This is a genomic window from Mycolicibacterium sp. XJ662 (assembly GCF_053484035.1).
Window position 1 is genome coordinate 280,053 of record NZ_JBEFTL010000002.1, and the last position, 56,955, is coordinate 337,007.

50 protein-coding genes, 1 pseudogene and 2 riboswitches (2 of these 53 running past the window's edge) are annotated in these 56,955 nt (G+C 67.8%); of the genes and pseudogenes, 20 read left to right on the forward strand and 31 right to left on the reverse strand.

The features are described 5' to 3' along the window. From ABQE93_RS08645 to ABQE93_RS08655, 3 genes are all read right to left on the reverse strand, one after another. On the reverse strand, positions 1–684 hold the 5' portion of the coding sequence (locus ABQE93_RS08645; RefSeq protein ID WP_448406950.1) for a BTAD domain-containing putative transcriptional regulator. 444 nt of this gene lie to the left of the window's left edge; 684 of the gene's 1,128 nt are visible here — the first part of the coding sequence; it begins with the start codon at positions 682–684; the stop codon falls past the left edge of the window. Between the two features lie 14 nt (positions 685–698). Beyond that, a complete protein-coding gene (locus tag ABQE93_RS08650) occupies positions 699–2,186 on the reverse strand; it encodes a serine/threonine-protein kinase (RefSeq protein WP_448406949.1) in 1,488 nt (495 codons plus the stop codon). Between the two features lie 141 nt (positions 2,187–2,327). Then, positions 2,328–3,005, reverse strand: coding sequence for a hypothetical protein (locus ABQE93_RS08655; protein WP_448406948.1), 678 nt, complete (start codon positions 3,003–3,005; stop codon positions 2,328–2,330). 91 nt (positions 3,006–3,096) lie between these two features. Between ABQE93_RS08655 and ABQE93_RS08660 the strand changes: the two are divergent. Continuing rightward, a pseudogene (locus ABQE93_RS08660) lies at positions 3,097–3,738 on the forward strand (carboxymuconolactone decarboxylase family protein); the annotation flags it as partial. Here the strand turns inward: ABQE93_RS08660 and ABQE93_RS08665 are convergent. Continuing rightward, positions 3,677–4,612, reverse strand: coding sequence for a sigma-70 family RNA polymerase sigma factor (locus ABQE93_RS08665; RefSeq protein WP_448406947.1), 936 nt, complete (start codon positions 4,610–4,612; stop codon positions 3,677–3,679). The pseudogene ABQE93_RS08660 and the gene ABQE93_RS08665 overlap by 62 nt on opposite strands. A gap of 238 nt (positions 4,613–4,850) precedes the next feature. Here ABQE93_RS08665 and ABQE93_RS08670 point away from each other — a divergent pair, with 238 nt between their 5' ends. The 4 genes from ABQE93_RS08670 to ABQE93_RS08685 all read left to right on the forward strand — a co-directional run bounded on the left by ABQE93_RS08670 (position 4,851) and on the right by ABQE93_RS08685 (position 8,472). Beyond that, positions 4,851–5,372 (forward strand): Lrp/AsnC family transcriptional regulator, encoded by a 522-nt coding sequence (locus ABQE93_RS08670; protein ID WP_448406946.1) that lies wholly within the window; start codon positions 4,851–4,853, stop codon positions 5,370–5,372. Next, on the forward strand, positions 5,369–6,748 hold the full coding sequence (locus tag ABQE93_RS08675) for an aspartate aminotransferase family protein (protein WP_448406945.1): 1,380 nt from the start codon (positions 5,369–5,371) through the stop codon (positions 6,746–6,748). The genes ABQE93_RS08670 and ABQE93_RS08675 overlap by 4 nt, the downstream gene beginning before the upstream one ends. An 89-nt stretch (positions 6,749–6,837) precedes the next feature. Next, positions 6,838–8,058, forward strand: a complete 1,221-nt coding sequence (locus tag ABQE93_RS08680) for a D-alanyl-D-alanine carboxypeptidase family protein (protein WP_448406944.1) — start codon at positions 6,838–6,840, stop codon at positions 8,056–8,058. Between the two features lie 20 nt (positions 8,059–8,078). Then, positions 8,079–8,142, forward strand: a riboswitch (guanidine-III (ykkC-III) riboswitch). A 12-nt stretch (positions 8,143–8,154) separates the two neighbouring features. After that, the gene (locus tag ABQE93_RS08685) at positions 8,155–8,472 is read left to right on the forward strand and encodes a DMT family transporter (protein ID WP_448406943.1); all 318 of its coding nucleotides are present in this window, start codon (positions 8,155–8,157) and stop codon (positions 8,470–8,472) included. Between the two features lie 5 nt (positions 8,473–8,477). Here the strand turns inward: ABQE93_RS08685 and ABQE93_RS08690 are convergent, their stop codons facing one another. Both ABQE93_RS08690 and ABQE93_RS08695 read right to left on the reverse strand, forming a co-directional pair. Then, positions 8,478–10,958, reverse strand: coding sequence for an Ig-like domain-containing protein (locus ABQE93_RS08690; protein WP_448406942.1), 2,481 nt, complete (start codon positions 10,956–10,958; stop codon positions 8,478–8,480). A 43-nt stretch (positions 10,959–11,001) separates the two neighbouring features. Next, positions 11,002–12,135, reverse strand: a complete 1,134-nt coding sequence (locus ABQE93_RS08695; RefSeq protein WP_448406941.1) for a phosphotransferase — start codon at positions 12,133–12,135, stop codon at positions 11,002–11,004. A 191-nt stretch (positions 12,136–12,326) separates the two neighbouring features. On the opposite strand from ABQE93_RS08695, the gene ABQE93_RS08700 reads away from it, so the two are divergent. Then, complete coding sequence (locus ABQE93_RS08700) at positions 12,327–12,875, forward strand: TetR family transcriptional regulator (protein ID WP_448406940.1); 549 nt, start codon at positions 12,327–12,329, stop codon at positions 12,873–12,875. On the opposite strand, the gene yhjD is transcribed toward ABQE93_RS08700, so the two are convergent. The 3 genes from yhjD to ABQE93_RS08715 all read right to left on the reverse strand — a co-directional run bounded on the left by yhjD (position 12,872) and on the right by ABQE93_RS08715 (position 15,840). After that, positions 12,872–13,912, reverse strand: coding sequence for an inner membrane protein YhjD (gene yhjD, locus ABQE93_RS08705; RefSeq protein WP_448406939.1), 1,041 nt, complete (start codon positions 13,910–13,912; stop codon positions 12,872–12,874). The two genes, ABQE93_RS08700 and yhjD, sit on opposite strands and share 4 nt — an antisense overlap. 15 nt (positions 13,913–13,927) lie before the next feature. After that, complete coding sequence (gene trpS / locus ABQE93_RS08710; RefSeq protein WP_448406938.1) at positions 13,928–14,956, reverse strand: tryptophan--tRNA ligase; 1,029 nt, start codon at positions 14,954–14,956, stop codon at positions 13,928–13,930. 89 nt (positions 14,957–15,045) lie between these two features. Continuing rightward, positions 15,046–15,840, reverse strand: coding sequence for an exodeoxyribonuclease III (locus ABQE93_RS08715; RefSeq protein WP_448406937.1), 795 nt, complete (start codon positions 15,838–15,840; stop codon positions 15,046–15,048). Between the two features lie 59 nt (positions 15,841–15,899). On the opposite strand from ABQE93_RS08715, the gene ABQE93_RS08720 reads away from it, so the two are divergent. Beyond that, the gene (locus ABQE93_RS08720; RefSeq protein WP_448406936.1) at positions 15,900–16,736 is read left to right on the forward strand and encodes an epoxide hydrolase EphH; all 837 of its coding nucleotides are present in this window, start codon (positions 15,900–15,902) and stop codon (positions 16,734–16,736) included. On the opposite strand, the gene ABQE93_RS08725 is transcribed toward ABQE93_RS08720, so the two are convergent. After that, positions 16,733–18,988 (reverse strand): NADP-dependent isocitrate dehydrogenase, encoded by a 2,256-nt coding sequence (locus tag ABQE93_RS08725; protein WP_448406935.1) that lies wholly within the window; start codon positions 18,986–18,988, stop codon positions 16,733–16,735. The two genes, ABQE93_RS08720 and ABQE93_RS08725, sit on opposite strands and share 4 nt — an antisense overlap. Before the next feature lie 149 nt (positions 18,989–19,137). Next, a riboswitch (SAM riboswitch) is annotated at positions 19,138–19,259 on the forward strand. A 94-nt stretch (positions 19,260–19,353) separates the two neighbouring features. Between ABQE93_RS08725 and ABQE93_RS08730 the strand changes: the two genes are divergently transcribed. The 3 genes from ABQE93_RS08730 to ABQE93_RS08740 are packed head-to-tail and all read left to right on the forward strand — an operon-like array spanning position 19,354 to position 22,583. Then, on the forward strand, positions 19,354–20,709 hold the full coding sequence (locus ABQE93_RS08730) for a bifunctional o-acetylhomoserine/o-acetylserine sulfhydrylase (protein WP_448406934.1): 1,356 nt from the start codon (positions 19,354–19,356) through the stop codon (positions 20,707–20,709). After that, positions 20,709–21,830, forward strand: a complete 1,122-nt coding sequence (gene metX / locus ABQE93_RS08735) for a homoserine O-acetyltransferase MetX (protein WP_448406933.1) — start codon at positions 20,709–20,711, stop codon at positions 21,828–21,830. Before ABQE93_RS08730 ends, metX begins: the two co-directional genes overlap by 1 nt. Before the next feature lie 18 nt (positions 21,831–21,848). After that, entirely contained in the window at positions 21,849–22,583 is a 735-nt protein-coding gene (locus ABQE93_RS08740) for a class I SAM-dependent methyltransferase (RefSeq protein WP_448406932.1), read from the forward strand. A gap of 7 nt (positions 22,584–22,590) precedes the next feature. On the opposite strand, the gene ABQE93_RS08745 is transcribed toward ABQE93_RS08740, so the two are convergent. After that, positions 22,591–22,884: a DUF3017 domain-containing protein gene (locus ABQE93_RS08745; RefSeq protein ID WP_448392962.1), complete on the reverse strand. Its 294-nt coding sequence runs from the start codon at positions 22,882–22,884 to the stop codon at positions 22,591–22,593. Next, positions 22,881–23,738, reverse strand: a complete 858-nt coding sequence (locus ABQE93_RS08750) for a bifunctional methylenetetrahydrofolate dehydrogenase/methenyltetrahydrofolate cyclohydrolase (RefSeq protein ID WP_448406931.1) — start codon at positions 23,736–23,738, stop codon at positions 22,881–22,883. Before ABQE93_RS08750 ends, ABQE93_RS08745 begins: the two co-directional genes overlap by 4 nt. 26 nt (positions 23,739–23,764) lie before the next feature. Here ABQE93_RS08750 and ABQE93_RS08755 point away from each other — a divergent pair, with 26 nt between their 5' ends. Next, positions 23,765–24,985 (forward strand): NADH:flavin oxidoreductase, encoded by a 1,221-nt coding sequence (locus ABQE93_RS08755; RefSeq protein WP_448406930.1) that lies wholly within the window; start codon positions 23,765–23,767, stop codon positions 24,983–24,985. Between the two features lie 4 nt (positions 24,986–24,989). Here the strand turns inward: ABQE93_RS08755 and ABQE93_RS08760 are convergent, their stop codons facing one another. Both ABQE93_RS08760 and ABQE93_RS08765 read right to left on the reverse strand, forming a co-directional pair. After that, positions 24,990–25,421, reverse strand: a complete 432-nt coding sequence (locus tag ABQE93_RS08760; protein ID WP_448406929.1) for a hypothetical protein — start codon at positions 25,419–25,421, stop codon at positions 24,990–24,992. 31 nt (positions 25,422–25,452) lie between these two features. Beyond that, positions 25,453–26,046, reverse strand: a complete 594-nt coding sequence (locus ABQE93_RS08765) for a TetR/AcrR family transcriptional regulator (RefSeq protein ID WP_448406928.1) — start codon at positions 26,044–26,046, stop codon at positions 25,453–25,455. A gap of 20 nt (positions 26,047–26,066) precedes the next feature. On the opposite strand from ABQE93_RS08765, the gene ABQE93_RS08770 reads away from it, so the two are divergent. The 3 genes from ABQE93_RS08770 to ABQE93_RS08780 all read left to right on the forward strand — a co-directional run bounded on the left by ABQE93_RS08770 (position 26,067) and on the right by ABQE93_RS08780 (position 29,537). After that, complete coding sequence (locus ABQE93_RS08770) at positions 26,067–26,468, forward strand: nuclear transport factor 2 family protein (protein WP_448406927.1); 402 nt, start codon at positions 26,067–26,069, stop codon at positions 26,466–26,468. Between the two features lie 21 nt (positions 26,469–26,489). After that, complete coding sequence (locus tag ABQE93_RS08775; RefSeq protein ID WP_448406926.1) at positions 26,490–29,120, forward strand: FHA domain-containing protein; 2,631 nt, start codon at positions 26,490–26,492, stop codon at positions 29,118–29,120. Between the two features lie 72 nt (positions 29,121–29,192). Next, positions 29,193–29,537 carry a hemophore-related protein gene (locus ABQE93_RS08780; RefSeq protein WP_448406925.1) on the forward strand — a complete coding sequence of 115 codons (345 nt, stop codon included), beginning with the start codon at positions 29,193–29,195 and terminating at the stop codon, positions 29,535–29,537. Between the two features lie 20 nt (positions 29,538–29,557). Here ABQE93_RS08780 and ABQE93_RS08785 read toward each other — a convergent pair whose 3' ends face one another. From ABQE93_RS08785 to ABQE93_RS08815, 7 genes are all read right to left on the reverse strand, one after another. Continuing rightward, on the reverse strand, positions 29,558–30,784 hold the full coding sequence (locus ABQE93_RS08785) for a globin domain-containing protein (protein ID WP_448406924.1): 1,227 nt from the start codon (positions 30,782–30,784) through the stop codon (positions 29,558–29,560). After that, on the reverse strand, positions 30,781–31,269 hold the full coding sequence (locus tag ABQE93_RS08790) for an RrF2 family transcriptional regulator (RefSeq protein WP_448406923.1): 489 nt from the start codon (positions 31,267–31,269) through the stop codon (positions 30,781–30,783). The genes ABQE93_RS08785 and ABQE93_RS08790 overlap by 4 nt, the downstream gene beginning before the upstream one ends. Positions 31,270–31,375: 106 nt before the next feature. Continuing rightward, a complete protein-coding gene (locus ABQE93_RS08795) occupies positions 31,376–31,939 on the reverse strand; it encodes a pentapeptide repeat-containing protein (protein ID WP_448406922.1) in 564 nt (187 codons plus the stop codon). A 2-nt stretch (positions 31,940–31,941) separates the two neighbouring features. Further along, positions 31,942–32,553 carry a GTP-binding protein gene (locus tag ABQE93_RS08800; protein ID WP_448406921.1) on the reverse strand — a complete coding sequence of 204 codons (612 nt, stop codon included), beginning with the start codon at positions 32,551–32,553 and terminating at the stop codon, positions 31,942–31,944. Then, positions 32,534–32,905: a DUF742 domain-containing protein gene (locus tag ABQE93_RS08805; protein ID WP_448406920.1), complete on the reverse strand. Its 372-nt coding sequence runs from the start codon at positions 32,903–32,905 to the stop codon at positions 32,534–32,536. Before ABQE93_RS08805 ends, ABQE93_RS08800 begins: the two co-directional genes overlap by 20 nt. Positions 32,906–32,912: 7 nt before the next feature. Beyond that, on the reverse strand, positions 32,913–33,314 hold the full coding sequence (locus tag ABQE93_RS08810; protein WP_448406919.1) for a serine protease inhibitor: 402 nt from the start codon (positions 33,312–33,314) through the stop codon (positions 32,913–32,915). Then, positions 33,311–35,902 carry a HAMP domain-containing sensor histidine kinase gene (locus ABQE93_RS08815; RefSeq protein ID WP_448406918.1) on the reverse strand — a complete coding sequence of 864 codons (2,592 nt, stop codon included), beginning with the start codon at positions 35,900–35,902 and terminating at the stop codon, positions 33,311–33,313. Before ABQE93_RS08815 ends, ABQE93_RS08810 begins: the two co-directional genes overlap by 4 nt. 233 nt (positions 35,903–36,135) lie before the next feature. On the opposite strand from ABQE93_RS08815, the gene ABQE93_RS08820 reads away from it, so the two are divergent. Next, positions 36,136–36,600 (forward strand): tRNA (cytidine(34)-2'-O)-methyltransferase, encoded by a 465-nt coding sequence (locus ABQE93_RS08820; protein WP_448406917.1) that lies wholly within the window; start codon positions 36,136–36,138, stop codon positions 36,598–36,600. On the opposite strand, the gene ABQE93_RS08825 is transcribed toward ABQE93_RS08820, so the two are convergent. Next, positions 36,601–37,260: a nitroreductase family protein gene (locus tag ABQE93_RS08825; RefSeq protein ID WP_448406916.1), complete on the reverse strand. Its 660-nt coding sequence runs from the start codon at positions 37,258–37,260 to the stop codon at positions 36,601–36,603. A gap of 521 nt (positions 37,261–37,781) precedes the next feature. On the opposite strand from ABQE93_RS08825, the gene ABQE93_RS08830 reads away from it, so the two are divergent. Then, a complete protein-coding gene (locus ABQE93_RS08830; protein WP_448406915.1) occupies positions 37,782–39,767 on the forward strand; it encodes a cellulase family glycosylhydrolase in 1,986 nt (661 codons plus the stop codon). On the opposite strand, the gene ABQE93_RS08835 is transcribed toward ABQE93_RS08830, so the two are convergent. The 5 genes from ABQE93_RS08835 to ABQE93_RS08855 form a co-directional block, all read right to left on the reverse strand. After that, complete coding sequence (locus tag ABQE93_RS08835) at positions 39,764–43,060, reverse strand: error-prone DNA polymerase (protein WP_448406914.1); 3,297 nt, start codon at positions 43,058–43,060, stop codon at positions 39,764–39,766. The two genes, ABQE93_RS08830 and ABQE93_RS08835, sit on opposite strands and share 4 nt — an antisense overlap. A gap of 30 nt (positions 43,061–43,090) precedes the next feature. Further along, positions 43,091–43,930: a GRP family sugar transporter gene (locus ABQE93_RS08840; RefSeq protein WP_448406913.1), complete on the reverse strand. Its 840-nt coding sequence runs from the start codon at positions 43,928–43,930 to the stop codon at positions 43,091–43,093. Beyond that, positions 43,927–44,454 (reverse strand): MarR family winged helix-turn-helix transcriptional regulator, encoded by a 528-nt coding sequence (locus ABQE93_RS08845; RefSeq protein WP_448406912.1) that lies wholly within the window; start codon positions 44,452–44,454, stop codon positions 43,927–43,929. Before ABQE93_RS08845 ends, ABQE93_RS08840 begins: the two co-directional genes overlap by 4 nt. 84 nt (positions 44,455–44,538) lie before the next feature. Beyond that, complete coding sequence (locus tag ABQE93_RS08850; protein WP_448406911.1) at positions 44,539–45,426, reverse strand: universal stress protein; 888 nt, start codon at positions 45,424–45,426, stop codon at positions 44,539–44,541. A 67-nt stretch (positions 45,427–45,493) separates the two neighbouring features. Then, positions 45,494–46,363, reverse strand: a complete 870-nt coding sequence (locus ABQE93_RS08855; protein WP_448406910.1) for a MaoC family dehydratase — start codon at positions 46,361–46,363, stop codon at positions 45,494–45,496. A 54-nt stretch (positions 46,364–46,417) separates the two neighbouring features. Between ABQE93_RS08855 and ABQE93_RS08860 the strand changes: the two genes are divergently transcribed. Together ABQE93_RS08860 and ABQE93_RS08865 are read left to right on the forward strand one after the other, a co-directional pair. Continuing rightward, the gene (locus ABQE93_RS08860; RefSeq protein ID WP_448406909.1) at positions 46,418–48,427 is read left to right on the forward strand and encodes an SDR family oxidoreductase; all 2,010 of its coding nucleotides are present in this window, start codon (positions 46,418–46,420) and stop codon (positions 48,425–48,427) included. 24 nt (positions 48,428–48,451) lie between these two features. Next, positions 48,452–49,423, forward strand: coding sequence for a nucleoside hydrolase (locus ABQE93_RS08865; RefSeq protein WP_448406908.1), 972 nt, complete (start codon positions 48,452–48,454; stop codon positions 49,421–49,423). Here the strand turns inward: ABQE93_RS08865 and ABQE93_RS08870 are convergent. From ABQE93_RS08870 to guaA, 3 genes are all read right to left on the reverse strand, one after another. Continuing rightward, a complete protein-coding gene (locus tag ABQE93_RS08870) occupies positions 49,414–50,958 on the reverse strand; it encodes a DNA polymerase Y family protein (protein ID WP_448407279.1) in 1,545 nt (514 codons plus the stop codon). The two genes, ABQE93_RS08865 and ABQE93_RS08870, sit on opposite strands and share 10 nt — an antisense overlap. A 30-nt stretch (positions 50,959–50,988) precedes the next feature. Further along, positions 50,989–51,672: a DnaE2-dependent mutagenesis accessory factor ImuA' gene (locus ABQE93_RS08875; protein WP_448406907.1), complete on the reverse strand. Its 684-nt coding sequence runs from the start codon at positions 51,670–51,672 to the stop codon at positions 50,989–50,991. 344 nt (positions 51,673–52,016) lie between these two features. Then, positions 52,017–53,576, reverse strand: coding sequence for a glutamine-hydrolyzing GMP synthase (guaA, locus tag ABQE93_RS08880; RefSeq protein WP_448406906.1), 1,560 nt, complete (start codon positions 53,574–53,576; stop codon positions 52,017–52,019). A gap of 66 nt (positions 53,577–53,642) precedes the next feature. Between guaA and ABQE93_RS08885 the strand changes: the two genes are divergently transcribed. Beyond that, complete coding sequence (locus ABQE93_RS08885) at positions 53,643–54,431, forward strand: beta-phosphoglucomutase family hydrolase (RefSeq protein WP_448406905.1); 789 nt, start codon at positions 53,643–53,645, stop codon at positions 54,429–54,431. Next, entirely contained in the window at positions 54,428–56,785 is a 2,358-nt protein-coding gene (locus ABQE93_RS08890) for a glycoside hydrolase family 65 protein (protein WP_448406904.1), read from the forward strand. The genes ABQE93_RS08885 and ABQE93_RS08890 overlap by 4 nt, the downstream gene beginning before the upstream one ends. Here the strand turns inward: ABQE93_RS08890 and phoU are convergent. Continuing rightward, a protein-coding gene (gene phoU / locus ABQE93_RS08895; protein ID WP_448406903.1) for a phosphate signaling complex protein PhoU crosses the window boundary here: on the reverse strand, positions 56,782–56,955 show its 3' end. It continues 486 nt past the right edge of the window; 174 of the gene's 660 nt are visible here — the last part of the coding sequence; the start codon falls outside the window, past its right edge; its stop codon occupies positions 56,782–56,784. The two genes, ABQE93_RS08890 and phoU, sit on opposite strands and share 4 nt — an antisense overlap.

The following is a 56,955-nucleotide window of genomic DNA, read 5'->3' on the forward strand; positions in this document are numbered from 1 at the left end:
AACCCGCAGCCGCCGATAAGCCTCCAGCGCGTCGGACTGCCGCTCGTCCAGGTAGTAGGCGGTGATCAGCTGCGCCCACAACGGTTCTCGGTACGGATGCTCAGCCACCAGCATCTCGAGTTCGCCGATCACCGCACCCGCACGGCCGCAGGCCAGTTCGGCCTCCGCTCGGGCGATGACCACCGCCAGCCGTTCCTCCACGAGCGCTGTGGCGAACGGTTCGACGAACGAGAAGTCGCGCAGGTCGTCGAGCACCGGCCCGCGCCACTGCGCCAGCGCGGCGCTCAGATGCCCGCCCGCACGCTCGAAGTCGCCCGTCGCCGCCGCGTGCACCCCGGCCGCCTTCTCCGCACCGAATCGGCCGATGTCACAAGCGTCTTCGGCGACGGTGAGTCGGTAGCCCGGCGGCGCGCTGGCCAGCGTCGTCTGCGGATCCACCCCGGCCCGGCCGATGATCTTGCGCAGGTTGGACACATACGAATGCAGGCTGGCCCGCGCCGCCGACGGTGACGATTCGCCCCAGACCGCGCCGATCAGCGTGTCGACGCCGACGGCACGGTTGCGGTTGATGACCAACATCGCCAGCACCGCACGCTGTTTGGGTGTTCCGGCTGAGACGTCGACACCGTCGATGGACATCTGCAACGGTCCCAACACCCCGAAACCGACGCCAGAGCCCGCCATGTGCAGCCGATCGTTCACGCCGTGTTGACCCACCACTGATAGAGCCCGTTCAGCTCGGTGCCCGATGCGGTGCCCAGCAGCAGGTCGGCGGTCTTGGTCCAGACCAGCTCGGCGTTGCCGTCGAACGTGCCGCACGCCAGCGAACCTTCGGGGTCGTCGCTGGCGTCGTCGTAGTTCCAGTTGGTGGGCGACTCGTCGGCGCCAGGGCACGCAGTGAGCACATCGTCGGCGATGACCGCCTGGAACTGGCTTTCCAGGGTGTCGGCGTCGCCGTACAACGCGAAGAACGCCGCGTCGTGGCCGTCGCCCGTCGCGGCCGGCTCGCAGTCCACGGCCGCAAGGGCGTCGGTCCACAGCTTGTTGGGCGTGCACGTCGCCGGGTTGGGGACCATGTTGAGCAGCTTGCGTTCGTGTGCGGTCAGCGCGGCGGTGGTGTCGATCGGGGTGCGCGGCCCGCGCGCGACGGTGCGGGTGATCGTCAGCGTCTCCGACATCCCGGATGCGTTGCCCGGTGATCGTGCGACCAGCCACGTGACGACGCCCGCGAGCGCCACCACCACGACGAGGGCCGCCGCGCCGCCGATCACCCACGGCCGCCGCCCGCCGCGCCGCGACGCCGGGGCGAACGCGGCCGCGGCGACCGTGGGGTGCGCCGAACTGTCGGGCGGGCCCAGTGCGGCCTCGGCGGCGCGGGCCAGGTCACCGGCGCTGGCATAGCGGTCCTCGGCGCGCTTGGCCATGCCCTTCTCGATGACGGCGTCGAACGCGGGCGGGACACCCGGGCGCACCTGGCTGGGCCGCGGCGGCGGCTCCATCAGATGCGCGGTGATCAGCATGCTGACGCTGTCGGCCCGGTAGGGCTGCGCACCGGTCAGGCACTGGTGCAACACGCACGCCAGCGCATAGACGTCGGCGCTGTGGGTGACCGGTTCGCTGCTGAAGCGCTCGGGCGCCATGTAGGCGTATGTGCCTATCGCGGTGCCCTTTTCGGTCAGCGTGCGGTCGGTGGTGGCGCTGGCGATGCCGAAGTCGACCAGGTAGGCGAAGCCGTCGCCGGTGACGAGGATGTTCTCGGGTTTGACGTCCCGGTGCATAACGCCGGCGTCGTGGGCGGCGTCCAGGGCCGCGGCGATCTGGCGGATGAGCCCGACCGCCTGCGCCGGGGCCATGTGCCCGTTGCGTTGCAGCGTGGTGCGCAGATCGATCCCGTCGATCAGCCGCATGTCGACGAAGAGGTGCCCGTCGATCTCGCCGTAGTCGTGGATCGGCACCACGTGCGGTTCCTGCAGGCGCCCGGCGGATCGGGCCTCACGCTGGAGGCGTTCGCGAAAGACCGGGTCGCCTGAAAGCGCGTCGGGCAGCAGCTTCAAGGCGACTGTGCGGCCTTTGACGGTGTCTTCGGCCTCGTAGACCTCCCCCATCCCGCCGCGGCCGATCAGCCGCGTGATCTGGTACGGGCCGAACCGCGTGCCCACCCGCGAGTCCTGCGGGGTGTCGTCCATTGCCACTCTCCTCGAGCCCGCATCGTGTCGATGGTGGGCGGCGTCCCCTCCTTGGCTGGTTGAAAACGGTACTACCTGTGCCGGTGGACACGCCGATAGCGGGCAAACCCGGTCGGGCCGCCCGCCATCGGTGCCGCAGCGTTACGCGGCTTGCAGCGCCACCACCATGTCGTGGTCGCTGGTCCGCCAGGCCCGCTCGAAGGTGGCGATGGACACCTGCTCGTCGGCGCCGTCTTCGGTTCCGCTGTCGTTGAGGTGCACGACGCCGGCGTCGGTGTCGATCGCGGTGACCACGAGATCGTGGTTGCCGACGCTGCGATCGCCGTCGACGTCCCAGATGGTTTCGGCGTTGACGCCGGCGATCACCTTGTGCCCGGCGGCCAGCGCGGCCGCCAACGCCGGCAAGCCGGTCGGCACGCCCACTTGCTCGGCGACATCGTCGTCGGTGTAGATCGAACGGATGCCGTAATGCGCCAACAGAAGTGGCAGGTCGCGCGAGTCGGTGCCGCGCCCGGAGTCGAGGTCGTCGGGATCGCTCGGCGGGAGATAGACGGGGCCGTCGTGGTGGGCGCTGGGCGTGGACCCGGCCAGGTGCACGATCTCCAGTTCGGAGGGTTGGTATCCGGTCAGCTGGCCCACCACGTCGGCGGTGGCCATCAGCGAGCAGTCGTCGAGGTTCTGCTGCACCCAGTAGCCGGCGGCGTCGACGGGGTCGCCGTACACGGTCGCCGCGGCGATGCCACCGGCCAACCCCAGGGCGGCGGCTGCGATCAGCGCGGCGATCACCGCCGCGCGCGCCATCTCGTAGAACTTCCTCATCAGCGTTGCCTTTCTTTCGTGCGCCTCCTCGGCGCGTCGTCCGGAAGAAAGGTTGAAGCGGACCCCTTGGCGGATTCTTGGAGAGCCCGTGTCACATACCGGGGGGCTGCGTCGTCTAAGGGATATGACCGAGAACGCACAGAAGACCCGTATCGCACCCGTCGCACCTCAGCAGGCCTCGCTGCTGACGAAACTCCTCTACCGGATCGCCAGGCGGCGCTTCGGCGAGGTGCCTGAACCGTTCGCCGTCGCGGCGCAGCACCCGCGGCTGATGCTGGCCAACGTCGTGCACGAAGGCATGCTGCAGTCGGGCTCCAAGAAGCTGCCCGTCAGCGTGCGGGAGCTCGCGGTCTTCTGGACCGCGCGCACCGTCGGCTGCTCGTGGTGCGTCGACTTCGGTTCGATGCTGCAACGCCTCGACGGCCTCGACGTCGACCGGCTCAAGCACGTGGACGAGTACGCCAGCTCACCGCTGTTCAGCGACGACGAACGCGCCGCCATCGCCTACGCCGACGCCATGTCCACCGACCCGCACACCATCACCGACGATCAGGTCGAGGACCTCAAGCGCCGGTTCGGCGACGCCGGCGTGATCGAGCTGACGTATCAGATCGGCGTCGAGAACATGCGTGCGCGCATGTATTCCGCGCTGGGCATCACCGAGCAGGGTTTCAACTCTGGTGACGCGTGCCGGGTGCCGTGGGCGACGGACGAACCAGCGGTGAACCCGTGAACTTGTCGGGGTTGGCGATATCCCATATGGCGCAGACCTTTCCGTCGCGCACGGCCATGGCCGTTACCCGCGGCGTCAGTTCGGGATAGCCCTCGGCGGCGGGCAGGCCCGGTGTGTAGCTGCCCAGTTGACCGTTGACCAGCGCCAACTCGTTGGACGACAGCCAGCCCGGCCCGTACCGACGGGCCAGCCCGAACAAAAACCGCGCCACCTTGTCGGGGCCGTGGATGACCCGCGGGGCCGTCGGGGCTTTGCGGTTGGAGTCGCCGGTGAAGGTGACGTCCGGATGAAGCAGGCGCACAACGGCTTCCATGTCCCCGCTGGCCAGTGCGGCCATCAGCGCCGCGGCCGCCTCGTTGTGGGTGTCGTCGGCGACCGGAGGGGGCGCGGCCGCCACGGCGCGCCGCGACCGCGACGCCAGTTGCCGCGCCGACGCCACGCTGACGCCGAGCACGTCGGCGATCTCGGCGAACGGCACGTCGAAGCCGTCGTGCAGCACGAACGCCACGCGCTGGTCGGGGGTGAGACGTTCCAACACCACCATCGCCGCGAACCGGGCGTCCTCGCCCGCGACGACGGCCGCCAGCGGATCGGATCCGTTCAGCGGCGTCACAACGGGTTCGGGCAGCCACTCACCGAAGTAGGTCTCGCGGCGGTGCGCGGCCGAGCGCAACCGGTCCAGGCTGAGCCGGCTGACCACGGTCGTCAACCAGGCCCGCAGATCGTCGACGTCGTCGCCGGCCCTATTCCAGCGCAGCCACGCATCCTGGACGACGTCCTCGGCGTCGGCGACGGTTCCGGTGAGCCGGTAGCCCACGGCCAACAGGTGCGGCCGTAGGTTCTCGAACTCGTCGACCCGCGTGCTGGCGGTCATGAGGCGAGTCTAGCGGTTCGCGAAAACTGTTCGGTGCCAATCCTTGTCGACGGCCCGGTGAGGTCGCTCAAATCCTGGCCGAAGCCCGCAGCGCCGACCGTACTCGGTGTCGGTGGCCTGCCGCACCGCACCACCGTCGGCCGCGCGGGCTACGCGATCCACTGCAAACACCGCCTTTTACGCGCATTTTCATTGCGATGGTTGCCTGCTACGACGGATTCCGTGCACAATCTTGTGCATGGCAAGCCCGGGTCCGATGCACCGCGTCGGGCCCGTGTCGTTTCGGGTCAACCAGTCCCGCCCGGGCGCGGCCTTTCAGCTCGACGAGCTGTCCAAGCAGATCATCGAGAAGCTGCAGCAGGACGGGCGGCGTTCCTATGCAGGCATCGGCAAGGCGGTCGGGCTTTCGGAGGCCGCGGTACGCCAACGCGTGCAGCGCATGGTGGACGCGGGCGTCATGCAGATCGTCGCGGTCACCGACCCGATGCAGTTGGGGTTCGCGCGCCAGGCCATGATCGGCATCCGCGCCACGGGTGACACCACCAAGGTGGCCGAGAAGCTGGCCGCGATCGACTCCGTCGACTACGTGGTGCTCACCGCGGGTTCGTTCGACGTCATCGTCGAGGTGGTGTGTGCCGATGACGACGGGCTGCTCGATTTGCTCAACACCCAGATCCGCACCCTACCGGAAGTCACCTCCACCGAGACGTTGATGTATCTGAAACTCATCAAACAGCAATATAATTGGGGAACAAGATGACAATCGTCGATCGCGAGACGACATCCGATCTGGCCGCCAAAGCTGACCGGCACCTGTGGTGTCACTTCGCCCGCCACGGCGCAGGCATCACGCCACCGATCATCACTCGCGGCGACGGCGTCACGATCTGGGACAGCAACGGTAAGAGCTACATCGACGGGCTGTCAGGACTTTTCGTCGTGCAGCTCGGCCACGGACGCGCCGAGCTGGCCGAGGCCGCCGCCAAGCAGGCCGAGCAGTTGGCGTTCTTCCCGCTGTGGTCGTATGCGACACCGACCGCGATCGAATTGGCCGAACGGATCGCCAGCTACGCGCCGGGCGACCTGAACCGGGTGTTCTTCACCACCGGCGGCGGTGAAGCGGTCGAGTCGGCGTGGAAGCTGGCCAAGAACTACTTCAAGCTCACCGGCAAACCCGGTAAGCACAAGGTGGTTTCGCGCGCGGTGGCCTATCACGGCACCCCGCAGGGCGCGCTCGCCATCACCGGCCTTCCGGTGTTCAAAGCGCCGTTCGAGCCGCTGACCCCCGGCGGCTTTCGAGTCCCGAACACCAACTTCTACCGCGCGCCCGCGCCGTATCAAGACGACGAGAAGGCCTTCGGACAGTACTGCGCCGAGCGCATCGCCGAAGCCATCGAGTTCGAAGGACCCGATACCGTCGCGGCCGTCTTCCTGGAGCCGGTGCAGAACGCCGGTGGCTGTTTCCCGCCGCCGCCAGGGTATTTCGAGCGCGTCCGCGAGATCTGCGACGAGTACGACGTGCTGCTGGTCTCCGACGAGGTGATCTGCGCCTACGGCCGCATCGGTTCGATGTTCGCCTGTGACGATTTCGGCTACGTGCCCGACATCATCACCTGCGCAAAGGGTTTGACGTCGGGCTACTCCCCCATCGGGGCGATGATCGCCAGCGACCGGCTGTTCGAGCCGTTCAACGACGGCACGACCACGTTCGCGCATGGTTACACCTTCGGCGGGCACCCGGTGTCCTCGGCGGTGGCGCTGGCCAACCTCGACATCTTCGAACGCGAAGGCATCAACGATCACGTCAAGCGCAGCGCGCCCGCGCTGCGTGCCACGCTCGAGAAGCTCTACGACATTCCGATCGTCGGCGACGTGCGTGGCGAGGGTTTCTTCTACGGCATCGAGTTGGTCAAGGACAAGACCACCAGGGAGACGTTCAGCGACGAGGAGTCCGAGCGCTTGCTGCGGGGATTCTTGACGCCTGCGCTGTTCGAGGCGGGGCTGTACTGCCGCGCCGACGACCGCGGCGACCCCGTGGTGCAGCTGGCGCCACCCCTGATCAGCGGCCAAAAGGAGTTCGACGCGATCTACGACATCCTTAGCGCCGTGCTCGCCGAAGCCAGCCGCCGGCTATAACCCCTAAGGTCACAATTACAACTTCTGACGCTCTAGTCACAGCGCGCCTCCGCTGACTGCGGGCCCGCAGGGCCTACTCTGCGCTCACGATGCGGACCTCTCGACTGCTCTGCAAGCTGGCGACCACGCTGGGCGTACTGGCGGTCGTGGCGATGCCGGCCCAGGCCGTCGCCGCCCCCGACGCGGCCCCTGAAGCAAACACGTGCCCGTACCGCGAGACGACGCCCCCGGCGGTCGATCTCTCCGAAGTTCCCAAACCGGGCCAGGATCCGCCCGCCCCGCTTCCGGTGCCCGCCACCCCGTTGGGCGGCGACGCGCTCTCGGGGTGCGGTGTGATCACCGCACCCGGCACACCGCCGGTGCCCGGCGACGTCTCCGCCGAGGCGTGGATCGTCGCCGACCTCGACACCGGTGACGTCATCGCCGCCAAGGATCCGCACGGTCGGCACCGGCCCGCCAGCGTCATCAAGGTGCTCACGGCCATGGCCGCCATCAAGGACCTCCCGCTGCACCGGGTGGTGGCCGGCACGCCCGACGACGCGGCGCAGGAAGGCACCAAGGTCGGCGTCGGGCCCGGCGGGCACTACTCGATCAACGACCTGCTGCACGGGCTGATGATGTACTCCGGCAACGACGCCGCCTACGCGCTGGCCACCCAGCTCGGCGGCATGGACGCCGCGCTGCACAAGCTCAACGACCTGGCGCGCAAGCTCGGCGGCCACGACACGCGCGTGGCCACCCCGTCCGGGCTGGACGGGCCCGGGATGAGCACGTCGGCCTACGACCTGGCGCTGTTCTACCGCTACGCCTGGCAGAACCCGGTGTTCACCGACATCGTGGCCACCCGCAGCTTCGATTTCCCCGGCCGCGGCGACGTCGGCTATCCGATCGAGAACGACAACCGGCTGCTCAACAACTATCCCGGCGCGATCGGCGGCAAGACCGGGTTCACCGACGACGCGGGCCAGACGTTCGTCGGCGCCGCCGACCGGGACGGCCGCCGCCTGGTCGCGGTGCTGCTACGCGGCACCCGCCAGCCGATCGCCCCGTGGGAGCAGGCGGCGCGGCTGTTGGACTACGGCTTCGCAACCCCGCCCGGCACCAAAGTGGGCACGCTGATCGAACCCGATCCCGCACTGCTGGGCCGCAAACCGGCGGCCGACGGCACCGCGGCCGGGGTCAACGCCTCGCCCATGCTCTCCGACGTGGACGCCATGCCGGTGCGGGTCGGGGTGGGTGTGGTCGGCTCCGTCATCGTGTTCAGCTTGATCATGGGCGCCCGGTCGCTCAATCGCCGCCCGCAGCACTGACGGCGGGCTTGCTAACGTCGTGAGGGTCGACAACCGACACCGGACGAGGGGCGCCGTACCCGGCCAGCGACAAGACGGCGCCGACGGAGGTGTGTGATGGCCTGGGTCATCCTGATCGTGTCCGGTGCGTTCGAAGCGGTGTGGGCCGTTGCGCTGAGCAAATCCGAGGGGTTCAGCCGACCGGTGCCCGTCGCGATATTCGTTGTGGCGCTAATCATTTCGATGGGCGGTCTGGGTATCGCGCTGCGCGACCTGCCGGTCGGCACCGGCTACGCGGTGTGGGTCGGCGTCGGCGCCTCCCTTGCCGTCGTCTACTCGCTGGCCACCGGGGCCGAGAGCGCGACGCCGATCAAAGTCGCCCTGCTGCTGGGCGTCGTGGGGTGCATCGTCGGCCTGCAGCTCGTCAGCGACTAGCGGCGCTATGCCTGCACGAACGGCGAGAAGCGTTGGCTGAACGCAGCTTTGCGCGCGTCAAGCTGCTGCTGCCGCTGCTCGGGCGTCACCCACACCGTCTCCGCTGGCACCACGGTGTCGAGGTCATCCAGTGACACCACCTGCGCGCTGACCGTCGGGTCACCGCCGTCGGGGTTCGCACCAGGCACCTGCCACCGCACGAGCAGCGTTCCCATATCCAATCCGACGGTGTCGACCCAGTTGGCAACGCCAGGGTCGGTCTTGGAGACCACGATCGTGTAGGTGCCGTCGGCGTTGGCGATGGCCTGCTCGGAGTTCAGGCTGCTCTGGTGATCCCAATAGTTCGGCGACTTCATCCAGACATCGGTCACCGGGATCGTGAAGTAGCCGGCGTCGCCGGGCGTTATGGTCACGACCAAAGCTTCGTTCTCACCCAAGACGAAATGTCCCCAGCTCTGCCGCTGCCCAATCAAAGTGCCCGGCAACGTGATCGGCGGTAGCAATACGTTGGCCGGCTGGTATATCGCCGGATCGGTCTCCGGCCGGTACAGGTTTACGGCGTCGTTGACCAGCAGAGCGACCGCATCGTCGACAAGCTCGTCATAGGTCTTCGCCGGTCCCGGCGCAGGGCCGCCGACGCGGGTGACCTCCAGGAATGCCGCGGTTGCCGTCCAGTCGCCCAGGGTCTCCCGCACGACGATCTGGTTCGCCCCGTCCGCGAGTTGGATGTGGTTGACCCGGCCGTTGGCCGGCGTCGAGTCGACCGTGATGGTGAACGTGCCGTCGGCGGCCATTTCGATGTCTTCGAACGCCAGGTTCGACGCGGGCGCATAGACACTGTTGTCCGTGTAGACCGAGAGGTTGCCGTCAAGGGGCCGCTCTCCCACGTAGCGGCCGGTGATCACGTACGACGAGCCGCTGGCCACCGGGATGACCCGGTACACCGAGTCGGGGTTGTCGTAGAACCAGCGTCCGCTGGCGGTGCTGATGCCGTACCACTCGTGTTCCGGTAGCGCGATGGTGAGCACTTCAGGACGCGCCGCGTCGGTGTTCACCACGCGCATCGCCACCCCGAGGATGAACTCGTCGAGGGCTTCTTCCAGCCGGTTCAGGCTCTCTTCGTCGACGCCGCCGATCGCCGCATACTTCTGTTCCGCCACGGTGAGCCAGTGCTGCCGCATCGTTTCCCGCATCGCCTGCACCTCAGGTGAATTCGCGATCTGCGTCGCCAGTTGCTCGAGCCTGATCTGAGCCTCGGTCCCGATCGGGCTCACCGGGTCCACCGTCACCGACACGACGGCTCGGGTGGTCGCCCCACCGTTGGGCTTGAAGAAGGTGGCCAGGCCGTGGAAGTGCAGCGGATTTCCGGGGCGGTCGTCGACGGTGATCGTGAAGGTATCCGTACCTCCGGTGGCGGCCATCTCGCTGGTGGGCACATAGCTGAAACCGCCAGAGGAATCGAGCACCACGCTGCCGTGCTCAGGCGCCTTGGTGACGGTGTAGGTCAGCTTGTCACCGTCGGCGTCGGCGGCGTTGATGTTGCCGAGGATCACCCCGTTGAAGGTCTGACTGTTCTGCGTCGCGTCGTAGCTGGTGGTCGGTGTGTGGTTGAAGAACGTGTACTCGATCTGTCGGCGCACCCACCCCAGCAACGCCCACAACGACGTTGACGTCGGCGGAGCGACCGGGCTGTTGGCCATCAGCGGGTTGGTGGCCAACAGCGTGGATACCAAGCCGGTCACGAACCGCACCGGCGCCGCGAGTAGGTTGGACGCACTCGAAACCGGTTGTGAGGCAGTGATCTGGGTTTCGGACTGCTTCGGCGCTTCGGTGAGCGTCGTGAACTCCATCGCCGGCGCCTGCAGCGCGGTCTGCTCATCGTCGGTGACCGTGACGGTCACCGCAGTCTGCGGGTCGACGCTGCGCACCGTGGCGGCGGAGACGGTGGCAATGCTGTCCTGGGTGGTGTCGTCTGTTGCCGCAGTGGCCTCAGAACTCCGGTCCGATCCGCTCGGCCCGCCCGTCTCCGGTTCGGGGTCGTCGCCCTCCTCCACCGCAGTGTCCTCGGTCGATTCCTCGTCGTCGACCTCCGCTTCGGTGGAGTCGGCGAATTCTTCGGTGCCGCTGTCAATGTCGGTGGCCTCGTCGCCGGTCCTGACGCTCGTATTGGCCCCACCAGACGCCTGCACGCCCCTCGTGAACGATTCGATGGCCGACGTGATGGCCGACGTGATGGACGACGCGGCCGACGACTCCTCCGAGGAGGGTTCCGATGTCGACGTCGATTCCCCGGATGCAGTACCCGTTGTCGACTCGGTGGAGGCGCCAGCGTCGGTCGACGAGGTGTCGGCTGACGAAGCACTCTCGGTGTCGGCGATCGCTATCCCGGGGTTGGTGAGCACCGAACCGACTCCGAGTATGACCGCGAGCACACCGACACGGCCGACGAACCTCGCATACCCTGACATTGATTGCTTGTCGCTCATCGAATCTCCTTGTCCCCGTACTTAGTTAATGAATCTTCCGTGGTCACTGCTTGGCGTCCTCGAGGGCGTGCTTCAAGGCCCGCAACGACTCGAGATCCCTGAGCGCCGCAACCGCGCGTTGCATTCCGGTACGGGCGTTGGCGGGGTCCTGCAGCCGGTCGCCGGACAACGCCGTCGCGGCCGCAGCCAGATATCCGGCGATGGCAAGAATGCGGTACGCCCGCCAAGCCTCGTCCCAGCTCGGCGGGTGACCGCCGCCGGCCTCCATCGCATCGAGATAGACCGTCAGCAGGTCCCGTTCGTGCGATCGACGCAGGTCTGGGCTCACCGACGTCGCCAGGAAGTACGCGACGTCCTTGAGCCCAACACCCGATGCGCACAGCTGCCAGTCGACCAAGATCGCGCGATCACGCAAGAAGGCCATGTTGCCGACGTGAGTGTCGTTGTGGATCAGCGTCTGCCCAACGCCGTTCAACAACCTGGCGGTGTCGCCGGGGCGCTGGGCCAGAAGCGGCAGCTGCGCTGCCAGGTCATCGGGCACCAGGTGGGCCAGCGGACGTGGATTGCGGCCCACATACCGGCACAAGAGTGGTGTGACGACGTGGTGAATAGCGCTCGGGCGAAGCTGACCCGACACATTGCCGGGGTGCCCGTACTTGCTGTGCAGGTCCGCCAGGGCTTCGATAGCCGAAGCCGCCTGGTCGGCATCGCAACCGGTTGTCATTGTCGGGAAGACGAAACCGTCGTCGCGCAAGTCCGGAAGAACGATGATGGAGCGGCCGGTGAGTGGATCAAATGAGGCCACCAAAGCGTCTGGTGCGCAGCAGATCTCGCCGCCGAGGTGCCGGTAGAAGGCGACCTCGTTGCGGCTCAGCCCAGCCACCAGGTTGAATATGCGCGCCGGCACCCGAACGGGTGTGTGCTTGATGAACAGGGATTGGTTTCCCCACGACCCCCCGATTTCCACCTGCACCCGCAGCGACGTTCCATGGTCGACATCGCGAATGGCCATCTTGGCGATGGAACCGGCGGGTAGACCCACGGCACCTTCGAGCCATTCCGCGCTGACCTGGTCGGGAGTCCGCGGCACCGACGCGGTCGGCAAGACCCGGTCGGCCACCATCTGGACCGGCGTGAGAAGGCCTGCGGCGCGCCACCACCGGCCCTCACCGAACATCGGAGTCGCCTTTTGCTAGCACGACATTGACGCCGACACATCCGGAGGGTTAGGCATGCGGCCACAATGACACTTCTGACGTCCAAATGTCAATATTGACATCATAACGTCTTGAATGACATCAGCGGTATGATCGCCAGGTGCCACCGCAGGAGCCGCGCCCAGACCGTCGAACGCTCACCCGGCGCGCGTTGATCGATGCCGCGCTGAAGAGGTTCACCGCGAACGGGGTGGCCGCAACCTCGGTTGCCGACATCACGGCCGACGCCGGTGTCACGGAGCGGACCTTCTATCGCTACTTCACCTCGAAAGAGGAGGTCCTCTTCGCCGAGTACGTCGATCAAATCGACTGGTTCCGGCGCGCTCTCGAAGTACGGCCACGCGGTGAACCGCTGACCGACTCCGTACGCCATGCCTCAGCCGCTTTTCCCTACGACCATCGGGTGGTCACTGAGGCGGCGCATCTACGCAACCAGCTCAGCGATGAACAGATCGATGTGCACCTGCAACGCGTCCAGGGACGGCTGGCCAGTGAGATACAGCGGCACATCTTGACCACCACCGGCTCTGACGAACTCCATGCGGCGGTCACCGCAGCCATGGTCGCTGGGGCGGTCTTCGCCGCCTTCCGGCACTGGACTCGACATGGAAACGCCGACCTGGCACAGCTTCAACAGATGACGGAGCGCGCGTTGGCCATCGCTGAAAACGCGAAACCCCAATCGGCAGTCAGCGACTAGCGGCGGGTCAGCCGCGAAAGTCCCAGCGCCCCAAGAGCTCCCAATGCGGCCGCGGTCAATGCACCGCCCGCTCCCAGACCTTCGCGGACCTGCACGCGCGGGGCGATCAACGCGCGGCCAGGCGGCAAAACGGGTGCGGGTGCCATGTTCTCCTTGGCCGTCGCCGCCCACGCCGTCGCGAACAGGATCAGCCGCGCGGTGATGTAGGCGAACACCATCAACCCCAGCACCGGACCGAACGTCGCACCCGCCGGACCGGTGACCACCGAGCGCAGGTAGATCGTCGCCACCAGCTTGAATACCTCGAACCCCACCGCCACCAACAACCCGGCTCGCGCCGCGCTGCGAAAGCTCACCGATTCCCGCGGCAACCGGGCGATGATCCAGGTGAACAGCAGCCAGCTGATCAGCAACGAGAACAGCACCGACACTATGCGCAACGCCACACCGACACCCGGAACATGCTCCAGCCCAACCCATTCCAGGACCTTTTGCATCGGGCCGGAGCTGGCCAGCGCCGTCAGCGCGACGGTGACGGCGATGGCGAGGAACAGCCCGAGGATGGCCAGCAGATCCGAGACCTTGGTGCGCAGAAACCCTTTCGTGTTCTGCCGCGCCAGACCCCACATCTGGCTCAGCGCCTCACGCAGGTTGGCCATCCAACCCAGCCCCGCCCACGCCGCGGTGGCCAGGCCGATGATGCCGACCGAGGTACGCGACGCGATCGCCGACTCCATCAGCTCGACCAACTGGTCGCCGACATCACCAGACACCGCCGCCCGGATCCGCTCCTCGACCTCGGCGAGCAGGTCGGGTTGGCTGACCAAGATGAAACCGCCGACCGCGAATCCCACCATCAGCAACGGGAACAGCGCGAACACGGTGAAATAGGTGACGCCCGCGGCGTAGAAGTCGCCCTTGCTGTCGCGGTAGCGCTCCTGCGCGCGCATAACGTGGTCAAACCAGCCGTAGCGGGTGCGCATCCGGTCGATGACGCCGGGTTTGTCCGGCTCGGTGGCTGTGTCTGGCTCGGTCATCGACGGTCTCCCGGCTCAACGGCGGGGCGGCAGGAACCCCAGTTGGTCGTATACCCGCTGCAACGTCTTCGCAGACACTTCCCGGGCCCGCTCGGCCCCGGCGGCCAGCACCGACTCCAGTTCGGTCGGATCGGCCAGCAGCTCGTCGACGCGGGCCTTGAGCGGGGTGACGAATTCGACGACGGCGTCGGCGGTGTCGGATTTCAGATCGCCGTATCCGCGCCCGGCGTAACCCTCGACGAGCTTGTCGACGTCGGTGCCGGTGATCGCCGACTGGATGGTCAACAGGTTGGACACCCCCGGTTTGGCGTCGGGGTCGTAGCGCACGTCGCGTTCGCTGTCGGTGACCGCCGAGCGGATCTTCTTGGCCGAGACCTTCGGCTCATCGAGCAGGTTGATCAGCCCGGCCTCGGTGGCAGCCGACTTGCTCATCTTGGCGGTCGGGTCGGTCAGGTCGTAGATCTTGGCGGTGGCCTTTTGGATCAGCACATCCGGGACGACGAACGTGTCGGGGAAGCGCGCGTTGAACCGTTGCGCGACATCGCGCGCCAGCTCGAGATGCTGACGCTGGTCCTCGCCGACCGGCACCAGGTCGGTGTCGTAGAGCAACACGTCCGCGGCCATCAGCACCGGGTAGGTGAACAGCCCGACGGTGGTGGCCTCGGCGCCTTGGCGCTGCGACTTGTCCTTGAACTGCGTCATCCGCGATGCCTGGCCGAAACCGGTGAAACATCCCAGCGCCCAAGCCAGTTCGGTGTGCGCGGGCACGTGGCTCTGCACGAAGATCGTCGAGCGGGCCGGATCGATGCCCAACGCCAGGTACTGCGCGGCCACGGCGAGCGTGCGTCTGCGCAGCTGCTCGGGGTCCTGCGGGACGGTGATGGCGTGCAGGTCGACCACGCAGAAGAACGCGTCGTAGTCGTCTTGCATGCCCACCCACTGCCTGATCGCGCCGAGGGCATTGCCGAGGTGCAGGGAGTCGGAGGTGGGTTGCACGCCGGAGAAGACGATCTTCTCCCGCGCGCCGGCGCGGTCGTTGCTCATGGTGGCCCGATCATTTCACACCGTCCGAACGTGGGATTGACACACGTTCTGCCGTGCTGGACGTGCGACAAGCCCGCACTCGTCGGGGGTTAACCGGGGTATTCGACGGTCACCGGCGCGTGGTCGGACCAGCGCAGCTCGTAGGCCGCCGCGCGCTCCACGCGTGCAACCGCGGCCCGGTTGGCCAGCGACCCCGTTGCCAACTGGTAGTCGATGCGCCAGCCGGCGTCGTTGTCGAACGCCCGCCCGCGCCACGACCACCACGAATACGGTCCGGCCACGTCGGGGTGCAGCACACGCACCACGTCGACCCAACCCGATGCCAACAGCTCGGTGAGCCATTGCCGTTCGCTGGGCAGAAAGCCCGACTTCTTGAGGTTGCCTTTCCAATTCTTGATGTCGTTCTCGGTGTGCGCGATGTTCCAGTCGCCGCACACCACCGCATCGCGCTCGGCGAGCTCGGCCATCCGCTTGGCCAGCGCCGTCAGAAAACGCTCCTTTTCCAGCTGACGGTCGGTTTCGGCCTCGCCGGTCTGGACGTAGACGCTGGCAACGGTCATGCCCGCGACGTCGACCTCGAGATAGCGTCCGTGCGTTGCGAACTCGTCGCACTCCAGCGGGCGCGCCGCGGCGATCGGCAGGCGCGACAGCACCGCGACGCCGCTTCGGCCCTTGAGGTGCGGTTCGGCCGACGCCAGGTGCCAACCGTCGGACAGCGCCGGCGCCAACGCCGTGGCCAACTGGTCGTCGTCGGCGCGGGTCTCCTGCAGGCACACCACGTCGGCGGAGGTGTCGGCAAGCCAGGCCAGCAGCCCGCGGTTGTCCGGTGAGCGTTGCCGCACGGCGGCGCGAATTCCGTTGACGTTGATGGTGCTGACGATCACGCACAGACCATAGCCTCGAAGCTTGCGGTACCGCCGGTAACGCCTTTAGTGTCGGCAGGATGACTCTGCGCGACCCGATCCACCTCGGCTCCGGCGAACCGATGCTTTTGCTACACCCGTTCATGATGTCGCAGAGCGTGTGGAAAGACGTCGCACCGATGATTGCCGACACGGGCCGCTACGAGGTGTGCGCGCCGACCATGCCTGGGCATAACGGCGGCGTGAAGAGCCGCTTTTTCCTCGACACCGCGGAGCTCGCCGACGATATGGAACGGCGCATGGACGCCCTGGGCTGGGACACCGCCCACATCGTCGGCAACTCGCTGGGCGGCTGGGTGGCGTTCGAGCTGGAGCGTCGCGGCAGGGCCCGCACGCTGACCGGGATCGCGCCCGCGGGCGGCTGGAGCCAGTTCACCCCGGCCAAGTTCGAGATCGTGTTCAAGTTCGTCGCCGGCCTGCCGGTCTATCTGGGCGCCAAGGTGCTGGGGCCCCGCGCACTGCGCCTGCCGTTCGTGCGCCAGCTGGCCTACGTACCGGTCAGCGCCGAGGCGGCCGGGCTCAGCGACGAGGACCTGTTGGTCATCATCGACGACGTCACCCACTGCCCGGCCTACTACCAGCTGCTGGTCAAGTCGCTGCTGCTGCCGGGACTGCGGGAACTGGCCGACGCCGACGCGCCCATCCACCTGGTGATCTGCGAGAAGGACCGCGTGCTGCCGCATCCGCGGTTCACCCGGCACTTCACCACGCACCTGCCGAACAGCGCCCAGATCACCCACCTCGACGGCGTCGGGCACATCCCGATGTTCGAGTCGCCCCAACGGGTCGCCGACGTGATCGTCGGGTTCGTCGACCGTCACGTCACGCGGCCGCCGCGCGAGGCGCTCGGCAACTAGCTTTTCGTGACCGGGGCCTCGGTCGCGGCCTCGAGCACCGAGTTCAGCGTCTTGCTCGGCCGCATCACCGCGGTGGTCTTCTCCGCGTCCGGGTAGTAGTAGCCGCCGATGTCGACCGACTTGCCCTGCACCTCAACAAGTTCGGTGATGATGCTGTCTTCGTTCTTGGCCAGCTCGTCGGCCAGCGCGGAGAACCGTTCGGCCAGCTCCTTGTCCTCGTTCTGCGCGGCCAACTCCTGCGCCCAGTACAGCGCGAGGTAGAACTGGCTGCCGCGGTTGTCGAGTTCACCGGTCTTGCGCGACGGGCTCTTGTTGTTGTCCAGGAGCTTTCCGATGGCGGAATCCAGTGTCCTGCCCAGCAGTTCGGCGGTCTTGTTGCCGGTTTTGCGGCCGATGTCCTCGAAGCACGCGCCGAGCGCGAGGTATTCGCCCAGCGAATCCCACCGCAGGTGGTTCTCCTCGACCAACTGGTGCACGTGTTTGGGCGCCGAGCCACCCGCCCCGGTTTCGTACATGCCGCCGCCGGCCATCAGCGGCACGATCGACAGCATCTTGGCGCTGGTGCCCAGCTCCAAAATCGGGAACAGGTCGGTGAGGTAGTCGCGCAGGATGTTTCCGGTCGCGGCGATGGTGTCTTGGCCGCGGATCAACCGCTCGAGCGTGTAGCGCATCGCCCATACCTGCGGCATGACCTGGATATGCAGGTCCTCGGTGTCGTGGTCCTTCAGGTAGGCCTTCACCTTCTTGCGCAGCTCGACCTCGTGCGGACGTTCGGTGTCCAGCCAGAACAGCACCGTCATCCCGGAGGCGCGCCCGCGGGTCACGGCCAGCTTCACCCAGTCGCGGATCGCGGCATCTTTGACCACGGGCATGCGCCAGATGTCGCCGGTTTCGACGTTCTGGGTCAGCAGCACCTCGCCGGTGTCGATGTCGACGATGTCGGCGACGCCGTCCTCGGGGATCTCGAACGTCTTGTCGTGGCTGCCGTACTCCTCGGCCTTCTGCGCCATCAGCCCGACGTTGGGAACGGTGCCCATCGTCGTCGGGTCGAACTGGCCGTGGGTCTTACAGAAGTTGATCATCTCCTGGTAGATCCGGGAGAACGTGGACTCGGGGTTCACCGCCTTGGTGTCCTTGGTCCGGCCGTCGGCGCCGTACATCTTGCCGCCGAGCCGGATCATCGCCGGCATCGACGCGTCGACGATGACGTCGGACGGTGAGTGGAAGTTGGTGATCCCGCGGGCCGAGTCGACCATGGCCAGTTCCGGCCGGGTCTCGTGGCAGCGGTGGATGTCCTCGATGATCTCCTCGCGCTGCGAGGCGGGCAGCGATTCGATCTTGGCGTAGAGATCCGACATCCCGTTGTTGACGTTGACGCCGAGTTCGTCGAACAGCTTCTGGTGCTTGGCGAACGCGTCCTTGTAGAACACCTTCACCGCGTGCCCGAAGACGATGGGGTGGCTGACCTTCATCATCGTCGCCTTGACGTGCAGGGAGAACATCACGCCGGTCTCGTAGGCGTCCTGGATTTGTTCCTCGTAGAACTCGATGAGCGCCTTTTTGCTCATGAACATGCTGTCGATGATGTCGCCCTCGTCCAGCGCCACCTCGGGCTTGAGCACCATCGTTTCGCCGCCCTTGGTGTTGAGCACCATCTTGACCTTTCGCGGCCGGTCCAGTGTCATCGACTTCTCGCCTGCGTAGAAGTCGCCCTTGCGCATGGTCGCGACGTGGGTGCGCGAGGCCTGCGACCACTCCCCCATGCTGTGCGGGTTCTTGCGCGCGAACTCCTTGACCGCCTTGGGCGCACGCCGGTCCGAGTTTCCTTCCCGCAGAACAGGGTTCACGGCGCTGCCCAGAATCTTGGTATAGCGGTCCCTGACCGCCTTCTCTTCGTCGGTCTTGGGGTCGCCGGGGTAGTCCGGTACCGCGTAACCCTTGGCCTGCAGTTCCTTGATCGCGGCCAGCAACTGCGGCACCGAGGCGCTGATGTTGGGCAGCTTGATGATGTTGGTGTCCGGGTCCTGGGTGAGCCGGCCGAGCTCGCCGAGGTTGTCGGGCACCCGCTGGTCTTCGCTGAGGTAGTCGCCGAACTCGGCCAGGATGCGGGCCGCCACCGAGATGTCACTCGTCTTGATCTCGATGCCGGCGGGCTCGGCAAAGGTGCGGATTATCGGCAGGAACGCGTAGGTCGCAAGCAGCGGCGCCTCGTCGGTCAGCGTGTAGATGATGGTTGGCTGCTGGGCACTCATGATCTCTCTTCCGGGCGTCACTATTCGGTATCGGCAGATGAAACGTCGCACGACCAGTATCTCGTTGACGTCGACGCTACGCGTGCCCACCTCCGCCGCGACGACTACCTGCTGGCACTTCTTCGCCGCAATGGGATAAACTTCAGCTTGGTCATGAGCGCCAGCGTCAAGCCCCGGCTTGCTGGCCGGCAACCCTCCAACCGCGGTGGGGTGCCCCGGGTGATGACCAGGTTGAGTACCCACTGGCGAGTGGTACCGGCAAGCGCGGGTCCGTTGTGACGGGCCCCCAGAGAGACAGGTGGAGGTCCGGCGTGCGTGAGTGTCGCTGAACTTCGACCCCGGCCACATCACAACAGGAGAATCCCTTGAGCACCGACAATCCGTTGGACGATCCCACCGCCCGGTGGGCGTTTGAGACCAAACAGGTTCACGCCGGCCAGACGCCAGACCCGGGAACCAACGCGCGGGCGCTGCCGATCTACCAGACCACCAGCTACACGTTCGACAGCACCGACCACGCCGCCGCGCTGTTCGGGCTGGCCGAGCCCGGCAACATCTACACCCGGATCATGAACCCGACGACCGACGTCGTCGAACAGCGCATCGCGGCGCTGGAAGGTGGCGTCGCGGCCCTGTTCCTGGCCTCCGGACAGGCCGCGTCGACGTTCTCGCTTCTCAACATCGCCGACGCCGGTGACCACATCGTGTCCAGCCCACGGCTCTACGGGGGCACCTACAACCTGTTCCACTACTCGCTGCCCAAGCTGGGCATCGAGGTCAGCTTCGTCGAGGACCCCGACGACCTCGACTCGTGGCGCGCCGCGGCGCGGCCGAACACCAAGGCGTTTTTCGCCGAGTCGATCTCCAACCCCCAAATAGATGTGCTCGACATCCCCGGGGTGGCTGCGGTGGCACATGACCACGGGGTGCCGCTGATCGTCGACAACACCATCGCCACCCCGTATTTGCTTCAGCCGATCAGCCACGGCGCCGACATCGTCGTGCACTCGGCCACCAAGTACCTCGGCGGGCACGGCACGGCGATCGCGGGCGTCATCGTCGACGGCGGCACCTTCGACTGGACCAACGGCAACTTCCCCGGGTTCACCACACCCGATCCCAGCTACCACGGCGTCGTGTACGCCGACCTCGGCGCGCCCGCGTTCGCGCTCAAGGCCCGGGTGCAGTTGCTGCGCGACCTCGGTTCGGCGGCTTCCCCATTCAACGCGTTTCTCATCGCCCAGGGCCTGGAGACGCTGAGCCTGCGCGTCGAACGGCACGTCGCCAACGCCCAGCGCGTGGCCGAATACCTGGCCGGACACGACGATGTGCTGTCGGTGAACTACGCCGGGCTGCCCAGCTCGCCGTGGCACGAGCTGGCAAACAAGCTGGCCCCCAAGGGAACCGGCGCGGTGCTGGCGTTCGAGCTGGCCGGCGGCGTGGATGCCGGAAAGGCGTTCGTCAACGCGCTGACCCTGCACAGCCACGTCGCCAACATCGGCGACGTGCGGTCGCTGGTGATCCACCCGGCGTCGACCACCCACGCGCAGCTGTCGCCCGAGGAGCAATTGGCCACCGGTGTCACCCCGGGACTGGTGCGCCTTGCGGTCGGCATCGAGGGCATCGACGACATCCTCGCCGACCTCGAGCAGGGTTTCGCCGCGGCCAAACCGTTTTCGACCGCCGGGCCCACGGACCCCAAGACGACGGCGGCGTTCTGATGACGATCACTGACGTGGCAACCCTGACCCTGCCCGCCGAAGGGGAAATCGGCGTCGTCGACATCGGACCGCTGACGCTGGAGTGCGGCGTCGTCCTCGACGACGTGCAGATCGCCGTGCAACGTTGGGGTGAGCTGTCGCCCGAGCGCGACAACGTGGTGATGGTGCTGCACGCGCTGACCGGCGATTCGCACATCACCGGCCCCGCCGGACCCGACCACCCGACCGCCGGCTGGTGGGACGGGATCGCCGGCCCGGGCGCCGCGATCGACACCGACCGGTGGTGCGCGGTGGCTACCAACGTGCTGGGCGGGTGCCGCGGTTCGACGGGCCCCAGCTCGCAACATCCCGACGGAAAGCCATGGGGCTCACGGTTTCCCCACGTGACCGTGCGCGATCAGGTCGAGGCCGACATCGCCGCGCTCAAGGCGCTGGGCATCACCGAGGTCGCCGCGGTGATCGGCGGTTCGTTGGGCGGGGCGCGCGCGCTGGAATGGATGGTCGGGCACCCCGACAAGGTCCGCTCGGCGCTGCTGCTCGCGGTCGGCGCACGCGCCACCGCCGATCAGATCGGCACCCAGAGCACGCAGGTGGCCGCCATCAAGGCCGATCCGAACTGGCACGGCGGCGACTACTACGGCACCGGCACCTCACCCGACGTCGGCATGAGCCTCGCCCGGCGCATCGCGCACCTGACGTATCGGGGTGAGCTCGAACTCGACAACCGCTTCGCCAACGATGCGCAGGGCAGCGAGGATCCGCGCGCCGGCGGCCGCTACGCGGTGCAGAGTTACCTCGAGTATCAGGGCGACAAACTGGTCGCGCGCTTTGACGCGGGCACCTACGTGGCGCTGACCGAATCGCTGTCCAGCCACGACGTCGGCCGCGGCCGCGGCGGGGTCGAGGCGGCGCTGCGCGGCTGTGCGGTGCCGGCCGTGGTCGGCGGGATCACGTCGGACCGGCTTTATCCGCTGCGGCTGCAGGAGGAACTGGCTGCGCTGTTGGCCAACTGCGCCGGGCTGCAGGTCATCGACTCTATCTACGGCCACGACGGCTTCCTGGTGGAGATGGACGCGGTGGGCAAGCTGATCCGCCAGACACTGGAGCTGGCCTCCAAATGACCACGAAATGACGGTGCGGTGACCCGCTCGGATCAGCAGCGTTCGCTGTCGTTCGGTGCGGAAGCTGCGGCATACTCGCGCGGCAGGCCGTCGTATCCGCCGGAGGCCATCGACTGGCTGCTGCCCCGCGATGCGCGCGACGTGCTGGACCTGGGCGCTGGTACGGGCAAGCTGACCACCCGGCTGGTGGAACGCGGCCTGACCGTGGTGGCCGTCGACCCCATCCCGGAGATGCTCGAGCTGCTGAGCAATTCGCTGCCCGACACACCGGCGCTGCTGGGCACGGCGGAGGAGATTCCGCTGCCCGACGACAGCGTCGACGCGGTGCTCGTCGCGCAGGCGTGGCATTGGTTCGACCCGCAGCGCGCGGTCGCGGAGGTGGCCCGGGTGCTGCGCCCGGGCGGCCGGCTCGGGCTGGTTTGGAACACCCGCGACGAGCGGATGGGCTGGGTCAAGGAGCTCGGCGACATCATCGGCCACGAGGACGATCCGTTCACGAACCTGGTGACGCTGCCCGAACCGTTCACCGACGTGCAACGCCATCAGGTCGAGTGGACCAATTACCTGACGCCGCAGGCGCTCATCGATCTGGTCGCCTCGCGCAGCTACTGCATCACCTCACCGGAGAAGGTGCGGGTCAAGACGCTGGACAGGGTGCGCGAATTGCTGGCCACCCATCCCGCGCTGGCCAACGCGAGCGGCCTGGCGCTGCCGTACGTCACCGTCTGCATCCGCGCCGACCTGGGTTCCTAGTCACAACTCAGCTGGTGCCCAGCGGATCGATGGTCCAGGCGATGTAGAGCATCGCCGCGCTGACCATCGCGGTCGTGACGAAGTCGATCGGCTTGCTGCGCACGGCCAACAGCCCGGCGCGCTCGTCGGGAAGAAGCAACCGCAGCACCGCGGCGGCGCCCACCCCGATCGCGATGACCAGTGCGCCGCGTCGCCAGTACCCCGTCACCACGAGCCCGAACGCCGCGACGAACACCAGGCCCACCAACCAGATCGGCCACTGCCCGGCGAACACCTTGCGGGCGAACTCCTTGAGGGTCACGTCCCGGCAAGGGCTTCCGCGCGTTCCACGACGTTCGTCAACAGGAACGCGCGGGTGAGCGGGCCGACGCCGCCGGGGTTGGGCGAGACGTGCCCGGCGACCTCCCACACGTCAGGCGCCACGTCGCCGACTAGCTTGCCGTTGTCGTCGCGGCTGACACCCACGTCGACGACGGCGGCGCCGGCGCGCACCATCTCGCCCGTCACCATGTGCGGCACCCCGGCGGCCGCGACGATGATGTCGGCTTGCCGGGTCAGCGCGGGCAGGTCACGGGTTCCGGTGTGGCACAACGTGACCGTGGCGTTCTCCGAGCGTCGCGTCAACAGCAGTCCCAGCGGCCGCCCCACCGTGACACCGCGCCCGATCACCACCACATGCGCACCGGCGATCGCCACCTCGTAGCGCCGCAGCAGGTGCACGATGCCGCGCGGGGTGCACGGCAGCGGCGCGGGCTCGTTGAGCACCAGCCGACCCAGGTTCGTCGGGTGCAGACCGTCGGCGTCCTTGCCCGGATCCACCCGCTCCAGCGCGGCGTTCTCGTTGAGCTGCTTGGGCAGCGGCAGCTGCACGATGTAGCCGGTGCAGTCCGGGTTGGCGTTGAGCTCGTCGATGGTCGCGTCGAGCGTGGCCTGGCTGGTGTCGGCAGGCAGGTCGCGACGGATCGAGTTGATGCCGACCTTCGCGCAGTCGGAGTGCTTGCCCCGCACGTAGGCGTGCGAACCGGGGTCGTCCCCCACCAACACCGTGCCGAGCCCGGGCGTGCGCCCGGCCGCGGTCAGGGCCGCCACCCGTTCGGAGAGGTCGACGAAGATCTCGTCGCGCGTGGCCTTACCGTCAAGCGTTATCGCACCCACGGGGTCATTGTGGCAGGCTTCCATCCATGGACACTCCCCGGAATGTGTTCACCCCCGCCAAGCTCGGCCCGGTGACACTGCGCAACCGCATCATCAAGGCGGCGACCTTCGAGGCGTGCACCCCCAATGCGCTTGTCACCGACGACCTGATCACCTACCACCGGCTGCCGGCTGCCGGCGGCGTCGGCATGACGACGGTGGCGTATCTGGCGGTGGCGCCGGGTGGGCGCACCGAGGGCAGGCAGATCTGGTGGCGCCCCGAGGCAATGGCCGGCCTGCGCAGGCTCACCGACGCGATCCACGCCGAGGGTGCGGCGATCAGCGCGCAGATCGGTCACGCCGGACCAGTGGCCGACGCCCGCTCCAACAAGGCGAAGGCCTACGCGCCGGTGCGGTTTTTCAACCCGCTGGCGATGCGGTTCGCGAGGAAGGCCACCCGCGAGGACATCGACGACATCATGGCCGCGCACGCCAACGCCGCCCGGATGGCGATCGACGCCGGCTTCGATGCGATCGAGATCCACCTCGGCCACAACTACTTCGCCAGCTCCTTCCTGAGCCCGCTGATCAACCGGCGCACCGACGAATTCGGTGGCTCGCTGGAGAACCGGGCCAAGGTGGCGCGCGGCACCGTGCTGGCGGTGCGGCGCGCGGTGGAGGCCGCGGGCACCCCGATCGCGGTCACCGCCAAGCTCAACATGTCCGACGGCGTGCGCGGCGGCATCCCCATGGAGGAGTCGTTGCAGACCGCCAAGTGGCTTGAGGAGGACGGCGGCCTCGACGCCATCGAGCTCACCGCGGGCAGTTCCCTGGTCAACCCGATGTATCTGTTCCGCGGCGGCGCCCCGGTCAAGGAGTTCGCCGGCGCGTTCAAACCACCGCTGCGCTGGGGCATCCGGATGACCGGCAAGAAGTTCTTCCGCGAGTACCCCTACCGCGAGACGTACCTGCTGCGCGACGCCAAACAGTTCCGCGCCGAGCTGAAGATGCCGCTGATCCTGCTCGGCGGCATCACCAACCGCGAGTCCATGGACCTGGCGATGGCCGAGGGGTTCGACTTCGTCGCGATGGGGCGCGCGCTTCTGGCCGAGCCCGATCTGATCAACCGGATCGAGGCCGACGGGGACAAGCACTCCGTGTTCTCCGCGTGTAACCACTGCAACAAGTGCATGGCCACGATCTACAGCCAGACCCGGTGTGTGGTGACCGGCTCACCCGACTACACCGCGGTGCGCGCGCCGGGCTGAGCGGCTACTGCGACGGCGGCTGCACCGCCGCCATCGGCGGCGTCTGGAAGTGCAGCATCGGTTCGTCGCGCACCCAGTCGTCGGTCTTGATGACGAGTTGATCGGCGGTGACGGTGTAGGTGGCACCGTCTTTCTGGGCGAAGAACTCCCCGGGCACCGTGGGTTCGGCGACGACGACGAGCACCGCGTCGTCGTTCAACCGGGCGCCGCGGTATTCGTAGTGGCCGTCGGGCACCAGGCAGATCGCGACGAGCGACTGGGCGGTGCGCCCGAAGCTGACCGCCGCGTCCGGCGCATCGCAGCGCACCTTGGTGCCGACGAAGCCGCGGTCGTCGGTGGGATACGACGGCTGCGCCGCGGCTGTCGGGCTGAGCAGCGCCGTCACCAGGCCCACGCCCGCCACCCCGGCGAGGATCAGTGGCGCCCTGGACACCATGCCCAAGTGTGACCACGAACCGCCTCGGATATCAGCACGACTCGCCGTGTGATCGCGACATTTCAGTCGGGCGGATCAACGCGCGAGCGCAATCGGACACGATGGCCTCCGCGCCGGCCGGTATCGGCCGTCCGGAAAGCAGGTGACGCCGCACGACCGCATACGGGATGTCGATCACCGCGGCGTTAACCCGGTCCGCGTCGGCGGGGATCGCGACGAGCAGTCGTCGCAACCCTCGGTGCAGCCGTCGTCGGCGCGCCGTCAGTTCTCCGGGCCACTCGGCGGCCCCCAACGCCTCGGCGCCGGCGAGCAGTACATGGGCCTCGTGGCGATGTTCGCGGCACCACTGCACGGTGAACCGCGCGCCGGCAACGCAGCGCTGCTGGGAGTCCGACGGTTCCGACACCGCCGCCGTGAAACCGGACAGGAAGCGTTCCTCGGTGCGCATCCAGAGCGCGGCGCACAATGCCGCGCGGGTCGCAAACCGGTGATACAGCGAGCCGCTCGGCGCGCCCACCGCCCGCGCGACCGCCGACATCGTCACCGCGGCGGGGCCGTCGTCGGCCACCAGTGCCGCGGCGGCGTCGAGGAGTTGGTCGACGGTGTATCTAGCGGGGCGGGCCATCGCTCCAGTATATTAGAGATATGTCTCTAATTGATCCTGCGGCGCCTGCAAGACGGCTGTACGACGCGTTGGCCCACGCCGACGGCGAGGCGCTGTTGGCTTTGCTCACCGACGATTTCGTCGGCACGGTCAGCACCGGTATGCCGCACGACGTGGGTGGTGAGCACCGCGGCCCGGCCGACATGGTCGTCAACGTGTGGGGTCGCATCGCCGCGCACTACGACATGCACGTGGACCCGGCCGAGTTTCTGCCCGTCGACGGCAACCGGGTGGTCGTCACCGGACGCTATTGGGGGCCGGCGCGCGACGGCGGCACCGCGGTGGACGCGGCGTTCGCCCACATCATCACCACCCGCGGCGATCAGGTGGCGGCCCTGCAGCAGATCACCGACACCGCGCGGTGGCGCATTCCCACGCACTGACCACCCGTTACAGTTGTCGCGATGTCAAATGTCGCCGGCCGCCCGGCTCCGCCGAGCTGGGGGTCTTCACCTGCGCTAACGGTCCGGTACGACGGTTCGGCGCGGACGTTTGCGCCGGGCAACGATGTTGTGGTCGGCCGCGATCTGCGCGCCGACGTGCGCATCGCCCATCCGCTGATCTCCCGGGCGCACCTGGTGCTGCGGTTCGATCAGGGTCGCTGGGTGGCGATCGACAACGGCAGCCTCAACGGGATGTTCGTCAACAACCGGCGCATTCCCACCGCCGATATCACCGACGGGCTGAACGTCAACATCGGCAATCCGGACGGGCCCCGGCTGACCTTCGAGGTCGGTCGCCACCAGGGCGCCGCGGGCCGCACCCCCACCACGGCACTGCCCGTCGCCACCCAGCGCACGGCCCCGGCGCCCCCGCCGCCGAGCGCGTCCCGGCCCCAACCGATGTACCCGACGTCGCCGCCGCCGCCCCCGCGGTATCCGACCGGCCCGCAAGCCCACACCAGCGGACCGGCGACGTACCCGCCGAGCACCCCGCAACCCGTGCGTCCGGCGCCCACCCCGCAACCGATGTCGTCGCCGTCGCTGGAATCGGCGACGGTGATGGGACCGACGGCGGCGCCGCGCTCCAGCGAGGGCAATCTCGCGACAAGCATGCTCAAGATCCTGCGACCCGGCAGGCCCGCCGACGCCGGCGCGCCGGGCGCCATCAAGATCGGCCGCGCCACCGACAACGACATCGTCGTGCCCGATGTGCTCGCGTCGCGCCACCACGCCACGTTGGTGCCCACCGCGGCCGGCACCGAGATCCGGGACAACCGCAGCATCAACGGCACGTTCGTCAACGGCGCGCGGGTCGAGTCCGCGCTGCTGCGCGACGGTGACACGGTCACGATCGGCAACATCGACCTGGTGTTCTCGGGCGGCACGCTGGTCCGTCGCACCGAGACCGAGGCGGCCACCCGCACCGGCGGGCTCGAGGTGCACGGGGTGACGTGGACGATCGAGAACAACAAGACGCTGCTGGACAACATCTCGATCGCCGCGCGCCCGGGCACGCTGACGGCGGTGATCGGCCCGTCCGGCGCGGGCAAGTCGACGTTCGCGCGGTTGGTGGCTGGCTACACCCATCCGACGTCGGGCACCGTGACGTTCGAGGGCCACAACATCCACGCCGAGTACGCCTCGCTGCGCTCCCGGATCGGCATGGTGCCCCAGGACGACGTGGTGCACGGTCAGCTGACCGTCAACCAGGCGCTGATGTATGCGGCCGAACTGCGGCTGCCGCCCGACACCACGAAAGAGGACCGCGAACAGGTCGTCGCGCAGGTGCTCGAGGAACTCGAGATGACCCGGCACGCCGACACCCGCGTCGACAAGCTGTCCGGCGGGCAGCGCAAGCGGGCCTCGGTGGCGCTCGAACTGCTCACCGGCCCGTCGCTGCTGATCCTGGACGAGCCGACGTCGGGTCTGGACCCGGCGCTGGACCGCCAGGTCATGACGATGCTGCGCCAACTCGCCGACGCGGGGCGCGTGGTGCTGGTGGTCACCCACTCGCTGACCTACCTCGACGTGTGCGATCAGGTGCTGCTGCTGGCGCCGGGCGGCAAGACGGCGTTCTACGGGCCGCCGAGCCAGATCGGCCCGTCCATGGGCACCACCAACTGGGCCGACATCTTCAGCGCGGTCGCCAACGATCCGGACACGGCGAACCAGAAGTTCCTGGCCCAGCACGGTCCCCCGCCGCCACCGCCGCCGACCGAGCAGCCCTCCGACCTCGGCAACCCGACGCGCACCAGCGTGCGGCGCCAGTTCTCGACGATCGCGCGGCGCCAGGTGCGGCTGGTGATCTCGGACCGCGGTTACTTCGCGTTCCTGATGTTGCTGCCGTTCATCATGGGCGTGTTGTCGCTGTCGGTGCCCGGCGATGTCGGCTTCGGGGTGCCCGTCCCGGCGATCGAGGGCGGCGCGGCGCCCAACGAGCCCGGTCAGATTCTGGTCATGCTCAACGTGGGCGCCATCTTCATGGGCACCGCGCTGACGATCCGCGCGTTGATCGGTGAACGCGCGATCTACCGCCGGGAGCAGGCGGTCGGATTGTCCACGACGGCATATCTTTTGGCGAAGATGTTCGTGTTCACCATCTTCGCGGTGGTCCAGTCGGCCATCGTCACGTCGATCGCGATCGTCGGTAAGGGTTGGGGCGCAGGCGCGGTGGAGAGCGGCGCGTTTCTCGGCAACCGCAGCGTGGAGTTGTTCGTCGACATCGCGGTGACGACGGTGGCCGCGGCGATGGTCGGGTTGGCGCTCTCGGCGTTGGCGAAGTCCAACGAGCAGATCATGCCGCTGTTGGTGGTGGCGATCATGTCGCAATTGGTGTTCTCCGGCGGCATGATCCCGGTGACGGACCGCATCGTGCTCGACCAGATGTCGTGGTTCACCCCGGCGCGGTGGGGTTTCGCGGCGTCGGCGTCGACGATCGATTTGATCCGGCTCGTGCCCGGGCCGTTGACCCCGGACGACCGGCACTGGGAGCACTCGGCGGGCACCTGGCTGTTCGATATGGCGATGCTGGCCGCGATCAGCATCGGGTACGCGTCGTTCGTGCGCTGGAAGATCCGGCTGAAAGGCGCCTGATCACCGAAAATCGCGCACAACGCGACGACGGTGTTAGCGTGAAACCTTCACATAGCCCGGAAGGTGTACCGAATGCGCTCGACGACGAAACTGGCTTTCGCCTCTGGCGGTCTGGCCATGCTGCTGGCCACGGGTGCGGGCATGGGCGCCGGCATCGCCTCCGCGCAACCAGACATCGACACGATTGTCTACTCGAATTGCACCTATCCGCAGGTCGTTGCGGCGCTCAACGCCGAATCCCCTGCGCTCGCCAGACAGCTCGAGTCGGCCCCGGCGGCCACCGGCTGGCTGAAGAGCCTGATCGCCGCAGGTCCGGAAACGCGCCGGGCGATGGTCGCGCAGGCGCAGGCCACCCCGGGGACCGAGCAGTTCACCCCGGTCATCATGCGGGTGGCCAACACCTGCAGCAACTTCTGAGCCCCCGCCCGCCGCTGCGGTCAGGACAGCAGCCAGTCGTTGGGTGAGAACAGCTCGCTGTGCACCCGTGCCGCCGGCACACCGAGGGCCATCAGCTGGGAGCGCACCGCCTGTACGAAACCGTTGTTGCCGCACAGGTAAACGTCGGCCGCCTCGGGCAACTCGATACCTTCCAGCGTGAGCAGGCCGGGATGCACACCGGGTTGCCCGCCCGTGAGGCCGTCTTCGTACCAGATGTCCAACGTGGCGTGGGGCAGGGCGGTGAGCAGTTCGAGTTGCCGTTCCCGCAGCGGATGGCTCTGGTCGCTGCGGTCGGCGTGCAGCACCTGCACCGGGGTCGAGGCCGCCTCGGCGGCGATGAACTCCAGGATGCCGATCATCGGGGTGATCCCGATGCCCGCGGAGATGAGCACCAGCGGCCGCTCACCGGTCGGGGCGGGCAGGTCGCCGAACGGCACGGTGACGTCGAGGATGTCGCCGACGCACACGTGGGCGGCGATCCAGGTGGACACCTCACCTGCGGGCTGCTCGGGTGTGGCGCCCACCGGTTTGACCGCGAACGTCAACTCGACCGTTCCCGGCGTGTTCACCAGGCTGTACTGGCGCAGCTGGCGGGCGCCGTCGGGCATCGTGACGCCTACCGAGACATACTGTCCGGGAAGGAAACGCGTGACCGGTTCCCAGTCGGGACGGATGGTCAACAGCACCGCGCCGGACGGGTCGTCGACGCGGGACACCACGCGGGCGCGGCGGTAGACATCTCCGTCGGAAACCCCTGCGGCTCGGTAGAGTTCGCGCTCCATGTCGATCAGCGTATGCGCCATGATCCAGTACACCCGGTCCCAGGCGGCGGCCACCTCGTCGGTCACCGTGTCGGCGCCCAACACCGCGACGATCGCGGCGAACAGGTTGTCGTGCACGATCGGGTACTGGTCGGCGGTGATGCCGAGCGAGGCGTGCTTGTGCCCGATCCGTGACAACAGTTCGGCCGGATGCGGCAGGTCGGGGTCGACGAGGTGGGCGGCGAAGGTCGCGATCGAGGCGGCCAACGCCCGCTGCTGGGCGCCCTGAGCCTGGTTTCCGCGGTTGAACAGGTTGCGCAGCAGTTCCGGATGGGTTTCGAACATCCGCCGGTAGAACTCGGTGGTGATCTCATCGATGTGCGCACCGATCAGCGGCAGCGTCGCGGACACGATCTCGACGTGCTGCGGTTCCAGCGTGAGCGGAGCAGCGGCCATAGCGGTCATCGGACGGCCCTTTCGGTGGGTTGCGGGTCGGGCAGCTGCCCGTCCCGGGTCTTCGGCCCAGAGATCACGAGAAGCCCTGTGTCCCTGGTTAAATCGCTGACGGTGTAGTGGTCTAGCTCGCGGTAGAACGCTTCTTTGGCCGCCGCGAGAGCGCGCCGAAGCCGGCAGGCGGGTACCAGCGGGCACGCGTCGGCGCCGTCGCCGTCGCACTCGATGACTTCCCGGTCGTCTTCCAGGCGACGCACCAGCCAGCCCACCGACGCCTGCCGTCCGGCGTCGGTCAGGGACAGCCCGCCGACCCGGCCGCGACGCGCCTGCACCATGCCCAGCTCTGAGAGCCGCGTGACCGCCTTGGCGACGTGGTGCTCGGAGGCGTTGGCGCCGACGGCGATTGAGCGGGTGGTGATGCGCTGCTCCCCGACTTCACCGGCGGCCAGCAGCATCATCGCGCGGAGCCCGAGGTCGGTGAACCGGGTCAGTTGCATACTACGGACCGTAGTAATTCGGCGGCGCCGGGGCGACTATCGCCGATGTGTGCTTGAACACCCAGCTGCGTGCGGTTTTTTGATCAGCGCTTTTCTTCGGTGCTGGTCAGTCGCCGTGGATATCCAGGCCGTGCGCACCGGCGTAGGCCAGCGCTTGCGCGACGTCGATCTTGGCGCCGCGCAATCTGGCCGTGGTCCACAACGTCGGATCGGTGCGCGCGCCGCGCAGATCCGCCTCTTCGAACCGGGCGTTCTGCACCCGCGCTCCGGACAGGTCGGCGCCGCGCAGCACGGCCTTGCGCAGATCGGCGTCCACCAGGCCGGTTTCCCGCAGCCGGCAACCGGAGAGATCGACCCCACGCAGGTCGCATCCCCCCAGCACGGCCAGCGTGAAGTCGACGTCGGCCAGCGTCAGTGGCCGCAACCGCGCGTTGGTGAGCACCGAGCCGAGCATGCTGCATTGCCGAAAGCTGCTGTGATGCAAGGTGGCCCGTTCGAATACGCAGTTACGAAAGGCCGAGCCGACATGCTCGGACTCGGTCAGGTTGACACCGCGGAAGTCGCACTCGTCGAACACCACCCGCTCGGTCCGTAACCGGCTCAGGTCCTCGTCACGGAAGTCGTGTCTCGTGAATTCCTCAGCAGTCCAGACGGTTTCGTCGTAGCCCACGATCAGCCGGGTAGCGCGGTGAGGTTGTTGAGGGCGTATTCGGTGACGGTGATCAACGCCGCGCGCGCGGACTGGCGGTCGCGGGCGTCGACGGTGATGACCGGGATCCGCTCGGACAAAGCCAGCGCCTTGCGCACCGCACCGACGGGATATCTTGGAGCCCCGTCGAATTGGTTGATCGCGACCACGAACGGCAGCTTGCGGGCCTCGAAGTAGTCGACCGCCGCGAAGCTGTCGGCCAGCCGCCGCACGTCGACCAGGATGATGGCGCCGATGGCGCCGCGGATCAGGTCGTCCCACATGAACCAGAACCGGCGTTGCCCCGGCGTGCCGAACAGGTACAGCACGAGGTCCTCGGCCAACGTGATCCGGCCGAAGTCCATGGCCACGGTGGTGGTGTTCTTGTCCGGGGTGGCCTCGAGACCGTCGACACCGGCCGACGCGTTGGTGACCAGCGCTTCGGTGCGCAGCGGCATGATCTCGGAGACCGCGCCGACGAACGTCGTCTTGCCGGCGCCGAACCCGCCGGAGATGACGATCTTGGTCGACGCCGCAGTTCCCCGCGGCGCGCCGTCGGTGGAGGCGTGGCGCCCCTCAGAGTGCCCTAAGGCCACGCAGCGTCCTTCCTATCAGTTCGCGTCGGTCGGTCAGCGTCGCCGCATCGTCGAGGGTGGTGTGCACCCGCAGGTAACCCTGCGACACCAGGTCACCGATCAGCACCCGGGCCACGCCAAGCGGCAAGGATAGCTGCGCGGCGATCTCGGCCACCGACGGGTGATCGCTGCACAGTCGCAGGATCTGCCCCCGCACATCGGTCCCCGGCCATTGCGCCGGTAACTCGTCGAGCACCGTCTCGATCGGCGCCTCGAGCGGTAGATAGACGTCGGAATCGGTGCGCCCGGCCGTCAGGATGTAGGGCCGGACGAGGCTCGGCTCGTCGGCGACATCGGGCTCCCAGTCGTCCATCGGCCCCTCACGAGTGCGAAGGTGCTCGCCGGCGTCCCGACTGAACCACCGAACCCACGCGTTCCACCAATATCGCCATCTCGTAACCGATCTGGCCGATATCGCAGTTGCGTGTCGCCAGCGTCGCCAAGTTCGAGCCGTCGCCGACCCGCATCAGCAGCAGGTACCCGTTCTCCATCTCGACGACCGACTGCAGCACGTGGCCGCCGTCGAACAACTGCGCCGCACCCGTCGAGAGGCTGGCCAACCCGGAGGCCACCGCGGCGAGCTGGTCTGCGCGTTCGGTGGGGATGTGCTCGCTGGCCGCGGTCAGCAGCCCGTCGGCGGACACCAGCACGGCGTGCGACACCCCCGACACCTCTCTGGCGAATCGACTGACCAGCCAATCGAGCGACTCGCGTTGGGTCATTCGTCTTCTGTTCCTCTGGTCTGTCGAGCGTGTGAGCGGCCGGCATGCACGCCGCCGAAGTGGCTGCTGATGCTCGCCCGGACCGCCTCCGGGCTCCGGTGCGGGGATTCGCCGGTGTCGAGCTCAGCCGCCGATGCTACCTGCGTGTCGCCGTCGGGCTGCGCCGTCTGCTCGACGGGCTCATCGGCGCCGCCAGGCACCAACCTGGCGCCGGGTTCACGCACCGGAAGGCCCTCCTCGGTGTGGCGCAACACGGGCGCTTCCTCGGCGGCGGCTGCCGCCGACCAACCGTGGTCCCACACCGTTTCCCAGTTCAGGTCCGTGCTGTTGGCCAACTCGGTCGGGTCGACGAGCCACTCCGAGAGCATCTTCTGATAGATCGCGTCATCTGAGCCCGCGGTCGGCGACGGTTCGGGTTCGGGTTCGGGCTCGGCAGGCGCGGCGTCGGCGGCCTGCGCGCGGGCCGCGAAGAACTCCGACGTATCGGTCGGCCGGGCCGTGCTCGACGGCTGCGCCGCCGGTACGTCCGAGATCCCGCTGGCACCCGGGTTACGTTGCGGCAGCAGCGTCACGGGCGCCTCGTGGTGGCCGTTGGAGTGGCCGCCGTCGTCGGCGTAATGGTCTTCGTCGAGCGCCAGCGCGGTCGCGATACCGGCGTGCGCATCGGCGGGCGTGGCGTACTCGGTCAAGCTGAACTGGTCCGTTTCCTCGCCCTGCGCCAGCAGCTCGGTCGGGATGTACACGCCGGCCGTCGTACCCGAATTCGGTTCACCCGCAACGGTGCTGCGCAACCGAACCACAAGCCCGTGCTGGGCCGCGAGCCGGCCGACGACGAACAGGCCCATGTGCCGCGCGGTGTACGGGGTGACCTCGCCGCCTGACTGCAGCCGCGTGTTGGCGACCCGCAGATCGGATTCGGTCATGCCCAGCCCGGTGTCGCCGACCTCGATGACCAGGCCGCCGTTGGCGGTGTGCACGGCCGAAACCCGCACCGGTGAGACCGGCGGCGAGTGCCGCAGCGCGTTGTCGAGCAGTTCGGCGAGCAGGTGCACGATGTCGCCTGCGACGGCGCCGACGATCTCGCTGTCGGGCACGGTCGCGGTGACCACCCTGGTGTAGTCCTCCACCTCCGATGCGGCGGCGTTGATCACCGCTGCGACCGGCACCGGCTCCGCCTGTTCGCGCGGCACCCTGGCACCGGCCAGCACCAGCAGGTTGGCGCCGTTGCGGCGCATACGCGCGGCGAGGTGATCCAACCGGAAGAGGCTTTCGAGCCGGTCGGGGTCCTCTTCGTTGCGTTCCAGGCGGTCGATCAACGCGAGCTGCTGGTCGACCAGCGACCGGCTGCGCCGCGACAGCGTCTCGAACATGTCGCCGACCTGCAGCTGCAGCCGGGACTGCTCGCTGGCCAACAGCAGCGCCTGCTCGTGCAGCTCGTCCACGGCGTGCGCGACCTGCCCGACCTCCTCAGAGGTGTGCACCGGGATCGGGTTGACCGGTGGGGCCTCCCCGCCCGCGCGGACGTGTTCGAGCTCGCGGGTGAGGTCCTCATGGGCCACCTTGAGCGCGCTGTCACGCAGGCGACGCAGGGGCCGCACCAGCGACCGGGCCACCGCGATGACGACGGCCAGCGCCAGCAGGATCACGACCGCGACCACCACCGCATCGCGGATCAGTGCGCTGCGCGCCGCCGCGGCCTTCTCCTCGACCGCGGAGGTCACCGAGTCGGTGGTGCGCGCGATGATCTGGCGGGCGATGTCGTCGGTGGCGTTGACCGACGCCGACAACTCGGGGTTGTTGACCAGCGGCACGGCGGGGTCCGTCATCAGGGCCATCCGCTTGACGAACTCGGCCTGCAGCTTCTGGGCGTCGGGTGACGCCACGCCGAGCACCTGGCTCATGCCGAACAGGGTCGACGGCTCGGTGCCGGCCAGCGCGATCATCGCGGTGCGCAGCTCGGGCTCCGGCAGCTCGCCACCGCGGGCGATGGCGAGTTCCTGCATCATCATCTGGCCTCGGGCACCGATCGCGCGCGACAACCCGACCGTCTCGGCGCGGATGCGTTCGTCGTCGACGCGGACCGAGCCGGTGACCGCGTCCTCGGCAGGAAGCAACAGCAGGGCGTAGGCCGCGATGGTGTCGCGCAGCCCGACGCTGTTGGAGGTGACCTTGTCCATCAACGCCTGACCGTCGTCGATCAGGGTCTGCACGCCGTCGCGGACGTCGGGCGCGACGTCGGTCTCGGCCAACTGGCTCTCCAGCTGCTGGCGGCTGCCGTCGAACTCCGAAAGCGCCGCTTGGGTGTCACCGCCGGTCGAACCCGCCAGCATCGCGTTCTCCAGCGACGCCATGTAGTTCTCCACGGCGACCACCATGTCGACGCGGTCGGAGGCAAGCCGCAGGTCAGAAGCCTGCGTCGCGCTGCTGTAGATGCGCAGCCCGCCGAACGTCGCCGCCACGACCAGCGGCACCAACACGATCGCGAGCACCTTCCAGCGGACCGGCCAGTTGGCCGGCGACCAGCGTGACGGCCTCTTGATCGGCGGCCCTGCCGTGCCGTCGGCGCTCATCGACGCGTTGTAGTTCATATGACTTTCCTGCTGACTTGCCCATGAAAGGGCGGGCGTTGTACGCCTGGCAACTGGTCGAGTATGACAGCGATGCGCTGCGGTTTCCACAATTCTTACTGAACAGACAGAGTTGCGGCTCGCGGCGTTCACGCTCCTCGTGGTAGCAGAGCAAATGGCTCGAAACTGAAGTCGTACAGGAAAATTCGCCGATTCTCCTGCACGACTTCAGTTTCGGCGCTCAGATGTGTGGAATGTTCCGGCTGTTGTTCTTGTCCCCGCGCATCGCGCCGAACACCGGTAACGCGATCCGGATGGTGGCCGCCACCGGGTCCGAACTGCATCTGGTGGAGCCGCTGGGGTTCGACCTGTCCGAACCGAAGCTGCGACGTGCGGGCCTGGACTACCACGACCTGGCATCGGTCACCGTGCACCACGACCTGACCGCGGCCTGGGCCGCGCTGATGCCCGCGCGCGTGTTCGCCTTCACCGCGCACGCCGCGACGTCGTTCACCGACGTGTCCTATCGGCCGACGGATGTGTTGATGTTCGGGCCCGAGCCCAGCGGCCTTGACGCCGCGACGCTGGCCGATGCACACATCACCGCCCAGGTGCGTATCCCGATGCTGGCCGGGCGGCGGTCGCTGAACCTGTCGAACGCCGCCGCGGTCGCCAACTACGAGGCGTGGCGCCAACACGGGTTCGCCGGCACCGACTGATCACCACCCGTCGAAGTGCACGACCTGCTCGACCGGAAGGCGCTTGGCGGCGCGGAAATCGGTGCCCTTGGTGTAGGCGATCGGAAACAGCCCACCTTGGCTGTACTTGTCGAACGGGATGCCGAGCACTTCGGCGGCCTGCTTCTCGCCGTCGCCGACGAGATGCAACGTGGTGTACGCCGAGCCCAGCCCGCGTGAGCGCAACGCCAGCATGTAGCTCCAGACCGCAGGCAGCAGCGAACCCCAGAAGCCGGCGCTGACACCGGCGGGTGCGCCATCGGGTCGGCCCTCGAGGCACGGCACCAAAAGCCATGGCGCCCTGTGCATGTGCTCGGCCAGGTAACTCGCCGACGACACCTCGCGTTCGCGTTGCGCAGCACGGCTGTCGCCGTCGGCGTACTCCGGCGGGGTCTGGTTGCGGTACCACGTGAAGTTGGTGCGGTAGATGTCGGCGAGCGCCTTCTTCTTCTGTTCATCCTCGACGAAAACCCATTGCCAGCCCTGCGCATTGGAGCCCGTCGGCGCCTGAACGGCCAGTTCCAGGCACTCCAGCAGCACCTCGCGCGGCACCGGTTTGTCGAAGTCGAGACGCTTGCGCACCGAGCGAGTCGTGGTCACGACATCGTCGAAGGAAAGGTTCAGACTCTCGTGGGCCGTCATCTGGCTGACATTACATTCGACGCCGTTGCAAGTCGGATTACGCGCAGAAGACACCTACCGCGAATACGCCACCAGCTTCGAGGTATGGAAGACTCCGGCCGGCGGCTGATCTTGAATTAGGTATTCGCTCGCTATCACCGCCGATCGCCGAGAAACGCTCACTTACCTCGATCGAATGGCGTTGCTGAATTCGCCAGAAGCGACGAGTATGTGCAACTTCTGCTTGTGTCCCATAGCGACCATTCGCAGCGTACGGGTCTTCCACCAGCGGATTAGCGGTGATTGAGCAGGACATCCTGCATAACAGGGCTTACGTTCAACTCTTTGCTAAAGCGTCAATTTTGTACACATTTGCCGATCACAGCAAAGTTTCGACGGTTGTTTTATAACTGCACTTATGGGTAGCTAGAGTGCATGGGGAGGTCAATTTTCGGTTTTGCATACAAACAATCTGGCTAATGCGTTAATTTCTTGATCAAGACGTCACCGTGGCTCGTGGTCCGGGACTGAGGGGGTAAGTGATGAGGGGTCTACGTTCTTGGCTGCGGGCAGGTGCCGTCGCGACCGTGATCGCGATGGTTCCGTTGGCGGTCATGCTCACCGCAGCGCCGACCGTACAGAAACCGCGTATCGACCGGGTCGCGCTCGACTACGTCCTGACGGCGGGCATCGTGGAGTCCGGCACGACGGTCGGTATCGCCGACTCTGACCTGTGGGCGCTGTCGACGCCGGACGGCAAGCTCGATACCGCCGCGGTCAACCGGCACCTGGACGAGATGCAGGCGCTCGGCGTGAACACCGTGCGCGTCGTGCTGCCGTGGCGTGGCAACGAACCGTTCCGGCCGGGAACGTTTCCCCCGGGGGTTGAGGAGGCCGCCTGGGCCCGAAGCGACTACATCATCAACGCCGCGGCCGACCGCGACATGGCGATCGTCGCGGTGCTCGCCCACGGACCGGACTGGGCCGGGGTCGACCCGAACACGGACTGGTCGCTGATCGGGTTCGAGGAGCCTCCGCACCCGGACCTGTTCGGGGAGTACGCAGGCCGGGTCGCAACCCGTTACGGCGAGAAGATCGCGGCATACGAGATCTGGAACGAACCGAACTACGTGCGGGCATGGGCGCCGACCATCGATCCGGCCGCCTACACCGAGATGTTGCAGGCCGCCTACACCGCGATCAAGGACGCCAACGGCGACGACCCCAACGATCCGCTCGTCGTGGCCGGTGTGCTGGGCGCGGTGTTCAGCAGCCCTCTGACGTTGGATCCGGTGACGTTCGTCGAGACGATGTACGCCAGCGGGGCCAAGGGCTACTTCGATGCCCTGTCGTTTCATCCGTACCACTACACGCTGAAGTTCTCCGAAGGCGTCAAGAACGACTTCTGGCGTGCCCCGCTCGAGCAGGTGATCGAGATCAGGCAGCTGATGCTCGACAACGGCGATGAGGCGCTGAAGATCTGGGCCACCGAGTACGGGCTGCCGACCTTCGGCGACAACGGGGTGACCGAAGAGCATCAGGCAGCGTTCATCGAGGACTTCCTCAACGCGTGGAAGGACCTCAAGGACGCCGACGGCACCTCCTATACGGGTCCGTCGTTCATCTACACGTTGCGTGACCGCCTGGTCGGCGGCGTGCTGACGCCGGGCACGTCGCTGGGCATCTTCAACGTCGACTGGACCGCGAAGCTGGCGGCGCAGGTGATCAAGGACTTCATCGAGGAGAACCAGGAGCCGGAGGAACCGGAAGAACCGGTGGAGCCCGACGATCCGGGTGTTCCGAACCTGGGTGAGCAGGTCGCTCAAGCGCTGCAGGCGTTCTTCCAGGTGATCGCCAACGCGGTACAGGGTTTGGTCAACGCCGTATCCGCGTTCGTGAACTCCATTGCCCAGGCGATCGCGAACATCTTCCGGCCCACCGGCGCCGCTGACACGTCGCTGCCGGCGGAGGTGCAAAGCGAGGTCGCTGCGGGCGTCGATTCGGCAGCCATGTCGTTCCGCACTTCGTCGGCCGCTGACGAAGACACCGATGAGTCGGAAGGCTCGACCGCACAGACGGTTTCGTCCGACGACACCGCCGAGGATACGTCGACCGAGCCGACCGAGTCCGCCGAGACCGAGGAAGAGACCACGGTCGAAGATGTGGTCACCGAGGAGGAGACGGAGACCACGGAGGAGCAGGTTCCCGCCGACGAGCCCGAGACCGTCGACCCTGACGTCGAGACCGAAGAGACCGAAGAGGTCGAGACCGAAGAGACCGAAGAGGTCGAGGTCGAAGCACAGGTCGAGACGGACGAGGACGCCGCCGAAGAGGCGGTCGAGGATGACTCGCGTGAACCGGTGCGCACCGGTCTGGTGGCCAAGCCCGGGCAGGTGGGGCCGGACGGCTCTGACGACACGGACTCCGATGATTCGCAGGATGCAGACGATTCGGTGGGGGCCGATGACATGGGCGACGACGACGGCTCTTCGAGGGGTGGGCCGGAGTCGGGATCGGAGGCGGGCTAGCGAAAATCGCGGCTTCGCGAGCCGACCGCCATCGTGAGCTGGCCCATCCGGTCAGCGACGACGGTGACTGCGCCGGTGGCGTTCTGCACCTGCCCACGAATCAGCAGGGCGGCAGCCGTCTGCGCCAGCTTGCGGTGGCGTGCCCAAACCCCTGGCGAGCACAGGATGTTGACCATCCCTGTCTCGTCCTCGAGGTTGAGGAAGGTGACTCCCTGCGCCGTCGCGGGCCGCTGGCGATGCGTCACTGCCCCGGCCACCAGCACTCGGGTGCCGTCGGGAACCTCCAACAGCCTGTCTGCCGCAACGACGCCGAGCGCGTCGAGATCCTCGCGCAGGAACTGGGTGGGAAAGCTGTCCGGTGAGACGCCGGTGGCCCATACGTCGGCGGCGGCCAGTTCCAGTTCGGTCATGCCGGGCAGCGCGGGGGTGGCCAACGACGAACCCACTCCGGGCAGCCGGTCGGGACGTTCTCTGGCGGCGGCACCGGCCGCCCACAGCCCTTCGCGCCGCGTGATACCGAAGCAACCCAGCGCACCGGCGGTGGCCAACGCCTCGGTCTGCGGAACCGACAGCTGCACCCGCTGGGTCAGATCAAGCAGGGACGCGAAGGCCCCGTTGGCCTTTCGCTCCTCGACCATCCGCTCGGCCAGCTCGTCGCCGATGTGGCGGACGGCACCGAGGCCGAGCCGCACCTCGGTGCCGTCGTTCTCAAGCGTGGCGTGCGCGAGGCTGGCATTGACGTCAGGGCCGTGCACGGGGACCCCGTGCCTGCGGGCGTCGGCGACCAGTGACTGCGGTGAGTAGAAGCCCATCGGCTGCGCGCGGAGCAGGGCCGCGCAGAACGCCGCCGGGTGGTGCAGCTTGAACCACGACGAATAGAACACCAGCGATGCGAACGACAGCGAATGGCTTTCCGGGAAGCCGAAGTTGGCGAAGGCTTCCAGCTTCTCGTAGATCCGGTCGGCCACGTCGCCGGTGATGCCGTGCCGTTGGCGCATCCCGTCGTAGAACCTGTCCCGCAGTCGGCGCATCCGCTCCGTGGAGCGTTTGGACCCCATCGCCCGGCGCAACTGATCGGCTTCGGCCGCGGAGAAACCCGCGCAGTCCACTGCCAACTGCATGAGCTGTTCCTGAAACAGCGGGACACCCAACGTCTTTCGCAATGCGGCTTCCATCGACGGATGCTCGTAGGTGACCGGCTCGATACCGTTGCGTCGCTTGATGAACGGGTGCACCGAGCCGCCCTGGATCGGTCCGGGGCGGATCAGCGCCACCTCGACCACCAGGTCGTAGAACACCCGCGGCTTCAACCGGGGCAGCGTGGCCATCTGCGCCCGCGACTCCACCTGGAACACCCCGACCGAATCCGCGCGTTGCAGCATCTCGTAGACCGCAGGCTCCGAGAGGTCCAGGCGCGCCAGGTCCACCTCGATGCCCTTGTGCTCGCGCACCAGGTCGATGCAGTAGTGCAGCGCAGAGAGCATCCCGAGCCCCAGCAGGTCGAACTTCACCAAACCGATGGCCGCACAGTCGTCTTTATCCCATTGCAGGACGCTGCGGTTCTCCATTCGCGCCCACTCCACCGGGCACACGTCGGCAATAGGCCGGTCACAGATCACCATGCCCCCGGAGTGGATGCCCATGTGCCGCGGCAGGTTGGAGATCTGCTGGGCCAGGTCGACCACCGGCGCCGGAATGTCTTCGACATCTGGTGAGTCGGCCGCGCCGTTCCACCGGCTGATCTGCTTGCTCCACGCGTCCTGCTGGCCCTGGGAGAACCCCAGCGCACGCGCCATGTCGCGCACCGCGCTGCGGCCGCGGTAGGTGATGACGTTGGCCACCTGCGCGGCGTAGTCGCGGCCGTAGCGGTCGTAGACATACTGGATCGCCTTCTCCCGCAGGTCCGATTCGATGTCGATGTCGATGTCGGGCGGACCATCGCGCGCCGGGGACAGGAACCGCTCGAACAACAACTCGTTGGCGACGGGGTCGACGTTGGTGACCCCGAGCGCGTAGCAGACCGCCGAGTTGGCCGCCGACCCGCGGCCTTGGGCCAGGATGTTGTTTTCCTGGCAGAACCGGGTGATGTCGTGTACCACCAGAAAGTAGCCCGGGAACTTCAGCTGCGCAATGGTTTTCAGTTCGTGTTCGATCTGGGCGTAGGCCCGCGGCGCCCGCTCCGGCGAACCGTACCGGTTACGCGCGCCGGCCATCACCAGATGCCGCAGCCAGCTGTCCTCGCTGTGCCCGGGTGGAACGTCGAACGGCGGCAACTGCGGGGCGATCAGCGCCAGCTCGAACGCGCACTGCTCGCCGAGGTCGGCCGCCGCCGTCACCACTTGCGGACAGCCCGCGAACAGCCGGGCCATCTCCTCCCCCGACCGCAGATGCGAACCACCCAGCGGCGCAAGGTAACCGGCGGCCTCATCCATCGAGTGCCGGGCCCGGATCGCACCCATCGCCATCGCCAGCCGGCCACGCGACGGTTCGGCGAAGTGCGCACCGGTGGTGGCGACGACACCGACACCGAAGCGCGGCGCCAACTCGGCCAGCGTCGCGTTGCGTTCGTCGTCGACGGGGTCACCGTGGTGGGTGAGCTCGACGCTGACCCGCCTCTGCCCGAACCGGTCCACCAGATCGGCGAGCGCATCGGCGGCCGCCTCCGGGCCACCCGTGCGAAGCGCTTGGCGCACATGGCCTTTACGGCACCCGGTGAGGATGTGCCAGTGCCCACCTGCCGCTTCGGTCAGCGCGTCGTAGTCGTAGCGCAGCTTGCCCTTCTCCCCTCCGGCCAGATGCGCCTTGGCGAGTTCGCGCGACAGTCGCCGGTAGCCTTCCGGGCCGCGGGCCAGCACCAGCAGATGCGGGCCCGGCGGATCGGGGTCTTCGGTGCGGTTGCCTCCCCCGAGCGAGAGCTCCGCGCCGAACACCGTCGACATGTCCAGTTCCTTGGCGGCCTCGGCGAAGCGCACCACACCGTAGAGCCCGTCGTGGTCGGTCAGCGCGATCGCGCGCAGATCCAGGCGGACGGCCTCTTCAACGAGTTCCTCCGGCGTGCTGGCGCCGTCGAGGAAGCTGTACGCCGAATGGGCGTGCAACTCGGCATACGGCGTCGAGGTGGGCGGCCGGTCGATGTCTTCGGCCTGGTAGGCGGCGCGCTTGCGCGACCAGGCGGGGCTGTCGCCGCCGTCACCGACCTGCTGCTCGTCGATCGGCCAGCCGGAACGGCGCGGTTTGCCGTTCAGCACCCGCTGCATTTCGGTCCAGCTCGGCGGCCCGGTATGCCAACCCACCCCGCCAGTGTATCGAACTGATGTTCGATATCAGCCGGCCATCAGCAGCGTCGCCGCGCCGGCGGCCAGCAGGCCGATTGTCTGGCGTCGGGTGAGGCGTTCGTGCAGCACCAGGATGCCCAGCAGCACCGGAATCACCGGGTACAGCGACGCCAACGCCACCGCGATCGCCACGATCTGATGCTGGGTGGCCAGAAAGTACGAAATCAACGCCGCGGCGGCCAGGGCGCCGGAGGCCAAGGCCAGCGCGAACGGGCTGCGCGACACGCGAAGCGCCTGCCGCCCGACGAACGCCAGCGCCGCGCCGAGCACGCACAGCGCGCCGACGCGCCCGGTGGCGACCGGCCACAGCCCGGACGCCGGTGACGCTTGGGCGAGCGCCAGGTATTGCACGGCGATTCCCACCCCGGCCAACAACCCGTCGCCCGCACCGCCGGAGTGCGCGGCCGTCGTTTCCTGCCGACCGCTCGAGACCCACCACAACGCGGGCACCGCGATCGCGATACCGACCCACGCCAGCAGCGACGGGCGCTCGCCGCCGAGCACGACGCTGGCCAACGCCGACAACGCGATACCGGTGACCGCGCTGGTCGGCACGACCACCGACATCGCGCCGTGGCTCATGCCGCGGAACAGAAAGACCATCCCGGCAGCGGTGCCGACACCGGAGAGCACTCCCCACCACAGATCGGCAGCCGTCGGCGCCGGCGCGAGCACGACGGCGGCCGCGATTCCGGCCACCACCAGACCGGCCAGTTGGCCCAGCAGCGCGACGACCACGTAGTGCGCGCGACGCGACGCCAGCCCGCCGACGAAGTCTGATGTGCCGTAGAACAGCGCCGAACCCAGCGCGAAAAGCCAGCCCGTCACGGCGGCACCCGCTGCTGATCGCGTTCGGCCTGCCCGACCGGACACACGGCGCCCGTGGTGCACGCCTGGCGATCGCAGTACCGGCACAGCAGCGCGCTGTTGGGCACGAACCCGTACAACCCGCGCAGCAGCTTGGTCAACGCCTGTTCCAGCGCGGTGATCTCGTCGCCGCCGAGCGTGGCGATCAACTCGGTCAACCGCCGGGCCCGCTCATCGAGAACGCCTTGTGCGACCTCGCTTCCCGCCGGGGTGAGCTCGACCAGCCGCTCTCGGTGTGTCGGTGCCGCACGGCGGCTCAGCCCCGCGCGTTCCAACGCGTCGACCAGACGGGTGGCCGCCGACTGCGTCACGCCCACACACTCGCCCAGGCGGGAGACGCCCATCGGGCCGAGCTCGCGCAGCACCACCACCGCCGCCACTGCGCTCGGGCTCAGCCCCGCCCGGCCGGTGACCGACCCCACCAGCTGATCGTTGATGGCCAGCGCCGCCGCACCCAGCAGGTTCGCGACGCGGGTCTCATGCATGAGTCATGCATACCCATGGTTGGGCTCGATTAACGCCGATCCATCAAAATGGACGCCGCAGGAATGGCCTGTAACGGTTTGCGTTCACGGCAAGTCCTCTGCGTCGAGCTGATCTCTGGGCACCACCATCATCGGCACGTCCAGTACTCGCAGCATCTTGGCCGCCGTCGACCCTAAAAACAGGCGCCTCGGCGCGCCGAGCCTGCTCGATCCCACCATTATCAGATCGCCGTCGCGCCAGTCCAGCTTGCCCACCGCCTCCTCGATAGAACGGCCCTCCACGATCGTCGACGTCACGGGAAAGCCCTCGGGCAGGCGAAGTTTCGCGGTGTCGTGGGTGTGCCGGGCGTGCGCCAGCGCACGCTCGCGAACGGCCGCGTCGTCGCCGCGCAGCACCCCGAAGACCGGGTCGAGAGCCACCAGCGACACCAGCCTCAGCGGGGCGTCGGCCGCGCGACTGAACCGCACCGCGGTTTCCAGCAACAGGTCTGCTCCGGCACGTTCGCCGATCGCGCACGTCACCTCACGCACCCGTTCTGCCGAGGAGTGCCGCGTACCGCGTGGCGCGACCGCCACGGGAACCGGAGCCGAGTGCAGCAGTCCGTTGACCACCGATCCCAGCGAGTAGCTTCCCGCCAGGCCGCCGCCCGCGCCGCCGACGACGATGAGGTCGGCCTGCGCCCGCGCCGCCTCCTTGATCAGCGCGTCGGTCGAGGAGTCGTCGAACGCGACCCGGCTGGCCACTGCGACGTCGTCGGGCACCGACTCGCGTGCGGCGGCGAGCCACTCCTCGGCTTGGGCGGTCAGGTGTTCGCGGTAATCGCCGACCGGCGCATACGACGGCGGCACCCGGTCGGTCGGCAGGACCAGGCACAGGTCGAGTTCCGCGCCGAGCGTCCGGGCCAGCCGAACGCCCAGCGCCACCGCGTCTGCGCCACCGGGGGTGGCCAGATAACCGACGACGATCCTCACCGCGCCATCCTGTCAACCGGCGGCCCGAGATACCGGCGGTTCGACTCGATTCGGTCGAAGATCGGCGTCAGTCGCTGTACTCGACGGCGCCGTCCTCGAGCACCAGCCGGGCATCCGACCCGTCGGGGTTGGCCGCCTCGGTGCGAAACACCGCGTGGCCCGGTTCGGTGCGCCAGATCGACGTCGTCAGCGTCTCGCCGGGAAACACCGGCGAGGTGAACCGGGCCGAGATCGCGTTGACCTTCGTCGCGTCGTTGCCGCCGAGTTCGGCGACCAATGCCCGCCCGGCCACCCCGTAGGTGCACAGCCCGTGCAGGATCGGCTTGGGGAAGCCGGCCAGCTCGCGGGCGAACCACGGGTCGCTGTGCAGCGGGTTGCGGTCACCGGAAAGCCGATAGATCAGCGCCTGGTCCTCGCGGGTCGGCAACGCGATCTTCGAATCCGGTTCGCGGTCAGGGATTTCCGGTGCCGCGGGGCGCTGACCGGGCTGCCCGCCGAACCCGCCCTCGCCGCGGATCACGGCGGTGGCCATCGACTCGGCCACCACCTTCGAGGTGTCGGGGTCGGTGCCGGTGGCCTTGAACATGACGACGGCGTTCTTGCCCTCGCCCTTGTCCTGTATGTCGGCGACCTCGGCGACGACGCTGAGCTTGCCCGACGGCGGCAGCGGTTCGTAGAGCCGGATGGCCTGCGAGCCGTGCAGCAGCATCGCGAAGTTGAAGCTGCCGATCTTGGCGGCCGCGGCGAACGGCGTGCAGGCGATCACCGCGTAGGTGGGCAGCACCTGCTGCGGAATCTCGTGGCTGTTCTCGGTCGTGAACGCCAGATCTGAGGTTCCCGCGCCGACGCCGAGCGCGTACAGCATGGTGTCGCGGTCGGTCCATTCGAACAGTTGGGGTTCGGTCTTGACGCCGATGGCATTGGGATCGAGTGGCATAGACGGACGATAGCGTGCATTGACGTTCGTCCCCGCAGGGGTGACGATGCTCGCATGCATTATGTCGTTACCGGCGGTACTGGGTTTATCGGGCGGCGGGTGGTGTCGCAGCTCCTGGCCGGCAACGACGACGGCGGTGGCGAGACCCAAGTGTCGGTCCTCGTGCGGCGGGAGTCGCTGTCGCGGTTCGAACAGCTGGCCGCGACGTGGGGCGAGCGGGCCAAACCCCTGGTCGGCGACTTGGCCGCACCGATGCTCGGGCTCACCGACGAGGCGGTCGACGAACTCGGCGCCGTCGACCACATCGTGCATTGCGGCGCGGTCTACGACATCACCGCTTCCGATGCCGTCCAGCGCGGCGCCAACGTGGAGGGCACCCGGGCGGTCATCGAGTTGGCCGCCCGGCTCGACGCCACGCTGCACCACGTGTCCTCGATCGCGGTGGCGGGACGGCACCGCGGTGAGTTCACCGAGGGCGACTTCGATCTCGGCCAGGACCTGCCGACCGCGTATCACCAGACCAAGTTCGAGGCGGAGCTGCTGGTGCGGTCGGCGCCGGGGCTGCGCTACCGCGTGTACCGGCCGGGGGTCGTGGTGGGTGACTCGCGCACCGGCGAGATGGACAAGGTCGACGGGCCCTATTACTTCTTCGGGCTGCTGGCCAAACTCGCCCGGCTGCCGTCGTTGACGCCGATCGTGCTGCCCGACACCGGGCGCACCAACATCGTGCCCGTCGACTTCGTGGTCGACGCGTTGGTGGCGCTGATGCACAGCGACGGCCGCGACGGGCAGACGTTTCACCTCACCGCCGCTAAAACCATTGGGCTGCGCGGTATTTACCGCGGGGTCGCCCAAGAGGCGGGGTTACCGCCGCTGCGTGGGTCGCTGCCGTCAGCCACGGCGACGCCGTTCCTGCGCGCCACCGGGCGCGCCAAGGTGTTGCGCAACATGGCGGTCACCCAGCTCGGCATCCCGGCCGAGATCCTCGACGTCGTCGATCTGGTGCCGACGTTCACCGCCCACCACACCGCAGAGGCGCTGCGCGGCAACGGGATCGCCGCACCGGAGTTCGCGTCGTACGCGCCACGGCTGTGGCGCTACTGGGCCGAGCACCTCGATCCCGACCGGGCCCGCCGCGACGACCCGGCGGGACCGCTGGTCGGCAGGCACGTGCTGATCACGGGCGCCTCCAGCGGCATCGGCCGCGCGTCGGCCATCGCGGTCGCCGAACGGGGCGCGACGGTGTTCGCGTTGGCGCGCAACGCCGATGCACTCGACGATCTGGTCGCCGAGATCCGCGCGGGTGGCGGTCAGGCGCATGCGTTCACATGTGACGTCACCGATTCGACGTCGGTGGAGCACACGGTCAAAGACATTCTGGGCCGGTTCAACCACGTCGACTACCTGGTCAACAATGCGGGCCGGTCGATCCGGCGCTCGGTGGTCGCCTCCACCGACCGGCTGCACGACTACGAGCGGGTGATGGCTGTCAACTACTTCGGCGCGGTGCGGATGGTGTTGGCGTTGTTGCCGCATTGGCGCGAGCGCCGGTTCGGTCACGTGGTGAACGTGTCGAGCGCCGGTGTGCAGGCACGCAATCCGAAGTACAGCAGTTATCTGCCGACCAAGGCCGCGTTGGATGCGTTCGCCGATGTGGTGGCTTCCGAGACGCTTTCGGATCACATCACGTTCACCACCATCCACATGCCGCTGGTCCGCACGCCGATGATCGTGCCGTCGCGGCGCCTCAACCCGGTGCCCGCGATCAGCGCCGAACATGCTGCGGCGATGGTGGTGCGCGGCCTGGTGGACAAGCCGGCCCGCATCGACACCCCGCTGGGCACGTTCGCCGACTTCGGCCACTACCTGACCCCGAAGCTGTCCCGGCGCCTGCTGCATCAGCTCTACCTCGGCTATCCCGATTCGGCGGCGGCCCGCGGTGTGGCGCAGGACCCGTCGTCCCCGCCGCGGCGCCCGCAACGTCGGGCGGAGCCGCCGGTGTCGCTGCGGGTGCCCCGGCCGATCAAGCGCGCGGTGCGCTTGGTCCCCGGTGTGCACTGGTAGCCGCGTCGACCTATCGTTGGCAGCGTGACTGCGTATCCCGTCTTCATCGACGTGGACACCGGTGTCGACGACGCGATGGCGTTGGTGTATCTGTTCGCCAGTGCGGAAGCCGATGTCGTCGGCATCGCCTCCACCGCCGGAAACGTTCCGGTCCAACAGGTTTGCCGCAACAACCTGGCGCTGCTCGAGTTGTGCGGGGTCGACGTCCCGGTGTCCAAGGGCAGCGAGTGCCCGGTCAGCGCACCGCTGCGCACCGCGGAGGACACGCACGGTCCCGAAGGCATGGGATATGCGCAGTTGCCGTCGACGGCCCGCACGCTCACCGACTACGACGCCGCAGAGGCCTGGGTGCGCGCCGCACACGCGTATCCCGGTGAGCTGATCGGGGTGGCCACCGGCCCGTTGACGAACCTGGCGCTGGCGCTGCGCCGTGAGCCTGCGCTGCCGCGACTGCTGCGCCGACTGGTGATCATGGGCGGCGCGTTCGACTACCGCGGCAACACCACGCCGGTGGCCGAGTGGAACATCAGCGTGGACCCCGAAGCCGCAGCCGAAGTGCTCGCCGGGTGGGGGCCGGACGTCGGGCATCTCCCGATTGTGTTGGGGCTCAACCTCACCGAGAACATCGTGTTGACACCCGAGCTGTTGGGCAGGTTGAGGGCCGCGGTGGAGCACCCGTTGGTCACGGTGCTCGAAGACGCGATGCGGTTCTACTTCGAGTTCCATGCCGCCCAGGGTGAGGGCTATCTCGCGCACCTGCACGACCCGTTGGCCGCGGCGGTGGCGCTGGACCCCGATCTGGTCCGGTGCCGGCCCACGACCGTCGACGTCGAGCTGACGGGCACCCTCACCCGGGGGATGACGATCGCGGACTGGAGCCACCGGTGGGGCCGGGAACCCAACGCGCTCATCGGTGTTGACGTCGATCCCGCGGCGTTCTTCGACCGGTTCCTCGGACGCGTGGGCACCTTCGTCAAGCGACTGGACTACTCGTAGATGCCCTCGAGATACCAGCGTCGCTGCCGGTAACACAGCAGCAGGGCCTGCGCTGGCTCGGTGTCGAGCAGCACCTGCGCGCGCGCCGTCCGACCCACCTTGGCCCGCTGGGGATCCCACCACCGCTCGTCGACGGACCACGGACCGGCCCACCAGGCCAACCGGGCGTCGCGACCCGCCTTGCCGGGCGCAACCAGCCGCGACGGGTCGGTGGAGAACAGGCCACGACCGGTCACCCGCACCGGATTTCCCTCGGCGTCGAACAACTCGACCGGATCGTCGAGCAGCACCGTCGGCGACGGCTCGGGCAGCTGCCCCGGCCACGGCTGGCGGGGATCGGCCTTCGGCACCGGTTCGTCCCCCAGCGGCGTGAACGTGATGCGCTCGGCAGGTCCTCGGCCACCGGACAGTATGGGCATCTGCACTGCCTCGGGTCCGAGCAGCCCCTGCACCCGCACCAATGCGCGATAGGCACTGTCGGTCATCTTCGCTGGGGGTCCCCACAGCGGAAGCTGCAGCGCCTCGGCCGAAACCACCTCGACCGGCCGCAGCCGGATCATCGTGACGGGTGCGGTGGGCCGGTCGTCGGGGTTGCGTTTGTTCAACCAGCCGTCGAGCTGCCAGCGCACCCGGTCGGCGGTGGCGTCCTCGGTCAGCGGCTCGGCGCAGCGCCAAACCCGTTCGAGCTCTTCACCGTTGGCGGTGACGGCGTGGATGGCCAGCCGGGTGCATCCCACCCCGGAGGACTCCAGGCTTCGATGCAGGCTGCTGGCCAGCGACCGCCCGGCGAACGCCGCGGCGTCGACGCGGTCGATGGGCGGGTCGCAGTTCATGACGGCGTCGAGTTCGGCCTCGGGTTCTCTGCCCGACGGCCCACGGGTGGGCTCTCCGCGCGCGAACCGGTGGGCCACCACCCCGTCGGCGCCGAACCGGGAGGCGACGTCGCTGCGCGACAGCGCCGCGAACTGCCCGATGCTGCGGATCCCCATGCGCCACAACAGATCCGCTAGGTACTGCCGGTCGGGGCCGGCCAGGCTGGGCTCGGCGGCCAGCTGCCGAATCGACAGCGGTGACAGAAACCGCGCATCCTCGCCGGGTGCCACGATCCGGCCCGCCCGCGCGGCGAAGACCGCGGTGGGCAGCCGATCGGCGATGCCGACCTGGCATTCGGCACCGGCCGCGGCCACCGCGTCGATCAACCGCTGCGCGACGGCTTCCTCAGAGCCGAAGTAACGGGCCGCACCGCGCACCGGCAGTACCAGCAGCCCGGGGCGCAGCACCTCGGCCCGCGGCACCAGGTCGTCCACCGCGGCCGTGACGCCCTCGAAATGGCGGGCGTCGCGCGCCGGATCGGCGGTGACCACATGCAGTTCCGGGCAACGCGCCTGCGACTCCCGGCGCCGCAGCCCACGTCGCACACCGGCCGACCGGGCCGCCGCCGAACACGCGATGACCCGGTTGGCCAACGTCACCGCGATCGGAGCCGTGGCCGGTAGGCCGGCCGCGGCAGCCGCTGCCACCGCGGGCCAGTCCATGCACCAGATGGCCAGGACGCGCGTGGACACTCATCCGCCCGCGGCACGAACGGAACCGGTGAACCGGCCCCTGGCCCGCATGGCCAGCCGCACCCGACCGATGCGGCCAAAGCCCGGCCGGCCGTGACCGGTGATCTCATAACCGCAGACCCGGGCGTCCAGCCGGGTGGATGCGCCCTGCCAGTCGCCGTTGGTGACCAGCAGCGTGCAGCCCTTCTGCCGGGCCCGGGCCACCACCGCCCGCGCCCTGGTGGCCGGCACCGTGCGGCCGCCCAGACCGAGCACCACCAGATCCATCCCGTCCATCAGCACCGCGGCCACCTCGACCGGGTCGGCCCCCGGTTCGGGGATGACGGCGATCCTGCTCAGATCGGCTCCCATCTCCACGGCCGCCAGCAGGCCGACATCGGGCTGTCCGACGATCGCGGCATGCCCCCCGTCGGCCGTCACCGCCGCCACCATGCTCAGCGGGAGGGAGCGGGCCCCCGACACCACCGCCACCGTTCCGCGCGGCAACGGCTCCGATAGGAGTTCTGCATGGGATTCGGGTACCGGCAGCAAAGATTCCGAGGTCGGCAAGGGGTCGACCGACGGTGCGGCGCCCCTGCGCCCGACGCCCACCTTCCCGGAGACCGCCGCTATCCTGCGACGCAGGTGTTCCACCTGTTCAGCGCGGGTAAGCTGGCGCTGATCCAGGTCCATGGCCGCTGTCACAGCAGCACCTCCTGCATCATCTGAACCATCGGTTATTCGAATGTATGTTCGATACCGTCAGTAAACACTTCCCCACCGACACCGTCAAGCGCACTTTTGAGCGCGAGCTGGGCCCACACCGAAGGTAGGGGGACGCAGAAGGTCCCATTTGCAGCCAGAAAAAGGGCCTTCTGCGACTCTCTCGAAAATGTGGCAAATGTCCTGGTCGTGGGTTCCGACCGAACTGGGCAGCCTCGATTGTGCGGTTTCATACGGTCGGCCCGGCGTGTCGCGCATGAAACCGCACACTCGGCAGAATTTACGTGCAAGTCGCGTGACCACTAAAGATCAATGACTGCAACAGGCTACTCCCACTCGATGGTGCCCGGCGGCTTGCTCGTGACGTCGAGCACCACGCGGTTGACCTCGGCCACCTCGTTGGTGATGCGGGTGGAGATGCGTTCCAGCACTTCGTAGGGCACCCGGGTCCAGTCCGCGGTCATCGCATCCTCACTGGACACCGGACGCAACACGATCGGATGGCCGTAGGTGCGGCCGTCGCCCTGCACACCCACCGACCGGACGTCGGCCAGCAGCACCACCGGGCACTGCCAGATCTGGTGATCCAGACCGGCCGAGGTCAGTTCCTCGCGGGCGATCGCGTCGGCGCGCCGCAACGTGTCCAACCGGTCCGCGGTGACTTCGCCGACGATCCGGATGGCCAACCCCGGCCCCGGGAACGGTTGGCGCGCAACGATTTCCTCGGGCAGTCCGAGTTCACGTCCCACCGCGCGGACCTCGTCTTTGAACAGCAGCCGCAGCGGTTCGACCAGCTTGAACTTCAGGTCGGCGGGCAGTCCACCGACATTGTGGTGGCTCTTGATGTTGGCCGCGCCGGTTCCGCCGCCGGACTCCACCACATCGGGATACAGCGTGCCCTGCACCAAAAACTCGACGTCACCGTCGTTGGCGCCCAACGTATCTCGCACCGCACCTTCGAATGCGCGGATGAACTCGCGCCCGATGATCTTGCGCTTGCCCTCGGGGTTCGTCACCCCGGATAGCGCATCGAGAAACCGTTTCTCGGCGTCGACGGTGACGAGTTTGGCGCCGGTCGCGGCGACGAAATCGCGTTGCACCTGGGCGCGTTCGCCAGCGCGCAACAGACCGTGGTCGACGAACACACACGTCAACTGGTCACCGATCGCGCGCTGCACCAGCGCTGCGGCCACCGCCGAATCCACGCCACCGGACAGCCCGCAGATCGCGTGCCCGTTGCCGATCTGGTTGCGCACCTCACTGACGAGGGCATCGGCGATGCTGGCGGCGGTCCACGTCGCGCTGATACCCGCGAACTCATACAGGAACCGGCTCAGCACCTGCTGGCCATGCGGCGAATGCATCACCTCGGGGTGGTACTGCACACCGGCCAGCCGACGCTCCCGGTTCTCGAAAGCCGCGACCGGCGAACCCGCGCTGACCGCCACCACGTCGAACCCCTCGGGGGCCTCGGTGACCGCGTCCCCGTGGCTCATCCACACCGGCTGGGTCGTGGGCAGATCGGAATGAAGTTGTCCCCCTGTGACTTTGAGCTCAGTGCGGCCGTACTCGCGGGTGCCGGTCTCGGTCACCGTTCCGCCCAGTGTCTGGGCCATCGCCTGGAAGCCGTAGCAGATGCCGAATATCGGCACGTCCAGGTCGAACACGGCCGGGTTGAGCTGCGGGGCCTCGTCGGCGTACACGCTGGCCGGCCCGCCCGACAGCACGATGGCCTGCGGGTCGCGGGCCACGATCTCTTCGACGCTGGCGGTGTGCGGGATCACCTCGGAGTACACCCGCGCCTCGCGGATCCGTCGCGCGATCAGCTGCGCGTACTGCGCGCCGAAGTCGACCACCAACACGGGTCTGGGCGATGTCGATGTCACCCGGTCAGTCTAGTTGGCACCATCGGCTCGTTACCTGAGCCACAAAAGCGGGAATGGTGACAGACAATGGCCGATGACCCGTCCGACGACCGCAAGCTCGAAGCGAGGAGCACCGTGCCTGGTCTGCCGAAACACATCCGCGCGTGCCTGTTCGACCTGGACGGTGTCCTGACCGACACCGCCAGCGTGCACACCAAGGCCTGGCAAGCCATGTTCGACGACTTCCTTCGAGCACATGCGCAACGCACCGGCGAACCGTTCGTGCCGTTCGACGTGGGCGCCGACTACCTGCAGTACGTCGACGGTAAGAAGCGTGAGGACGGGGTGCGCTCCTTTTTGGCCAGCCGCGGCATCGAACTACCCGATGGGCACCCTGACGACGACACCGACGCCGAGACGGTGTTCGGCCTCGGCAACCGCAAGAACCAGATGTTTCACCGGGTGATGCGCGCCGACGGGGTCACGGTGTTCGACGGCTCGCGACGTTACCTCGAGGCCGTGGCCGACGCGGGTCTCGGCGTCGCGGTGGTCTCCTCCAGCGCCAACACCCGTGAGGTGCTCGAGGTGACGGGCCTGGACAGGTTCGTCCAGCACCGGGTGGACGGCGTCGTGCTGCGCGAGGAGAACATCGCCGGCAAGCCCGCACCGGATTCGTTTCTGCGGGCCGCACAACTGCTCGGCATCGAGCCCGCCCACGGCGCGGTTTTCGAAGACGCACTGGCCGGGGTGGCGGCCGGGCGTGCTGGTAACTTCGGCTACGTGGTCGGGGTGGACCGCGTCGGACATGCGGAGGCTCTGCGCCACAACGGCGCCGATATCGTCGTGGCCGACCTGATGGAGCTCTTGACGCAATGATCACCGACGAGCTTTACCCGGTAGAGCCGTGGCACATCCGCGAAACATCGCTTGATCTAGCGATTCTGGATGAATCCGAGTCAATATTCGCCCTGTCCAACGGTCACATCGGCATGCGCGCCAACCTCGACGAAGGCGAACCGCACAGCCTGCCCGGCACCTACCTGAACTCGTTCTACGAGGTTCGTCCGCTGCCGTACGCCGAGGCGGGCTACGGCTATCCGGAAGCCGGCCAGACGGTCCTCAACGTCACCAACGGCAAGCTCTTGCGCCTGCTTGTCGACGACGAACCGTTCGACGTCCGCTACGGCGACCTGCTCGAGCACGAGCGTGTGTTGGATATGCGCGCCGGCACGCTGACCCGAAATGTGCAGTGGCGCTCCCCCGCAGGCAAACAGGTGAAAATCGTTTCGACGCGGCTGGTCTCGCTCGACCAGCGCGGCGTCGCGGCGATCGAGTACATCGTGGAGGCGGTCGAACAGTTCGCCCGGATCACCGTCCAGTCCGAACTCGTGGCCAACGAAGACCAGCCACCTACGTCTGGTGACCCGCGGGTGTCGGCCGTTCTCGACCACCCGCTGGAGCCGGTGCATCAGGAAAGCACCGGCGACGGCGCAATTCTCATCCACCGCACGCGCGGCAGCCAGTTGATGATGGCCGCCGCGATGGACCACGAAATCGACGTGCCCGGCCGCGTCGAGGCGAAAACCGATACCGCCGAAGATTGGGCCCGCACCACGGTCATCTGCGGGCTGCGGCCCGGGCAACGGCTGCGTATCCGCAAGTATCTGGGCTACGCGTGGTCGAGCCTGCGTTCCCGTCCGGCATTGCGCGACCAGGTCGCAGGCGCGCTCAGCGGCGCCGAATACACCGGCTGGCAAGGCCTTCTGGATTCACAGCGGGCCTATCTCGATGACTTCTGGGACTCCGCCGACGTCGAGGTCGAAGGCGACCCCCACATCCAGCAGGCCGTGCGCTTCGCGTTGTTCCACGTGCTTCAGGCAAGCGCACGAGCCGAGCGCCGCGCGATTCCGGGCAAGGGCTTGACGGGCACCGGCTACGACGGCCACGCGTTCTGGGACACCGAAGGTTTCGTGCTACCACTGCTCACCTACACCGCACCCTATGCCGCCGCCGACGCGCTGCGGTGGCGCGCCTCCACTTTGGATATGGCCAAAGAGCGTGCCGAGTTACTCGATCTCGAAGGTGCCGCCTACCCGTGGCGGACCATCCGGGGTGAGGAGTGCTCGGGGTACTGGCCCGCAGGCACCGCGGCCTTCCACGTCAACGCCGCTATCGCCATGGCATTCGAACGCTATCGCGTTGTAACAGGCGATGATTCACTGGATATCGAATGCGGGCTGAAGGTACTGGTCGAGACCGCGAGGATGTGGCACTCGCTGGGCCAGCATGACCGGCACGGGGTGTGGCACATCGACGGCGTCACCGGCCCCGACGAATACACCGCGGTGGTGCGCGACAACGTGTTCACCAACCTGATGGCGGCGCGCAACCTGCGTGCGGCCGCAGCTGCCTGCCTTCGGCACCCCGACGAGGCGAACGCCATGGACGTCACCGCCGAGGAGATCGCCGCGTGGCGCCACGCCGCGGCGACCGTTCACATCCCGTACGACGAGGAACTCGGCGTCCATCCCCAGTGCGATGGGTTCACGACGTTGCGGGAGTGGGATTTCGAGGCCAACACCGCCTATCCCCTGTTGCTGCACGAGCCCTACGTGCGGCTCTACCCCCAGCAAGTCATCAAACAGGCCGACCTGGTGTTGGCGATGCATTGGGAGAGCCACGCTTTCACCCCCGAGCAGATGGCCCGCAACGTCGACTACTACGAGCGGCGCACCACCCGCGACTCGTCGCTGTCGGCGTGCACGCAGGCGGTGATGTGCGCGGCTGTCGGGCATCTCGAGCTGGCCCACGACTACGCCTACGAAGCCGCGATGATCGATCTGCGCAACCTGCACCACAACACCCGCGACGGCCTGCACATGGCCTCACTCGCCGGTGCATGGTCGGCGTTGGTGGCAGGCTTCGGCGGACTTCGCGACGACGAAGACGTCCTGGTGCTCAACCCGCAACTGCCCAAGACACTGTCGCGCCTGAAGTTCCGGTTGCTGTGGAAGAACTTTCGGCTCACCGTCGACGTCAACCACGAAAACGTCACGTACACCCTTCGCGACGGTCCCGACTCGTCGCTGACGATCCGCCACGCCGGTGAGGATCTCGAGCTCAAGACCCAGAACCCCACGACCGTCGCGGTCAAACCCGTCCGTCCGCTGCTGCCGCCGCCGCAACAGCCACCGGGGCGGGCGCCGTTGCGCCACGAGCAACCTGGCTAAACCAACTGCTTGCTCAGCGGCAGCCCGCCTGTGGCCTCGAAGATGACCCGACGCCCGATCTCTACCGCGTGGTCGGCGAAGCGCTCGTAATAGCGCCCGAGCAGCGCCACGTCGACGGCCGAGCAGACACCGCCCTGCCATTTGTGGTCGAGCAGCAGCGTGAACAGCCG

What these genes read in the sequence shown, in the direction of transcription:
- ABQE93_RS08650 (WP_448406949.1), bottom strand. Translation starts at nt 2,186, where the DNA reads ATGGACGACACCCCGCAGGACTCGCGGGTGGGCACGCGGTTCGGCCCG.
- ABQE93_RS08655 (WP_448406948.1), bottom strand. Translation starts at nt 3,005, where the DNA reads ATGAGGAAGTTCTACGAGATGGCGCGCGCGGCGGTGATCGCCGCGCTG.
- ABQE93_RS08665 (WP_448406947.1), bottom strand. Translation starts at nt 4,612, where the DNA reads ATGACCGCCAGCACGCGGGTCGACGAGTTCGAGAACCTACGGCCGCAC.
- ABQE93_RS08670 (WP_448406946.1), top strand. Translation starts at nt 4,851, where the DNA reads ATGGCAAGCCCGGGTCCGATGCACCGCGTCGGGCCCGTGTCGTTTCGG.
- ABQE93_RS08675 (WP_448406945.1), top strand. Translation starts at nt 5,369, where the DNA reads ATGACAATCGTCGATCGCGAGACGACATCCGATCTGGCCGCCAAAGCT.
- ABQE93_RS08680 (WP_448406944.1), top strand. Translation starts at nt 6,838, where the DNA reads ATGCGGACCTCTCGACTGCTCTGCAAGCTGGCGACCACGCTGGGCGTA.
- ABQE93_RS08685 (WP_448406943.1), top strand. Translation starts at nt 8,155, where the DNA reads ATGGCCTGGGTCATCCTGATCGTGTCCGGTGCGTTCGAAGCGGTGTGG.
- ABQE93_RS08690 (WP_448406942.1), bottom strand. Translation starts at nt 10,958, where the DNA reads ATGAGCGACAAGCAATCAATGTCAGGGTATGCGAGGTTCGTCGGCCGT.
- ABQE93_RS08695 (WP_448406941.1), bottom strand. Translation starts at nt 12,135, where the DNA reads ATGTTCGGTGAGGGCCGGTGGTGGCGCGCCGCAGGCCTTCTCACGCCG.
- yhjD (WP_448406939.1), bottom strand. Translation starts at nt 13,912, where the DNA reads ATGACCGAGCCAGACACAGCCACCGAGCCGGACAAACCCGGCGTCATC.
- trpS (WP_448406938.1), bottom strand. Translation starts at nt 14,956, where the DNA reads ATGAGCAACGACCGCGCCGGCGCGCGGGAGAAGATCGTCTTCTCCGGC.
- ABQE93_RS08720 (WP_448406936.1), top strand. Translation starts at nt 15,900, where the DNA reads ATGACTCTGCGCGACCCGATCCACCTCGGCTCCGGCGAACCGATGCTT.
- ABQE93_RS08725 (WP_448406935.1), bottom strand. Translation starts at nt 18,988, where the DNA reads ATGAGTGCCCAGCAGCCAACCATCATCTACACGCTGACCGACGAGGCG.
- metX (WP_448406933.1), top strand. Translation starts at nt 20,709, where the DNA reads ATGACGATCACTGACGTGGCAACCCTGACCCTGCCCGCCGAAGGGGAA.
- ABQE93_RS08755 (WP_448406930.1), top strand. Translation starts at nt 23,765, where the DNA reads ATGGACACTCCCCGGAATGTGTTCACCCCCGCCAAGCTCGGCCCGGTG.
- ABQE93_RS08760 (WP_448406929.1), bottom strand. Translation starts at nt 25,421, where the DNA reads ATGGTGTCCAGGGCGCCACTGATCCTCGCCGGGGTGGCGGGCGTGGGC.
- ABQE93_RS08765 (WP_448406928.1), bottom strand. Translation starts at nt 26,046, where the DNA reads ATGGCCCGCCCCGCTAGATACACCGTCGACCAACTCCTCGACGCCGCC.
- ABQE93_RS08770 (WP_448406927.1), top strand. Translation starts at nt 26,067, where the DNA reads ATGTCTCTAATTGATCCTGCGGCGCCTGCAAGACGGCTGTACGACGCG.
- ABQE93_RS08775 (WP_448406926.1), top strand. Translation starts at nt 26,490, where the DNA reads ATGTCAAATGTCGCCGGCCGCCCGGCTCCGCCGAGCTGGGGGTCTTCA.
- ABQE93_RS08780 (WP_448406925.1), top strand. Translation starts at nt 29,193, where the DNA reads ATGCGCTCGACGACGAAACTGGCTTTCGCCTCTGGCGGTCTGGCCATG.
- ABQE93_RS08785 (WP_448406924.1), bottom strand. Translation starts at nt 30,784, where the DNA reads ATGACCGCTATGGCCGCTGCTCCGCTCACGCTGGAACCGCAGCACGTC.
- ABQE93_RS08790 (WP_448406923.1), bottom strand. Translation starts at nt 31,269, where the DNA reads ATGCAACTGACCCGGTTCACCGACCTCGGGCTCCGCGCGATGATGCTG.
- ABQE93_RS08805 (WP_448406920.1), bottom strand. Translation starts at nt 32,905, where the DNA reads ATGGACGACTGGGAGCCCGATGTCGCCGACGAGCCGAGCCTCGTCCGG.
- ABQE93_RS08810 (WP_448406919.1), bottom strand. Translation starts at nt 33,314, where the DNA reads ATGACCCAACGCGAGTCGCTCGATTGGCTGGTCAGTCGATTCGCCAGA.
- ABQE93_RS08815 (WP_448406918.1), bottom strand. Translation starts at nt 35,902, where the DNA reads ATGAACTACAACGCGTCGATGAGCGCCGACGGCACGGCAGGGCCGCCG.
- ABQE93_RS08820 (WP_448406917.1), top strand. Translation starts at nt 36,136, where the DNA reads ATGTTCCGGCTGTTGTTCTTGTCCCCGCGCATCGCGCCGAACACCGGT.
- ABQE93_RS08825 (WP_448406916.1), bottom strand. Translation starts at nt 37,260, where the DNA reads ATGACGGCCCACGAGAGTCTGAACCTTTCCTTCGACGATGTCGTGACC.
- ABQE93_RS08830 (WP_448406915.1), top strand. Translation starts at nt 37,782, where the DNA reads ATGAGGGGTCTACGTTCTTGGCTGCGGGCAGGTGCCGTCGCGACCGTG.
- ABQE93_RS08845 (WP_448406912.1), bottom strand. Translation starts at nt 44,454, where the DNA reads ATGCATGAGACCCGCGTCGCGAACCTGCTGGGTGCGGCGGCGCTGGCC.
- ABQE93_RS08855 (WP_448406910.1), bottom strand. Translation starts at nt 46,363, where the DNA reads ATGCCACTCGATCCCAATGCCATCGGCGTCAAGACCGAACCCCAACTG.
- ABQE93_RS08860 (WP_448406909.1), top strand. Translation starts at nt 46,418, where the DNA reads ATGCATTATGTCGTTACCGGCGGTACTGGGTTTATCGGGCGGCGGGTG.
- ABQE93_RS08870 (WP_448407279.1), bottom strand. Translation starts at nt 50,958, where the DNA reads ATGGACTGGCCCGCGGTGGCAGCGGCTGCCGCGGCCGGCCTACCGGCC.
- ABQE93_RS08885 (WP_448406905.1), top strand. Translation starts at nt 53,643, where the DNA reads ATGGCCGATGACCCGTCCGACGACCGCAAGCTCGAAGCGAGGAGCACC.
- ABQE93_RS08890 (WP_448406904.1), top strand. Translation starts at nt 54,428, where the DNA reads ATGATCACCGACGAGCTTTACCCGGTAGAGCCGTGGCACATCCGCGAA.